Genomic DNA, 57,671 nt, shown 5'->3' on the forward strand with positions numbered 1-57,671 from the left:
TCGAACACGGCACGCTCGCGGCGGGTTGAGCGGGCGGGCGGAGATGCCGCCGGGATGGGCGAGTTACCTCTGCCCGACGTGTAACGCCATACAGTTCATCCGGGCGGGCGGCGCATAAAAAAGGCGACCCACGAAAGGTCGCCTTTTTTCAAGTCCGGCACGCGGGAATGGGAAGCTGGCGTCTTCACGCCCGGTTCGTGCCCGCGCCCTACTCTGCCGAATCTTCGATCCAGGCCAGTTGGATCGCCTCGAGAATTTTCTCGCTCGACCGATTAGGGTCGTCGTCGAAGCCCTCCAATTCCATCACCCACCGATGGAGATCGGTGAAACGGATGTTCTGGGGATCCGTCGCGGGGTATTTGTCGGTGAGGGCCATCGCGATTTCTTGTACGTCCGTCCACTTCATGGCTGCTCCCTCCTTGGGCGTCAATGGTTCTCTTTCGCGTGGTTGATCGAGTACCGCGGAATCTCGACCACCAGATCCTTGTCCTGCGGCACCAGCGCCTGGCATGACAACCGCGAGGTAGGCTCGAGACCCCACGCCTTGTCGAGCAAATCGTCTTCGTCTTCTTCCGACGGCGCGAGCGCTTCGAAGCCTTCCCGCACGATCACATGACATGTGGTGCAAGCGCAAGACTTTTCACAGGCATGCTCGACTTCGACGCCGTGTTCGAGCAGCGCATCGCAGATGCTTTGGCCCGGTGTGGCCTCGAACACCGCCCCTTCCGGGCATAGTTCCACGTGCGGCAGGACAACGATTTGAGACATTAAAAATCCCGTTCTGACTGTATTGGGTGGGGCGGCGAGCACGGCTCGCCGTGTCATTCTATAGCGGCGTATCGCGCCGTCAGATATCGTCGAGCTTGCGGCCCTTCAGTGCCTGGCGAATGCTCTTGTTCATGCGCCGGGCCGCGAACTCGTCGGTCTGCTCGGCGAGCGCGCGGGTCGCCGCCTCGATCGCATCGGTGTCGGCGCCTTGCGCCGCCTCGCGCAAACGGGCGAGCGCCTCATCCACTCCTGCACGTTCATCCTCGGCCAGCAATTCGCCGTCGGCAAGCAGCGCCGCTTGCGTCGCCTCGAGCAGACGTTGGGCCTCGACCTGCGCTTCGCGCAGCGCTCGCGCCCGCATATCGACTTCCGCCGTCCGGAAGCTATCCTCGAGCATGCGCGCGATCTCTTCGTCGGCCAGCCCATACGACGGTTTGACGACGACCGATGCCTCGACTCCCGAATGTTGCTCGCGGGCAAACACCGACAGCAGGCCATCGGCGTCCACCTGGTAGGTCACACGAATGCGCGCGGCGCCGGCGGTCATCGGCGGAATACCGCGCAACTCGAAACGCGCGAGCGAACGGCAGTCCGAGACGAGCTCGCGTTCGCCCTGCACTACGTGAATGGCGATCGCTGTCTGGCCGTCCTTGAATGTGGTGAATTCCTGCGCACGCGCGACCGGTATCGTCGAATTGCGCGGAATGATTTTCTCGACGAGGCCGCCCATCGTCTCTACGCCGAGCGATAGCGGAATCACATCGAGCAGCAACCAGTCGTCGCCCGTGCGGTTGCCGGCCAGTAGATCAGCCTGGATTGCGGCCCCGAGCGCGACGACTTGATCGGGATCGAGGTCGATCAGCGGCGGCTGACCGAAGAACGCTTCGACGGCGCGGCGAACGACGGGCATCCGTGTGGCCCCGCCCACGAGCACGACGCCCTTGACGTCTTCCGGCGTGATCTTCGCGTCGCGCAACGCCTTTCTCGTCGGCGCGAGCGTACGGTCGACGAGCGGCCGCACGAGCTCCGCAAACTCGGTTTCCGTGATGTCCACGCGCACCGCCGTGCCGCCGGCGAGCGTCGCTTCGACGCTCGCTTGCGCCGCGGCCGACAGCGCTTCCTTCGCGGTGCGCACGCGATCCAGCAATAGGCGCACGTCCTCGGCCGCGAGCGACTGAGGTGCGAGACCGGCCTGCGTCAATACGTGCCGGAACAAGATGTGATCGAAGTCGTCACCGCCGAGCGCGGAATCGCCGCCGGCCGCGAGCACTTCGAAAACGCCCTTGGTCAGTTTCAGAATCGACAAATCGAACGTGCCGCCTCCCAAATCGTAGACGGCATAGAGCCCCTCGGCGCTGTGGTCCAGACCGTACGCGATCGCCGCCGCCGTGGGCTCGTTGAGCAAACGCAAGACGTTCAGCCCCGCGAGCCGCGCGGCATCTTTCGTCGCCTGACGCTGCGCTTCGTCGAAGTAAGCCGGCACCGTGATCACTGCGCCGACAAGCTCGTCCCCGAGCGAATCCTCCGCCCGCTGACGCAGCGTCGCGAGAATTTCAGCGGAAACCTCGACCGGGCTCTTTACGCCGTCGGCCGTGCGGATCTGCACCATCCCGGGCGCATCGACGAACTCATACGGGGCGTTTTCGACGCCTTCGACCTCCTGTCTGCCGCGCCCCATGAAGCGCTTGACCGAGACGATCGTATTGCGCGGATCGAGCACGGCTTCCTCTTTGGCCGTGTGGCCGATGCGACGACCGCCGCGCTCGAGGTAGCGCACCACCGAGGGCAAGAGGATGCGGCCTTGCTCATCGGGCAGGGCCTCCGCAACGCTGTTGCGAACGGCGGCGACGAGCGAGTTCGTCGTACCGAGATCGATGCCGACAGCGAGCCGCCGCTGATGCGGCGCCGGCGCCATGCCGGGTTCCGAGATTTGCAGTAGAGCCATTCTGGTCAATGTGGTTCGTGGCCCGCCCGTTTCGGCGGAAACATCGATTATCGCGCGCAACGCGACCGTCGCGCTGCACCTATCGCGCTGTCGAGCGGTCGCGCCCCCTGCGGGTTCGACCTGCCGCGCCAACGTCGTCGTCCCCCTTCCGGTGGACCTCAGTGCTCGAGGCGCTCGATTTGCCGCCCGATTTCGCCCGCGACACGCTCGAGAAACATCAGTTGCCGCACCGCCTCGGCGGCAGGCTGATCCGCGCCGTTGTCGAGCAAGGTCGCGAGCCGCTCGAAGCGCACACGCTCTTCGTCGCGCAATTCGCTCAGCAACGCCATCAACTCGACGACGTTCTTCGCGTCCGCGGCGTCCTCGACGCGCTCGCGCCATTCCATCTGCTGCATCAAGAACGCGGGCTCCATGGCGGTATTTTCCGACGCGCCGACATCGACGCCGCGCAGCGACAGAAGATAGGTCGCACGTTTGAGCGGATCGCGCAGCGTCCGATAGGCTTCGTTCGCGCGCGTCGCCCATTGCATGGCGATGCGCTTTTGCGCGTCGCCCGCCGCGGCGAAGCGATCCGGATGCACCTGCGCCTGCACGGTGCGATAGGCATGCTCGAGCGCATCCAAATCGAGCGTGTACCGCTCGGGCAGATGGAACAAATCGAAATGGCTGTCTTGGATCGAGGACATGGGGTCAATCGTCGGTGTAACGTCCGCCGTCGACACGAGCGCGGCCGGCGCCGCCGCCCGCCACCTGTGCCGCGCGACGGCGCGCCGGAAACAAAAAGGCGGCCAATGCCGCCTTATCGACCGCCCTGGGCGGCAGGATGCGTCATACGCGGAAGGACTCGCCGCAGCCGCATTCATCCTTCACGTTCGGGTTGTTGAATTTGAACCCTTCATTCAACCCTTCCCGCGCGAAGTCGAGCTCCGTGCCGTCGATGTAGGCGAGGCTCTTCGGATCCACGACGACCTTGACGCCGTTGCATTCGAAGATTTGATCCTCCGGTTCGAATTCGTCGACGTATTCGAGCTTGTACGCGAGGCCCGAGCACCCCGTCGTGCGCACGCCCAGGCGCAGCCCCAGGCCCTTGCCGCGGCGAGCGAGGTACTTCTGCACGTGCTGTGCGGCCTTTTCGGTCAAAGTGATCGCCATGATGCTCGATGCTTACGCGACGTGCTGCTTGGCCTCGGCGTCTGCCGCTGGCGCGACGCCGTGACGTTGCTTGTAATCGGCCACCGCCGCCTTTATGGCGTCTTCCGCGAGGATCGAGCAGTGGATCTTCACCGGCGGCAACGCCAATTCCTCGGCGATGTGCGTGTTCTTGATCGACAGCGCTTCGTCGAGCGTCTTGCCCTTCACCCATTCGGTGACGAGCGAACTCGAAGCGATGGCCGAACCGCAGCCATAGGTCTTGAACTTGGCGTCCTCGATGACGCCATCGGCGCCGACGCGAATCTGCAGCTTCATGACATCGCCGCAGGCCGGGGCGCCCACCATGCCGGTACCTACCGCGTCGTCGTCCTTCGAGAACGAGCCGACGTTGCGCGGGTTTTCATAATGATCGAGAACTTTACTGCTGTAAGACATGATCAAGCTCCTGGATTCGTTCGTATGGCGATTAGTGTGCGGCCCACTTGATGGTGGTCAGATCGATGCCGTCCTGATGCATTTCCCAGAGCGGAGACAGATCGCGCAACTTCGCAATCTTGCTCTTGAGAAGATCGACGACGTAATCGACGTCCTGCTCCGTCGTGAAGCGGCCGACCGTGAAGCGGATCGAGCTATGCGCGAGTTCGTCGTTGCGGCCCAACGCCCGCAGCACGTACGAAGGCTCGAGCGAAGCCGAGGTGCAAGCCGAGCCTGACGAAACCGCGACGTCCTTGATCGCCATGATCAGCGATTCGCCTTCGACGAAGTTGAAGCTGATGTTCAAGTTGTGCGGCACGCGGCGCTCCATGTCGCCGTTGACATAGACCTCTTCCATCTCGGTCAAGCCGCGCAGCAAGCGATCCCGCAGCATGCGAACGCGCTCGTTCTCGGTGGCCATTTCTTCGCGGGCAATGCGAAATGCTTCGCCCATGCCAACGATTTGGTGCGTCGCCAGCGTGCCCGAGCGCATGCCGCGCTCATGGCCGCCGCCGTGCATTTGCGCTTCGATGCGCACGCGCGGCTTGCGGCGCACGTAAAGCGCGCCGATGCCCTTGGGGCCGTACGTCTTGTGCGCCGAGAAGGACATCAGGTCGACCTTCAGCCGGTTCAGATCGATTTCGATTTTCCCCGTGGCCTGCGCCGCATCGACGTGAAACACGATGCCCTTTTCGCGACAGATCTCGCCGATCGCTTCGATGTCTTGAATGACGCCGATCTCGTTGTTCACCGACATGACCGAAACGAGAATCGTGTCGGGCCGCAGCGCGGCCTTGAAGACATCGAGATCGATCAAGCCATCGCTCTTGACGTCGAGATACGTGACTTCGAAGCCTTCGCGCTCGAGTTCCCGGCACGTGTCTAGCACAGCTTTGTGCTCGGTCTTCACGGTGACGATGTGCTTGCCCTTGCTCTTGTAGAAGTGCGCGGCGCCTTTGATGGCCAAGTTGTCGGATTCCGTGGCGCCCGAGGTCCAGATGATCTCGCGCGGGTCGGCATTCACGAGTGCGGCGACTTGCTCGCGCGCCTCTTCCACCGCACGCTCCGCATCCCACCCATACGAGTGGCTGCGTGAAGCCGGGTTGCCGAACTGCTCGCGCAGATACGGGATCATCTTGTCCACCACGCGCGGGTCGACGGGCGTCGTCGCGCTGTAGTCCATGTAAATGGGCAGGTGGGGCGTCTCGTTAGTCATCAATGGCTCCGGGGGAAAATCGTTATAGCTCGTCGGTTCGTTCCGTCTTGGCGCTGGCTTTGGCGCAGACCTCACGAACTCGCGATATTGAATACGGAATTCGGTCCTTTCGGTGCGACACGCGCCGCTTCCGTGGCCGCGGCCTCGCTGCGCCTGTCGCGCAGCACGGCCGGCGACCCCTCGCGCGCCCGTTGCTGCTCGACTAGCGCTTGCAGCGAAACCGAATCCAAGTACTCGACCATCTTCTGGTTCAACGTGGACCAGAGTTCGTGCGTCATACAGTGGCCGTCATGCTGCTTGGTGCCCTCGCAGGACCCCTTGCCGCCGCACTGGGTCGCGTCGAGCGGCTCGTCCACGGCGATGATGATGTCGGCCACGGTCACTTCCTGTGCGCGGCGCGCCAAGTAGTAGCCGCCACCGGGCCCTCGGACCGATTCCACGATGCCGTGGCGCCGCAGCTTGCCGAACAATTGTTCCAGGTAGGACAGCGAAATACGCTGACGCTGGCTGATGCCGGCGAGCGTCACCGGACCTTGCTCCTGGCGCAGTGCCAGGTCGATCATCGCCGTAACGGCGAAACGGCCTTTAGTGGTGAGTCTCATAGGGGTGAAAAACCTGAATTCTCGACGATTTTGGTCAAGTATAAATACATGACGAATTTAGTCAAGTATCCCCTGCAATAGTTAGGTTATTGGTGCCGGATTGACTACGCATCTTCGTCCTCTCGTGCAAGCTGCATTTGCAGGTGGGCCAGCAGACCTCGGCAGGCCGCCTCGCACTGATCGAGCACGGCTTCGAAGCCCTCGCTGCCGCCGAAGTAAGGATCGGCTACCTCGCGCTGGCCCAGGTGCGGCGCGAATTCCAGCAACAAGCGAACGCGATCGCGCAGTTGCGGCGGACACAGGCGCCGCAAGTTCTCGACGTTCGCCTCGTCCATCGCCAGCAGCAAGTCGAAACGGCGAAAATCGTCTGCCGAGACTTGGCGCGCCCGCAACGGGGCCAGTTGGTAGCCGCGCGCATGCCCTGCCAGCTGGGCGCGCTCATCCGGCGCTTTGCCGACGTGCCAGTCGCCCGTGCCGGCCGAATCGATGAAAATCCGCTGCGAAAGACCGGCCGCTTCGACCTGCGCGCGCATGACCGCTTCCGCCGTTGGCGAACGACAAATATTTCCGAGGCAGACGAAGCAAATCGAGACGCTTTTCATCGACTTCATTGGCATGACGCAACCTGCCCGGCGCACGCGACGCGGCGGCGAAACGCAACGTTCACCGGCCGACAGGCTGCCCGCAGAAACGCTCGATTATACGAGCAGCGCACTTACGATGCCTCCGCCGCCACGGCGCGGGCATCGGTCCGATGAACGGCCGATGCGCTTTTAGCGGTGCCGGCGTCGATCAATCCGTAAGACACGGTGCGAGCCAGTTCGGCCGTCACGCGCTCGGCAGGCAACGGCTGGCGCGTCGCGCCGCCGTCGCCGTACGCGCGCAGCGCGGCCAGCACGATCAATGCCGCGACCAACGCTACCGGCCAGTAGCTCGAGAAATAGCCCGCTTTTGTCGTTTTCATTTTCGCGCCCCTTGCCCGCCGAGCACGCGCCAGTCGCGCACCCGCTTATCCATAGAACGCATTCTATAAACGAAGACTATCGGGACAAAGAGGCAAATAGCGAATTCAGCGTTGCACCTGGATAAACAATGAAAGGGACACCCGGCGCCAGTTCGCGCCGTCGCCCCGCTCAGCCTTTGTGACTGCGCTGGGCGGCATAGAGTTCGCGGAACGTGCGGCCGACAGGCGCCGGCATGTCGCGCGTCGCCGTCCACCCGCGGCCGAACGGCAAATGGGTGATCGAGCGCCGGCTTCCTCCGGAGCGTTCAAGCAACCGCACGGCCAACTTCGTGATCATGGCGTACAACGCGGGCCGCAGCACCATGAATCCCCAGGCAGCCAGCGCCGCGCGTTCGGTCCAAGGGCGAAGACGGCGCTCCACTTGCTTTTCGCGCAGCTTGCGCAGCAAGTCGGAAATCGGAATGCCGACAGGACAGACGGCATTGCATTCGCCGCACAACGTGGCCGCCTGCGGCAAATCGAGCGCCTTGTCGAGGCCGACGTAGCTCGGTGTCAGCACGGAGCCCATCGGCCCCGGATAGACCCACCCATAGGCATGGCCGCCGACCTTTTGATAGACGGGACAGTGGTTCATGCAGGCGCCGCAGCGAATGCATCGCAACATCTCTTGGAAAGCGCCGCCGATCAATCCCGTGCGCCCGCCGTCCACGAGCACGACGTACATATGCTCGGGGCCGTCGAGATCGCCTGCGCCGCGCGGCCCCGTCAGCAGAGAGAAATAATTCGCCGTGACTTGCCCCGTGGCGCTGCGCGGCAACAAGCGCATCGCCAGCGCGAGATCCTCCAGCGTCGGCAGCACTTTTTCGATGCCGGTGACGGCCACATGAACACGCGGCAACACCGTGCACATCCCTTCGTTGCCCTCGTTGGTCACGAGCGCCACCGAGCCGGTCTCGGCTATGACGAAGTTGCCGCCCGTCACACCCATGTCGGCGGACAGAAAGTGAGGACGCAGCACCTCCCGCGCCTCGCGCGTCATGTCCGGAATTTCCGTCAGACGCGGCCGGCCGTGCGTGGCCGCGAACAAATCGGCGATCTGCTCTTTGTCCTTGTGAACCACCGGCGCAATGATGTGACTGGGCGGCTCGTTGTCGTTGATTTGCAGGATGTATTCGCCCAGGTCCGTTTCGACCGACTGCACGCCCATTTCGGCGAGCACGGCGTTCAGCTGCATCTCCTCGGAAACCATCGATTTCGTCTTGATGACTTTCCTGACGTCGTGCTTGCGGGCAATCTCGGCTACGAGCCGAGCCGCGTCGCGCGTGGTTTCGGCGTACAGCACGGTGGTGCCCCGGCGCGCCGCCTCGCGCTCGAAGGTTTCGAGCCAAACGTCCAGATGCTCGAGCGCCCGGTCGCGGCGCGCTTTCAATTCGGCGCGCGTCGCTGGGAAGTCGATCGCCGTCATGGCCGCCGCGCGCGCCGACACGAATTTCGTGGACAGTTTCTTCAGGTTCTGCTGGAGGCGCGCATCGGCCAGCCCTTCTTTCGCGCGCGCCTTGAAATGCATCGATTGAACTTGCATGGATGGCTCGATCGGTCCTTTCGGAGAATGCGGCGCGAGGCCTTACCGGTCGGCGTCGCCGGCCAGGACTTGAGCGATATGCAGCACGCGCGTCGTGGTGTCGCCCGTGCGACGCAACCGCCCTTCGATGTTCAGCATGCAACCCAGGTCGCCCAGCACGACGCAACCGGTTCCGCTCGCTTGGACGTTCGCGCATTTCTCGTCGACGATGGCAGTCGAAATATTGCCGTACTTCACGGCGAAGGTGCCGCCGAAGCCGCAGCAATGCTCGCAGTCCTTCATTTCCGTCACGGCGATGCCGCGCTGCGCGAGCAACTCGCGCGGCTGGGATTTGACGCCCAGCTCGCGCAGCCCCGAGCACGAATCGTGATATGTCACCGGTCCGGCGAACGATCCGGGCTCCAAGCGCACTTTCGCGACCTTGACGAGAAAATCGGTCAATTCATACACTTTTGGCCGCAACCGCTCGAAGCGGCCCGTGAGCTCGGGATCGTCGCGAAAAAGATCGCCGTAATGCGCGGCGACCATCCCGCCGCACGAGCCCGAGGGGACGACGACGTATTCGAACTGCTCGAATTCGCGCAGCATTTTCTCGGCGAGATCGCGCGCGATGCGCCGCTCCCCCGAGTTGTAAGCAGGCTGCCCGCAGCAAGTTTGCGCGGGCGGCACGCTCACGTCGAAGCCGGCCTGCTCGAGCAACTTGACCGCCGAGAAACCGATCTCGGGGCGCATCAGATCGATCAGACACGTGACAAATAGTCCAACGCGCATGGGCACCCAAAGATGAACGAAATGGGTCGATTATCCGACGTTTGCGCTCCGAAGCGGGGAATAAATCGAAAAAAAGGGCGCGGTGCCGACCCGAGGGCGCATTCAAACGGCGTTCGCTTTTTTCACGATACGAGATACAATGGACGCCACCTATTAATTGCCGAGTCAATCGATTTCCAATGAGCGAGACGAACCGGGACTCCAAAACGTCGATTCAAGTCATCGAACGCATGATGCGCCTGCTCGACGCCCTTGCCGCCCACACCGATCCGGTCAGCCTCAAGGAACTCGCGCTGGGCACCGAGTTGCACCCGTCCACGGCGCACCGGATCTTGAACGACATGGTGACGTGCCGTCTGGTGGATCGCTCCGATCCGGGCACGTATCGCCTAGGCATGCGGCTGCTCGAACTCGGCAATCTGGTCAAGGCGCGACTGTCGGTGCGCGATGCGGCGCTCGCGCCGATGCGCGAGCTGCACCGCATGACCGGGCAAACGGTGAACCTATCGGTGCGGCAAGGCGACGAGATCGTCTATATCGAGCGCGCCTACTCCGAGCGCTCGGGCATGCAGGTCGTGCGCGCGATCGGGGGCCGTGCGCCGCTGCACCTGACCTCGGTAGGCAAGCTTTTTCTCGCGGCCGACGAGGCATCGCGCGTGCGCGCCTACGCGATGAGGACCGGGCTCTCGGGCCACACCCAGAACAGCATCACCGATATCTCGAGACTGGAAAAGGAACTCGCCCAGGTGCGCCAGCAAGCATGCGCACGCGATAACGAGGAACTCGAACTCGGTGTGCGCTGCATCGCGGCGGGCATCTACGACGATACGGGCAAGCTCGTGGCCGGCTTGTCGCTGTCCGCGCCGGCCGACCGTCTGCAAGACGCGTGGATCGCGCAACTGAACCACACCGCCCTAGTCATCTCGGAATCGCTCGGTTATCACCCCGAAGCGGCGCCGCCGGAAGTGCAGCGAAAAGCGGGCGCGCACTGATTTCGTCCTCACGGAAACAAAAAGCCCCGCGTTGAATGCGGGGCTTTTTTGTTGCACCGACTCGACTACCGAGCGGCGGAGCCGGGCCAGCGTTAGGTGCCGCGACCGCCTGCGTCCGCGCTCGTAATGCGCTGGCCGTCGGAATCGTCGAGCCATTTGCGCAGGCGCGTGGCATCGGCAAAGCGCGAGTATTTACCCGCGGAGTCGAGCAGCACCATCACCACCGGACGGCCGTGAATGGTCGCCTGCATCACGAGGCACTCCCCGGCTTCGTTGATGAAACCCGTCTTCTGCAAGCCAATGTCCCAGGTCGGGTTGCGCACGAGCGCATTGGTGCTGTTGTAGGCCAGCACGCCCCTGCCCGGATAGACCTCATAGCTGCGATCGGTCGAGAACTTGCGAATGAGCGGGTATTGATATGCCGCATTGATCATCTTGACGAGATCGCGCGCCGTCGAGACGTTATGGCTCGTTAGGCCGGTCGGATTCTCGAAATGCGTGTCGTTCATGCCGAGTTCTTTGGCTTTGGCGTTCATCGCCGCGACGAATGCGGGCCGCCCGCCCGGGAAGTAGCGCGACAGCGCAGCGGCAGCGCGATTCTCCGACGCCATCAACGCGATATGCAGCATGTCTTCGCGCGACAAGACCGCCCCCACGTGCAGGCGCGAGCCCGTATGCTTCTCGTAGTCGCGGTCCTCGTCGGTGACCTCGACCGGATCGGTGAGCGGCGACTTCGAATCGAGCACGACCATCGCCGTCATCAGTTTGGTGATGGACGCGATCGGCACGACCGAGGTCGAATTCTTGTCGAACAGCACTTCGGACGTGTTCTGATCCACCACGAATGCGACATTGGAGCGCAGTGCTACGCCTTCGGGCGTGTCTTGCAGCCCGAAAGCCTGCCCGGCCGTTGGCGACCGAGGCTCGAACGCGACCCGGTGGACGCCGTGCCGGCCATGGCCGCGCAGCGTGTAGGTCGCGCGCTTGCGTTTGACCGGCTCGGCCGCAGCCGTGGCCGCAGCGGCTTTCGCCTCATTCTTTAGGTGCTTTTTGTGCACCGACCGATGGGCCGGGGCTGTGTCGGTAGCGGCGAACGCATTCGCCGGGGCCGCAAGCGTCGCCACGAGCACGGCGCTGGCGGCGGCGGACACGATTGTGCCGAGCGCCACGCTTCGCATCACGGTGAGCGACGAAAACAGAGCGATTTTCATTGGTGTTCTGAAGCAGGAGTGGCGGACGGTTGACGGCAAGTGTAGTAAAGCTACGAAAAATTAGCAATATTAAGCACTTATAGGCCGTCCTTGATCCAATTTGTAAAACGGGGTTGCGCCGGTCATGCACGAATCTTGCGGGCACGCCGCGTCGCCTACTAGGGCCGTAACCGCATAACGGCGATATTTGTCCGAACTTGAGCGAAAACGTTCACTCGCACGAGCTTCTTTCCGCGTTCGAGCGCGCCGCTCGAGGCAATGCCGCATAACGCGCCAACGCTGCGTTTGGTTTACCGCCGCGCCGACGAATTGTCCGCGCGGAACCGCACAATGCGAGACGGCGCCGCCGCATTGCCCCGCGACAATCTGTCCCTTTACTCCGAGAGGCGGAGAAAACGATACCAACGTCACGACCCCAAATATCCGCAACGCATTGTTTTCACTAGAAAATCACACTATTGTGCGACGCACAAAATGTGCTTGACATTTGTTCGCGTCGTTCTAAAATGGGAACCGTTGTTGCGACGCACAAAAGACGTCGAACCTAAGAAGCGCCAACGCAAATTTAGCCATTCCACCCCATTCGGCCTAACGAAACAGGTCGATTTTCAGGAGCGAAAACATGACTCTGCTGACACCTGAGCAATTCGCCGCAGCACAAAAAGCGAACCTCGAAGCCCTCTTCGGTCTGACGAACAAGGCCTTCGAAGGCATTGAGAAGCTTGTCGAACTGAACCTGCAAGTAGTGAAGTCGACGCTCGCCGAAGGCCAGGAAAACGCACAACGTGCGCTGTCGGTCAAGGATGCGCAAGAATTCGTCGCGCTGCAAGCCAGCCTGACGCAGCCGGTCGCCGAAAAGGTGCTGTCGTACGGTCGTCATCTGTACGAAATCGCCTCGGCCACGCAAGCTGAATTCGCGCGCGTTGCGGAAGCCCAGTACGAAGAGCAAAACCGCAAGGTGCAAGCGCTCGTCGAAAATGTCGCCAAGAATGCCCCGGCCGGCTCGGAAACCGCTGTCGCCGTCATGAAGTCCGCAATCACCGCGGCGAACACGACGTACGAAACGGTTCACAAGGCCACGAAGCAAGCGGTCGAAATCGCCGAAAGCAACTTCAACGCCGCAGCCACGGCCGCGCAGAAGGCTGCTCAGCAAGCCGCATCGCAAGCTTCGCGCGCTGCCGCCACGAAGAAGACGGCCGCCTAAGTCTCGGCCGGCGCTTCGCGCCGAAACGCAAAACGGCGCGCTCCTTACGGGAGCGCGCCGTTTTTATTTCTTCCCGACGCTTTCCGAACCTCCTGCGCTAGCGCGGCAAGGACTTGGCCCCGCCGTGCCAGAGCCGGCGACGCAGCCGCAGGCGGCCGCCAGGCCCGAGCGCACACCAGCTTGCTTGCTGCGCTTGCCGCCGGAAACAAGCCAGGCGGCAAGCGACAGACGCTACTTCTTGCGCTGCGGCGGCAAGTCCGTGCACACGCCTTCGAACAGTTCGGCAGCCATGCCGACCGATTCGCCGAGCGTCGGATGCGGATGGATCGTGCGGCCGATGTCGGTCGCATCCGCCCCCATCTCGATCGCCAAACAAACTTCGCTGATCAGATCGCCGGCGTTGAGCCCGACGATGCCGCCGCCGATCACGCGATGGGTTTGCTCATCGAAGATCAGCTTCGTGAAGCCCTCGTCGCGGCCATTGGCGATCGCCCGGCCCGACGCGGCCCACGGGAACACCGCCTTGCCGTACTTGATACCCTCGGCCTTGCACTGCTCTTCCGTCTTGCCGGCCCATGCCACTTCCGGGTCCGTATAAGCGACCGACGGAATCTGCAGCGCGTCGAAGTACGCCTTCTCGCCATGCGCGGCCTCGGCCGCGACATGCCCCTCATGCACCGCCTTGTGCGCGAGCATGGGCTGACCGACGATATCGCCGATGGCAAAGATGTGCGGCACGTTCGTGCGCATCTGCTTATCGACTTCGATGAAGCCGCGATCCGTCACCGCCACGCCCGCTTTGTCGGCGCCAATCTTCTTGCCGTTCGGGCTGCGGCCGACGGCGACGAGTACGAGGTCGTAGCGCTGCGGCTCGGCGGGCGCCTGCTCGCCTTCGAACTTCACGTAAATACCGTCCGATTTTGCCTCGGCGGCTGCCGTCTTCGTGCGCAGCATCACCTTCGAGAAATACTTCGAGCTGTACTTCTCCCAGACCTTCACGAGGTCGCGGTCGGCGCCCATCATCAAGCCGTCGAGCATTTCGACCACGTCGATCTTCGCGCCGAGCGTTGCATAGACGGTCGCCATTTCGAGCCCGATGATGCCCCCGCCGATCACGAGCATGCGCTGCGGCACTTGGCGCAACTCGAGCGCACCCGTCGAATCGACGACGCGCGGGTCCTCCGGCATGAACGGCAGCTTCACTGCTTGCGAGCCGGCCGCGATGATCGCCTGCTTGAACTTGACGACCTTCTTGCCGCCCTCGCCTTGCACTTCCATATGATGCGCATCGAGGAACGCGCCCACGCCCGTCACCACTTCGACCTTGCGCGCCTTCGCCATGCCGGCCAGGCCCGTCGTCAGCTTCTTGACGACGCCCGACTTGAATCCGCGCAGCTTGTCGAGATCGATCTGCGGCTTGCCGAACGTGATGCCATGCTCCGCCAGGGCCGCGACTTCCTCGGTGATGAGCGCCGTATGCAGCAGCGCCTTCGACGGAATGCACCCGACGTTCAAGCACACACCGCCGAGCGTCGAATAACGCTCGACGAGCACTGTCTTCATCCCAAGGTCGGCCGAGCGGAATGCCGCCGAATAGCCGCCGGGACCGGCGCCGAGCACGAGCATGTCGCATTCGATGTCCGCCGCACCGGCATAGCTGCCCGCCGCGGGCGCAGCGGCGCCGGCAGAGGCAGGAGACGGCGCGGCGCTCGGGGCCGGCGCGCTCGCCGCAGCAGCCGCCGGCGCGCTCGCGGTCTTTGCGGGCGCGCTCGCTGCGGCTGCCGCCTCGACGAGCGCGACCACCATTCCTTGCGACACCTTGTCGCCAGCCTTGATTTTCACTTCCTTGACCGTGCCGGCCACATCGCTCGGCACTTCCATCGACGCCTTATCCGATTCGAGGGTGAGCAGCGACTGCTCTATCTCGATTACGTCGCCAGGCTTGATGTTGACCTCGATAACGTCGACATCGCTGAAATCGCCGATATCCGGCACCTTCACTTCGACGAGACTCATTCACGTCCCCTTGTTTTTGGACCGCGCCGTATTCGACGATTAAAGAATCACGCGCCGGAAATCGGCGAGCAGCGCGCCGAGATACGCATTGAAGCGCGCGGCTTCGGCACCGTCGATCACGCGGTGATCGTACGAGAGCGAAAGCGGCAGCGTAAGGCGCGGCACGAACTGCTTGCCGTCCCACACGGGCTTCATGGCGCTGCGCGACAACCCGAGAATCGCCACTTCGGGTGCGTTGATGATCGGCGTGAAATGCGTGCCGCCGATGCCGCCGAGCGAAGAAATCGAGAAGCAGCCGCCCTGCATTTGATCCGGCTTGAGCTTGCCTTCGCGCGCAAGTTTGGACAGCTCGGCCATTTCCTTGGCGATGTCGATGAGTCCCTTCTTGTCCGCATCGCGAATGACCGGCACGACGAGACCGTTCGGCGTATCGGCCGCGAAGCCGACGTGGTAGTACTGCTTGAATACCAAATTGTCGCCGTCCAAGCTCGCATTGAACGTCGGGAATTTGCGCAAAGCCGAGACCGCGGCCTTGATGACGAATGCGAGCATCGTGATCTTCACGCCCGCTTTTTCGTTTTCCTTGTTCAACTGCACCCGCAGCGCTTCGAGCTCGGTGATGTCCGCTTCGTCATTGTTCGTGACGTGCGGAATCATGACCCAATTGCGATGCAGATTGGCGCCCGAGATTTTCTTGATGCGCGACAGCGGCTTGGGATCGATGGGGCCGAACTTCGTGAAGTCGACCTTCGGCCACGGCAGCAGATTGAGCTCGCCGCCTCCGGCCGCGGCGGGCGCGGCGCCCGCAACCGCGCGCTGCCCCGTCATCACGCCCTTGACGAATGCGGTGACATCGTCCTGCGTGATCCGCCCCTTGGGCCCGGTGCCGGCTACGCTAGCGACGTCGACGCCAAGATCGCGCGCGAACTTGCGCACCGAGGGCGACGCGTGGCTTGGCCGGCGCGCCCCGCCCTCTCCGGCCGGAATGTTCGGCGCTTGCGCGAGCGCGGACGGTTGAGCCGGCATGCTGTGCCGCGTATCTTCGCTCGGCGAATCGAGGGGCGGTTCCACCTTCTTGGCAGGCGCGGCCTGCTCTTTCGCGGGCGCGGCGGCCGCGGCGCTCGGCGCGCCTTGGGCCTCGACGAGAACGATGAGCGTGCCTTCCGACACCGTGTCGCCCACCTTCACCTTCACTTCTTTGACCACGCCGGCGACCGGGCTCGGCACGTCCATCGTCGCCTTGTCCGATTCGAGCGTCATGAGCGACTGCTCTTTCTCGACCACGTCGCCGGGCTTGACCGCCACTTCGATGACGGGCACGTCCTTGTAGTCGCCGATGTCCGGCACCTTCACTTCCTGCATGCTGCCGCCGCCGGCTGGCGCTGGGGCCGCGGGCGCGCTCGCTTGCGCGGCGCCCGCCGCACCATTGGCCTGCGCGGGTTTCGCGGCTTGCGCGGCGTCCGCAACCGGCTCGAGCAGCACGATCAGCGTGCCTTCCGACACGGAATCGCCCTGTTTGACCTTCACTTCCTTGACCGTGCCCGCTTGCGGGCTCGGCACGTCCATCGTCGCCTTATCCGACTCCAGCGTCACGAGGGACTGTTCTTTTTCGACGGCGTCGCCGGCCTTCACGAGGATCTCGATGACGGGCACGTCTTTGTAGTCGCCGATGTCCGGCACCTTGACTTCGATCGCTTCACTCATTGTTCGTGTCTCCAGGGCTCACACAGGCGCGCCCGCCGTGTTTCCAAGCGGCGGGCGCGCATAGCCTCACGCGAAGGCGATGCCTTAAACGGTCATCGGGTTGGGTTTGTTCGGGTCGAGCCGGTACTTGGACAACGCATCGGCAACGATCTTGCGCTCGATCGCGCCTTCGTCCGCCAGCGCGTTCAGCGCCGCAACGGTGACCCAGTAACGATCGACTTCGAAGAAATGGCGCAGGTTCTCGCGCGTATCCGAGCGGCCGAAGCCGTCCGTGCCGAGCACCACGAACCGGTTGGGCACATAAGCGCGAATCTGATCGGCCAGCGCACGCACGTAATCGGTGGAAGCGATGACGGGACCCTTTGCATCCTTGAGCAGCGTCTCGACGTGCGTGAGCTTGCGCGGCTCGCTCGGATGCAACAGGTTCCAGCGCGCGATGTCCTGGCCTTCGCGAGCGAGCTGGGTGAAGCTCGGCACGCCCCAAATATCGGCATCGACGCCCCAATCGTTCTTGAGCAGATCGGCGGCCGCAATCACTTCGTTCATGATCGTGCCGGCGCCCATCAGTTGCACGCGCGGGTTCTTCGATGCACCGTCGGCCTTCTTGAACGAATACATGCCCTTGATGATGTCGCGCGCCACGTGCTCGCCCTGCGGCATCGCCGGGTGCTCGTAGTTCTCGTTCATCACGGTGATGTAATAGAACACGTCTTCCTGGTTCTGCACCATGCGGCGCAAGCCGTCTTGCATGATGACCGCCAGTTCGTAGCCGAACGTGGGGTCGTAGCTCAGGCAATTCGGAACCGATTGCGCCCACAGCAGCGAGTGGCCGTCTTCGTGCTGCAAGCCTTCGCCGTTCAGCGTCGTGCGCCCCGCCGTGCCGCCGAGCAGGAAGCCGCGCGAGCGCATGTCGCCGGCCGCCCACACGAGATCGCCGATCCGCTGCAGGCCGAACATCGAATAGAAGGCGTAGAAGGGCACCATGATCTCGCCGTGCGTCGAATACGACGTCGCGGCCGCGATCCAGTCGCACATGCCCCCTGCCTCGTTGATGCCTTCCTGCAGAATCTGCCCGGTTTCCGATTCCTTATAGAACATCAGCTGATCGGAATCTTCCGGCACGTACTTCTGCCCGTCCTGATTCCAAATGCCGATCTGGCGGAACAGGCCCTCCATGCCGAACGTGCGCGATTCGTCGGGCACGATCGGCACGACGCGCTTGCCGAGCGCTTTGTCCTTGAGCAGGATGTTCAAGATCCGCACGAACGCCATCGTCGTGGAGATCTCGCGGCCCTCGCCCGTGCCCTTGAGCAACGGCTCGAAGGCGCTCAGCTCCGGCACCGGCAGCGATTCGGCCTTCTGCCGGCGCGCCGGCAGGTAGCCGCCGAGCTCTTGACGCCGCGCACGCATGTACTCGAGTTCCTTCGAGCCTTCCTCGAAGGTCAGGTACGGCACGTTGACGATATCTTCGTCGGAGATCGGCAGGCGGAATTGATCGCGGAACACCTTGAGCTGGTCCACCTGCATCTTCTTTTGCTGGTGGGTGATGTTCATGGCTTGGCCCGCCTCGCCCATGCCGTAGCCTTTGATCGTCTTGGCCAGAATGACGGTGGGCTGCCCCTTGGCGTGCGTCGCTTCATGGAAGGCGGCGTAGATCTTGTGCGGATCGTGGCCGCCGCGATTCAGGTTCCAGATGTCCTCGTCCGACCAATCGGCGACGAGCGCCTTCAACTCGGGCGTGTTGAAGAAATGCTCGCGCACGAACGCGCCCGATTCCGATTTGTACGTCTGGTATTCGCCGTCGACCACTTCCATCATGCGGCGCATCAACGCACCCGTCTTGTCGCGCGCGAACAACGCGTCCCAGCGGCTGCCCCAGACCACCTTGATGACGTTCCAGCCGGCGCCGCGGAATTCGGATTCGAGCTCTTGAATGATTTTGCCGTTGCCTCGCACCGGGCCATCGAGGCGCTGCAAGTTGCAGTTGATGACGAACACGAGGTTATCGAGCCGCTCGCGGCCGGCCATGCCGATCGCGCCGAGCGATTCGGGCTCGTCCGTTTCGCCGTCGCCGAGGAACGCCCAGACCTTGCGGCCCTGCGTCTTGGCGATGCCGCGCGCTTGCATGTATTTCATGAAGCGCGCTTGATAGATCGCCATGATCGGCCCGAGGCCCATCGACACGGTCGGGAATTGCCAGAAATCGGGCATCAGCCACGGGTGCGGATACGACGAGATGCCCTCGCCGCCCACTTCCTGGCGGAAGTTGTCGAGCTGCTTCTCGGTCAACCGGCCGAGCAGGAAAGCGCGCGAGTAGATGCCCGGCGACGAGTGCCCTTGCACGAACACGAGATCGCCGCCGTGCTCGGGCGACGGCGCATGCCAGAAATGGTTGAAACCGACGTCGTACAGCGTGGCGGCCGAGGCGAACGACGCGATGTGGCCGCCCACGTTCGTATGTTTGCCGGCGCGCAGCACCATCGCGATCGCGTTCCAGCGCGTGTACGAGCGGATGCGATGCTCGATGTCCTGGTCGCCCGGGATCTTCGCCTGGCGCGAAACGGGAATCGTATTGATGTACGGGGTGTTGGCCGAGAACGGCAGATGCTCGCCGTGCACGCGCGCGAACTCGATCTGCTTTTCGATCAGGTAGTGCGCACGGTCCGGGCCGACGGCAGAAATGACCCCTTCGAGCGCGTCGAGCCATTCGCCGGTTTCTTGGGGATCGTCGTCTTTATCGGCGGCGACATATTTCATGACTTCGTCGGGCACAGCGGACATTCTCGTCTCCTGGATTGGGGAATGCTCTCTTCGAACGGACGACGCAGACCCGGGGGACCGCGGCAGTTGTCGGCGATTGTAATGAGGCTTGCAGGGCCTTAGCAAACAATTTTTCGAATGACGAGATGATTTCTCATAATACGGAATATTGCTGCGACGCATCTAAAAATGCTGGCATCCCTGCGGCAATGTGCGCTCAGTTGCATGCAATGCGGGGTGAATAGCCTTGTTTTACGCCAATTGGCGCGAGCCTGCTGCGCTACAATTCGAGCCATGTTGACCGATCGGCTTTTCGCACGCTCGGCGCGGCCGTCCGGTCCCCGGGCGGATTCGTCGCCGTCCCGCTGGCACCACGGACCGTGGTGGTCCAACTCGTATTTGCTCACGCCCCTGCTCTCGATCCTCGTGTTCCTGGTCGTGATGAGCTTGATCCTATGGAGCTTGAACCGGCGGGAGCAGCAACAGCAAGAGGACACGCTGTATCGCAACGTCGCATGGGCGCAACAGCAAATCCGCCTGTCGATGACGGGCGCGCAGGAGCAACTGCAGGCACTCGCGCGCGACATCGCCGCGGGCCACGCCGATCAGCATTCGTTCGAGATGTCGACGGCGGACATCATGCAGGCGCATCCCGAGATCCTGTATCTGAATTGGTATACGGTGGCGAAGACGCCGCGCTGGCCCAACACGCCGCTGCCGCTCGCCGGCCAGCGCTTCGCGCGGCTCACCGACGCGCAGATGGACGAAGCGGTGAAGGCCTCCTTCGCCGATGCGCGCGGCACGCGCCGCCAAGTCTATTCGCCGCTGATTTACGACGATGTCGGCAATGGCTATTTGACGCTGCAAACGCCGATCTACCGCGATCGCGAATTCCTCGGCTCGATCGCGGCCGTGTTCTCGATCGAAGGCATCCTCAAGCACGACATTCCGCCCGAGCTGTCGGCCAAGTACAAGATCTCGATCACCGACGCGAACAATCGCGAACTGGCGACCACCTCCACGCGCCCGCGCTTGCCGCGCGACATCTTCTACGACTTGCCGCTCGACCCGCCGGGCCAGGGCGTGACGGTGCGCGTCTACGCCTTCCCGCAGATCACGAACTTCACGAACAACACGCTCGTCTGGCTCGTGGCCGGGCTCTCGTGCTTCGTGCTCTGGAGCTTGTGGAGCCTATGGAAGCACACGCGCCAGCGCTTCGAGGCGCAGCAGGCGCTGTACGCCGAGGCCTTCTTCCGCCGGGCGATGGAAAACTCGGTGCTGATCGGCATGCGCGTGCTCGACATGCACGGGCGCATCACGCACGTGAACCCGGCGTTTTGCCGCATGACGGGCTGGGACGAAAGCGATCTCGTCGGCAAGACGGCGCCGTTTCCCTATTGGCCGCGCGACTCCTACCCGGAGATGCAGCGCCAACTCGACATGACGCTGCGCGGCAAAGCGCCCTCCTCCGGGTTCGAACTGCGCGTGCGACGCAAAGACGGCTCGCTGTTTCACGCGCGCCTGTATGTCTCGCCGCTGATCGACAGCTCGGGGCGCCAAACGGGCTGGATGTCCTCGATGACAGACATCACCGAGCCGAAGCGGGCCCGCGAGGAACTGGCTGCCGCGCACGAACGCTTCACCACCGTGCTCGAGAGCTTGGACGCCGCCGTGTCGGTGCTCGCGGCCGACGAAGCGGAACTGCTCTTCGCGAACCGCTACTACCGGCATCTGTTCGGCATTCGTCCGGACGGCCACCTCGAATTGGCCGGCGGCGGCTTCGACAGCGCGCAAGCTTCGTCCGATTCGATCGACATGGTCGACACCTACGCCGGGCTGCCCGCCGCCGCGCTGACGGAAAGCGCGGCCGATGCTCAAGAGATCTATGTCCAGAGCATCCAGAAGTGGTTCGAGGTGCGGCGCCAGTACATCCAATGGGTCGACGGCCATCTCGCGCAAATGCAGATCGCCACGGACATCACGACGCGCAAGCAAGCCCAGGAACTCGCGCGCCAGCAGGAAGAGAAGCTGCACTTCACGAGCCGCCTGATGACGATGGGCGAAATGGCTTCCTCGCTCGCGCACGAGCTCAATCAACCGCTCGCGGCCATCAACAACTACTGCTCTGGCACGGTCGCGCTCGTCAAAGCGGGCCGCACGACGCCCGACACGCTGCTGCCGGTGCTCGAGAAAACAGCCCAGCAGGCCGTTCGCGCCGGCATGATCATCAAGCGCATTCGCGAGTTCGTCAAACGCAGCGAGCCCAAACGTCAAGCCGCTCGCGTATCGGACATCGTAGCGGACGCGGTCGGGCTGGCCGAAATCGAAGCGCGCAAGCGGCGCATTCGGATCCTCACGGAAATTCGCTCGCGCTTGCCCGTTATCTACGTCGATCCTGTTCTGATCGAGCAAGTGCTCGTCAATTTGCTCAAGAACGCCGCCGAAGCCATGCACGAGGCCCGGCCGAACGCGCTCGACGCGGTGATCCGCGTCATCGTTCGGCTCGACGCCGGGTTCGTCTGCATCAGCGTGATCGACCAGGGCCCCGGCGTCGACGAAGCGGCGATCGAGCGTCTGTTCGAGCCGTTTTATAGTACCAAGTCGGACGGCATGGGCATGGGACTCAATATTTGCCGCTCGATCATCGAGTCTCATCGAGGCCGTCTGTGGGTTGTCAACAACGTGGACGAGAACGGCAAGATCACAGGCGCCACATTTCACTGTAGTCTGCCGATCGGCGAACCTAGCGACCCGGGCCAAGGCGGCCGGGTCGAAGCGCCGAGACCACAAACCGTTACGGGAGAGCTATGAGCAGCCCAGTCACTAGTCAAGAAACCGTCTTCGTGGTCGATGACGACGAAGCCGTGCGAGATTCGCTGCGCTGGCTGTTGGAAGCGAACGGCTACCGCGTGCAGTGCTTTTCGAGCGCGGAGCAATTCCTCGAAGCGTACCAGCCCGCGCAACACGCTGGCCAGATCGCTTGCCTGATCCTCGACGTGCGCATGTCGGGCATGAGCGGGCTCGAGCTGCAAGAGCGGCTTATCGCAGAAAACGCCTCGCTGCCTATCATCTTCGTCACGGGCCACGGCGACGTGCCGATGGCCGTATCGACGATGAAAAAAGGCGCGATGGATTTCATCGAAAAGCCGTTCGACGAAGCCGAGTTGCGCAAGCTCGTGGAGCGCATGCTCGACAAGGCGCGCAGCGAAAGCAGCACGGTGCAGCAGCAGCGCGCGGCGGCCGAGCGTCTAGGCAAGCTGACGGCGCGCGAGCATCAGGTGCTCGAGCGCATCATCGCCGGCCGGTTGAACAAGCAGATCGCCGACGATCTGGGCATCAGCATCAAGACGGTCGAGGCCCACCGCGCCAACATCATGGAAAAGCTCAACGTCAACACGGTGGCCGACCTGCTGCGCCTCGCGTTGTCGAACAAGCCCGCCAACCAGGCGTAACCGTCGCGCCCGGCGGCGTGGCGCGCGCCGCGCCGCCCCGGTTCTGCGCTCGCAGCGCGCTCGCGCCGGGCCTGTCCGCCGTGTCGGCCATGCTTCCGACGCTATAATTACGCTTTTGTCACGCGCCGCGATGCGTCTGCGGCCGCCGTCGTCCCGGCTCGTCACCGGGCATCCGCGTTCTTGCCGCTCGCGCCGCGTATTAGGGGCCCAGCGCATCGCGCCCCGCCGGCCCCTGCCCCTCGCGCGACCGCCGCTTTCCTTCGTCTCATTCTCGACCGACCACCATGACTGCCAAACTGATCGACGGCCTCGCCCTCTCCAAGACCCTTCGCGCGCAAGTGGCTGCGCGCGCCGCCCAGCTCACCGCGCGCGGCCACCAGCCGGGGCTCGCCGTGGTGCTCGTGGGCGACGATCCGGCCAGCGAGGTCTACGTGCGCAACAAGGTGAAAGCGTGCGAGGACAACGGCCTTTACTCTTCTTACGATCGCTACCCTGCCACGCTCTCCGAAGCCGATCTGCTGGCTCGCATCGATGCGCTCAATCGCGATCCGCGCATTCACGGCATCCTCGTGCAACTGCCGCTGCCGCCGCACATCGACAGCCATAAGGTCATCGAAGCGATCGCGCCCGAAAAGGACGTCGATGGGTTCCATATCGCGAACGCCGGCGCCTTGATGACCGGCAAGCCGCTGTTTCGGCCTTGCACGCCCTACGGCGTCATGAAGATGTTCGAGGCGCACGAGGTGCCGTTGCAAGGCGCGAACGCCGTCGTGATCGGCCGCTCGAACATCGTCGGCAAACCGATGGCGATGCTGCTGCTCGAAGCGGGCGCGACCGTCACGATCTGCCACAGCAAGACCCGCGATCTGGCCGCCCATACGCGCGGCGCCGACATCGTCGTCGCCGCGACGGGGCGGCGCAACATTCTGACGGCGGACATGGTCAAACCGGGTGCGACCGTCATCGACGTGGGCATGAATCGCGACGAGGCCGGCAAGCTGTGCGGCGACGTCGACTTCGCCGGCGTCTCGGCCGTGGCGGGGCTCATCACGCCGGTGCCCGGCGGCGTCGGCCCGATGACGATCACGATGCTGCTCGTCAACACGATCGAAGCCGCCGAACGCAATGCCGGCGTGGTGCGCAGCTGAACTGCACGCAGCGTGCGCCACGGGCCGACGCGAGCGCCGCGCCATCGAAAAAGCCCGCCTTCGGTTGGAATCGGTGCGCTGAGCCCCAATAATGAAGAAGTCGGGCGCGTGCGCGCCTGCCGCCGAACACCCGCCCCTCTCACTAGACAGACAGGAATAGCGCTATGGCATCGAATACCACCGATTCGTCCTCCGCAACGGATCAGCGCATCCCGACCGAGAATCCGCTGCTCGACTTCTCCGGCTTGCCGCGCTTCGGCCAGATCCGCGCCGAGCACATCACGCCCGCGCTCGATGTCCTGCTTGCCAAGGCGCAAGCGGCAATCGATCATGCGACCGATCCCGCCACGCCGGCCACCTGGGCCGACGTCGTCGAAACCACGGAGGCCGCCACCGAGCCGCTTTCGCGGGCCTGGGGCATCGTCGGCCATTTGAACGCCGTCGCCGATACGCCCGAGCTGCGCGCCGCCTACGGCGAAAACCTGCCGCGCGTCACGGAATTCTGGTCGAACGTGGGCCAAAATTTGGCGCTGTTCGACAAGTACAAGGCGATCGTCGCCAGCCCCGCCTATGAGGGGCTCACGGACGAGCGCAAGAAGATTTTGCAGAACGCGTTGCGCGATTTCCGCCTCTCCGGCGCCGAACTGCCCGAAGCGCTCAAGCCCCGCTTCTCCGAATTGCAGGAGCGCCAGGCGGCGCTTGCCAAAGCGTTCTCCGATCACGTGCTCGACGCGACGAACGCTTACGCCTATGTCGCCACGACCGACGCGGAACTGGCTGGACTGCCCGCCGACGTGATCGAGGCCGCGCGCGAAGCGGCGCAAGAAGCCAGCGTGCAAGGCTGGAAATTCACGCTTCACTTCCCGTCGTACTTTCCGGTCATGCAGTACGCCGCGCACAGGCCGATGCGCGAAGCGATGTATCGCGCTTACGTCACGCGCGCCTCGGAGCTGGGCGCCGCGTACGGCGGCGGCAAACCCGAGTGGGACAATACGCAGAACGTCGCCGACATCTTGAAGTTACGCAAAGAAGAGGCGCAGATGCTCGGCTACCGCAACTTCGCCGACGTCTCGCTCGTGCCGAAGATGGCCGATACGCCCGAGCAGGTCATCGCGTTCCTCGAAGATCTCGCCCGCCGCGCGCGCCCCTATGGCGAGAAGGATTGGCAGGAACTGCGCGAATTCGCCGCGAGCGAACTCGGTCTCGCGCAACTCGAGCCGTGGGACGTCGCGTTTGCGGGGGAACGCTTGCGCGAAAAGCGTTATGCGTTCTCCGAGAACGAGGTCAAGCAATACTTCCCCGAGCAGGCGGTGATCGGCGGGCTCTTCAAGGTCGCGCAAACCCTGTTCGGCGTGCGGATTCGCCGGGACGACGCCCCGGTCTGGCACCCCGATGTGCGCTTTTTCCGTGTCGAAAACGACGACGGCACGCTGCGCGCCCAGTTCTATCTCGACCTCTACGCACGCGAGGGCAAGCGTGGCGGCGCCTGGATGGACGATGCCCGCTCCCGTCATCAGCGTAGCGACGGCAGCCTGCAAACGCCCGTCGCCTATTTGACCTGCAACTTCTCCGCCCCGGTCGGCGGCAAACCGGCTTGCTTCACGCACGATGAAGTCATTACGCTATTTCACGAGTTCGGGCACGGGCTGCATCACATGCTCACGCGCGTAGGCGAGCTAGGCGTGTCGGGCATCAACGGCGTCGAATGGGACGCCGTCGAGCTGCCGTCGCAATTTCTGGAAAACTTCTGCTGGGAGTGGGACGTGCTGGCCGATATGTCGTCGCACGTCGACACCGGCGCGAAACTGCCGCGCGCTCTCTTCGACAAGATGATCGCCGCAAAGAATTTCCAAAGCGGGCTCGGCATGCTGCGGCAGATCGTCTTCTCGATGTACGACATGCTGCTGCATACGAGCTTCGACCCGGAGGGGACGCAAAACGCCAACGACCTTGCTCGCGAAATCAACGCGCGCTATCACGTCATCGAGCAAGCGAGCTTTTCGCGCTGGCCCAATACGTTCAGCCATATTTTCGCGGGCGGCTATGCGGCGGGGTACTACAGCTATAAGTGGGCGGAGGTGCTATCGGCCGATGCCTACGCGGCCTTCGAAGATGCTGCTAAAGCCGCGCAAGGCAGCGTTCTCGATGTCGCGACGGGCACACGCTACCGCCAAGAGATCCTCGAAGTCGGCGGCAGCCGTCCCGCGATGGATTCGTTCAAGGCGTTTCGCGGCCGCGCCCCGACCATCGACGCGCTGCTGCGACACAACGGCATGGCGCAAGCCCCTTCGCAGGCGGGTTGAAGCCGAGTAAGCGCCCGGCTCAGCGCACCTAACACGCGACGAAGGGCGTCAGCGGCTCAGTTTGAAGTCCACTTCGCCGGGGCGCCCTTCGAGCGCGAGCGTCGCGCGCGCTGCCGGCGTGCGCGCGACGATTCTGCCGCGACGCACGACCGCCAGCCGCGTTGCGCGCAACCGAATCGCCTCGATCGGGTCGCTCGCATCGAGCACGACGCAATCGGCGCGGCATCCCGGCGCGATGCCGTAGCCGTCCAGATTCAAAATGCGCGCGGCGTTGACGGTCACCGCATCGAACGCGGCGCGCATCGCATCGACGCCGGTCATTTGCGCCACGTGCAGGCCCATATGGGCGACTTCCAGCATGTCGGCCGAACCCAAGCCGTACCACGGATCCATCACGCAATCGTGACCGAACGCGACGTCGATGCCGGCTGCCATCATCTCGGGCACGCGGGTCATGCCGCGGCGCTTGGGATACGTATCGGCCCGCCCCTGCAGCGTGATGTTGATGAGCGGATTGGCGATCGCCGCCACGCCCGACTCGCGCATCAACGGCAGCAGTTTGCTGACGTAGTAGTTGTCCATCGAATGCATCGACGTCAAATGCGATCCCGCCACGCGGCCATGAAGCCCCAGCCGATGTGCTTGCGCACACAGCGTCTCGATGTGGCGCGAGAGCGGATCGTCCGATTCGTCGCAATGCATGTCGACGGGCAACCCCTTGTCCGCCGCGAATTCGCACAGCAGCCGAACCGATTCCGCACCGTCCGCCATGGTTCGCTCGAAGTGCGGAATGCCGCCGACGACATCGACGCCCAGCGCCACGGCCCGCTTCAGATTGTCGAACGCGCCCGGCGAGCGCAGCAGCCCATCCTGCGGGAAGGCCACGAGTTGCAAGTCCAAATACGGCGCCACGCGGCGCTTGACCTCGAGCAGCGCTTCGACCGCGAGCAAACGGGGATCGCAAACGTCCACGTGCGAGCGAATGGCGAGCAAGCCTCGTGCGACGGCCCAATCACAATACCGAAGAGCGCGTTCGATCAGCGCCTCTTGCGTCAATTGCGGCTTGAGCTCGCCCCAGAGCGCGATGCCTTCGAGCAACGTACCCGACGCGTTGATGCGCGGCAGGCCGTAGGACAACGTGGCGTCCAGATGAAAATGCGCATCGACGAACGCCGGCGTCACGAGCGAGCCCGCGGCGTCGATCTCTTGCGCGGCCTTCGCCGTGAGGTTGGGCTCGACCGCAACGATGCGGCCGTCCTCCATGGCGATGTCGACCGGTGCGTCGCGACCGGCAACGTGCTCGCACAGTGCGGCGCGACGAATGATGAGATCCATGAACGGCTCCTCGGGCGTTGGGCCGGCGCATCGCGCCGGTGACGCGGGTTATATCCGACATCATATGGACGCGGCGCGCGGGGTGCGGGCGCGCATACGAGCGCGTAAGTCACGGCGCGATTCTAGCCCTCGCGCCGACCTTGGCGCACCTAGCCGGCCGCACCTAGCCGGCCGCACCGCTTTCCTCACGGGGTTCGTCGTCGAACAAGGGGAACTGGCCTCGGCCGGCGCCGTCGTCTTCCTCGAGCCTCACTCCCACGCCGAGCAACCGGACGGGCCGGTCGCGACGCGCGAAACCCTTTTCGAGCAAGGCGATGAAGGTGGGCAGATCGGTTTCGCTGGCAACGCATTCGACCGTCGTGCGTTGGAAATCCGCAAATCGAAGCTTCACGTAGAGCTTGCGGATGGCCGCCGCCACGCCCACGCGTTCGATGCGCACGTCGAGTTGCTCGGCCAGCAACCGCAGCTCGGCCGCGCACTCATCGAGGGTACGCAGATCGTTCACGTACGTCGTTTCGACACTGATCGACTTGCGCTCCTGATCGGGTTGCACCGAACGACGATCGTTCCCGCGCGACAACTCGTACAGCCTACGTCCGAATGCGCCGAAGCGCCGGTGGAGATCGACGAGCGACCACTCGCGCAGATCCCGGCAGGTCTGCACCCCCAATTGCTCGAGCTTGGCGGCGGTGACTTTGCCGACGCCGAAGATTTTTCGTACGGGCAGCGCGGCGACGAAGGCATCGACCTCGTGAGGACGGACGACGAACAGCCCGTCGGGCTTGTTCCAATCGGAGGCGATCTTCGCGACGAATTTGTTCGGCGCGACACCCGCCGATACCGTCACGCCCACCGTAGCGCGCACGCGCTCGCGAATTTCGGCGGCCATCAAGGTCGCGCTGCCTTTGCAATGCGGCGCGAGCGTGACGTCGAGATAGGCTTCGTCCAGGGACAGCGGCTCGACGATGGGCGTGTAGTCGCGGTAAATCGCCATGATCTGGCGCGATGCGACGCGATACTTCTCCATGGCCGGCGGCAGAATCAAGAGCCCCGGGCACTTGCGCACGGCAAGCGCCGAGGACATGGCCGAATGCACGCCGAAGCGGCGCGCCTCGTAGTTGCACGTGGCGATCACGCCGCGCTGCTCGGGCCGCCCGCCCACCGCGAGCGGCCGGCCGCGCAAGCTCGGATCGTCGCGCATTTCGACCGATGCGTAGAAACAATCGCAGTCGCAGTGGATGATTTTGCGCGCGAGCGCAACCTCAGCGCCGGGGGGCGCCGGATGGGAGGGCGGGGAAGTCGGTGCGCGCGTGCTCAAGGTGAGCGTTACTGTACAAAAACACAGTAATCATTACAAGCGGCGCGATCATCGGTGTTCCAGTCTGCTTGGCGCGAGCGCCCTACCGCCACGCCATTTGCTCGCCCCTTACACGGCCAACGACCAATCGTCACCCGTCATCGCAGCCATGGCCTTGGGCTCGCTCACGTTCGGGAGCCCGCGAGCACCGGTCGCGCCGGTGGTGCGAAAGAAGGCGACGGCGTCGTTCAATTGCCGCCCCTGCTCATCGAGCGATTGAGAAGCGGCCGCAGCTTGCTCGACGAGCGCCGCGTTCTGTTGCGTCACCTCGTCCATCTGCGAAATCGCGAGGCCCACTTGCTCGATGCCGCGGCGTTGTTCCTCCGAGGCCGCGGCGATCTCGCCCATGATGTCGGTCACGCGCGAAATCGCTCGCGTGACTTGCGTCATCGTCGTACCGGCCTCGCCGGCGAGCGCCGAGCCTTCGGCGACCGTTTCCACCGAGGCGGCGATCAGATCTTTGATTTCCTTCGCCGCGCTCGACGAGCGTTGGGCGAGACTGCGCACCTCGCTCGCCACGACGGCGAACCCACGGCCCTGCTCGCCCGCTCTCGCGGCTTCGACTGCCGCGTTCAGCGCGAGGATGTTGGTCTGGAAGGCGATGCCCTCGATCATTCCCGTGATGTCCGCGATTTTCGTCGAGCGAGCGCTGATTTGCGTCATCGTGTCGACCACGCGACCGACCACGCCGCTGCCCTTTTGCGCCACATCGGACGCACTGGACGCCAGCACGCTCGCCTGCTGCGCATTCTCCGCGTTCAACCTGACCGTCGAAGTGATCTGCTCCATGCTCGCGGCGGTCTGTTGCAGCGACGATGCCTGCTCCTCCGTGCGCGAGGATAGATCGAGATTGCCCGCGGCGATCTGGGCCGTCGCGGTCGAAATCGTCTCGCTGCCGCCGCGCACTTTCGCGACGATGCCGCTGAGGTTGCCGTTCATCTCATCGAGTGCACGCAGCAACTGGCCGGTCTCATCGCGAGTCGTCGCCCCGGCCGCGGTGCTCAGATCGCCTCGTGCGACCCGATGCGCGAACGCGACGGCGCGCTCGAGCGGCCGCGTGATGGAACGCGCGGCAACGACGCCCAAGCCGAACACCCCAGCCATGACCGCGAGCGAGCTCACGATTTCCAGCAGGTTCGCGCGCTCGATCAATGCGCGGGCGCGCTGCGCGCCTTCCTTGCCAAGCTGATCGTTGTACGCGAGGTGCGTCTGCAATGCCGAATCGAAACGCTCCGAAGCGTCGGCCAAGCCTGCGTTGAGCATGGCGTCGGCTTCTTGCTTGCGGTTCTCGCGCGAGAGCGCCATCGCTTGATCGCGGGCCTTCGCTGCCTGCTCGGCGGCCGCGACATCCGCGCCGAGTAGATCGCGGTCTTTTTGATCGGACACGAGCGTCTCGTAATGAGCGAGCTGCGCGCGCAATTTCTGGCGCTGCTGCCCGATCTGTTGCTCGATTTCCTGCACCTTTTGCGGATCCGACGCAGACACGTGCTTGCTCGTGAGCAGCGTCATCGAATCGAACGCCTTCAGCGCCGCCCCTAGCACTTCGAAGCTAGGGACAGTGTTCTCGCTGGCATAGCTCGCGGCATCGTAGACCCGCCTCGATTGGTAAATGCCGAACCCCGTGACCGAGAACAATGCCACGGCAGCCGCCAGATTCAACATCATCAGCCGCCGCGCGATCTTCAAGTCATAAAACCATTTCATGCTACTTCCTCTGCCAAACGATCTGTCGCACGGCTGCATAGGCCGCACGCGGAATACAACGTAGTGGGTGGAGCGCGTCGCCGAGCGCCGTCCGGCGCAACAGCGAGATCAGCCGACTGCACGGCTGCGCGTGAACGCCCGCCGTTACTTCGTTCTCCTAACTATTCGAAAAGAGAACATCGACGACGTTTGCGCGACATCGAATGGGGACGGATACACCCAGATGGATGAGGTGGTGCGCGCAGGCGAGCGCGATTCGATCGAGCCTTCGGCTCGACGCGATCGCTTTATGCAATATCGGCGCAAGGGGCGAATGCTTGAGGGTGGACGGCGCATCCGTGCTTCCACCACGGTAGGCCGATGAATGGGGCGCGAACCGGAGCCCAATGGGGGAGCCCGAAGCGGGAGCCGGCTCGGCGCCGGTAGGGAGAGCGAAACCACCAAAGCAAAAACCCGCTGATGGCAGCGGGTTCTTGTGTTTGGTTGCGGGGGTAGGATTTGAACCTACGACCTTCGGGTTATGAGCCCGACGAGCTGCCAGACTGCTCCACCCCGCGTCAGAGAAATAAATTATACGAGACTTCGTGCAGCGCGTCAAACGATACTATCGGCCGCCCCGCCATCGACTCGCAATGGCGCCCCTCCGATCGTCCCGGTGGCACGACACGATCACGGTGCGCCCTCCCAGGCCACGGCGGCGGCAAGCTTGCGTCGCAGAACGGCCCTTCCTCGTTTACCATCACGTCTGGCTCGCCCCGGCCGCCAACGCGGCGCGCGACGGCAACGCGCCTCGCGGCCGATTCAAGCGCGTGGCGATGCGACGACAGGGCTGCGCCTATTCCCCGTGCGGCAACGATATGAGAGCACCATGAAAATCGCCACTTGGAATGTCAATTCGCTGAAGGTTCGTCAGCAGCACGTCATCGATTGGCTCGAACTGAGCCATGTCGACGTGCTCTGCCTGCAGGAATTGAAAATGCCCGACGAGAAGTTTCCACGCGCCGAGCTCGCCGCAAAGGGCTATAGGAGCTGGTGCGCCGGACAAAAGACCTACAACGGCGTGGCGATCGTCGTGCGCGATGGCATCGAGGTCGACGAGACGCAAGTCATACGCAACATTCCCGGCTTCGACGATGAACAACAACGCTTGATCGCTTTGACCGTAGGCGGCGCGCGTATCGTCTCGGCCTACTTCCCGAACGGGCAAGCGCCCGGCACCGACAAATTCGCCTACAAGCTGCGCTGGCTCGAGGCGCTTGGAGAATGGCTCGAGGATGAACTTCACGCCCACCCGAAGCTCGCGCTGCTAGGCGATTACAACATCGCCCCCGAAGATCGCGACGTTCACGATCCGAAAGCCTGGGAAGGTCAGAACCTCGTTTCGCCCGAAGAGCGCGCGGCGTTCGCCAAGCTCGTCGAACTGGGCTTCGTCGATGCCTTTCGCAAGTTCGATCAGCCCGAGAAAACCTTCACGTGGTGGGACTATCGAATGCTCGCATTCCGTCGCAACGCAGGCCTGCGCATCGATCACATCTTGCTCTCGCCCGAGCTTGCGCAAGGGTGCACGCTGTGCGAAGTCGACAAGACTCCGCGTAAATGGGAGCAGCCGTCCGATCATGCGCCTGTGATCGCGCAAGTCGCCTAGGAGCGACCCGCGCCATGGACAAGGCCGACGCTCCGTTGGAGTCGCCGGCCTTTTGATCCCGCCTTGCGAGACGCAACCGCATGCGCCGTTATGGCTCCAAATGCAGCTCTTGGATTTTGCGCGTGATGGTGTTGCGACCGATGCCGAGCCGCTCCGCCGCCTCCACCTTGCGGCCGCGCGTGAAGTCGAGTGCTTCGCGAATGACGGCTGCTTCGAAGCGCCGCGCGAGTTCATCCATCACATCGACCGTATTCTCGCGTAGCATGCGCGCAACTTCCGCCCGCAGACCGCTCTCCCACACGCTGACGGGCAACCCCGTCGCAATGCCGGCCAATGCGGCAGGCGCGATCGCCGCGCCGTTGCGCTCACCGCCGTCGGCGGAAGCGGCGCCGACCGGCATCGCCGCCGTTGCACCGGAACCGGCGATGATCTCGGCGCTGGCTTCAGGCGCCGCGCCGGGAACTAGATCGGGCGGCAGGTCCTTGATCTCGATCGTCTGCGCCGGCGCCATCACAGTCAGCCAATTCGCGAGATTTTCGAGCTGGCGCACGTTCCCCGGAAACGGCAACGTCGTCAGATAGGCGAGCGCCGCATCGGAGACGCGCTTGGGCTCTACGCCAAGATCGCGCGCGCTCTTTTGTAGAAAGTGGCGCGTGAGCAGCGGGATATCCTCGCGCCGTTCACGCAACGCGGGCAAACGCAAGCGGATGACGTTGAGGCGGTGATACAAGTCCTCGCGGAACAAGCCTTGGCGCACGCGCGCTTCGAGGTTCTGGTGCGTCGCGGCGATCACCCGCACATTGGCGCGCAGCGGGCTGTGGCCGCCCACGCGATAGAACTGCCCGTCCGAGAGCACACGCAACAAGCGCGTTTGCAGATCGAAGGGCATATCGCCGATTTCGTCGAGAAACAGCGTGCCGTTCTCGGCCTGCTCGAACCGGCCTTGCCGCGTGGCTTGCGCCCCCGTGAATGCGCCGCGCTCATGTCCGAACAGTTCGGACTCGAGCAGATCCTTCGGAATCGCGGCTGTGTTCAGGGCGATGAACGGGCCGTTCGCGCGCGGGCTGTGTCGATGCAGCGCGCGCGCGACCAGTTCCTTGCCCGTGCCCGACTCGCCCGTGATCAGCACCGTCGCGGCCGAATGCGAAAGCCGCCCGATCGCGCGAAACATGTCTTGCATTGCCGGCGCCTGCCCGAGCATTTCCGGCGCATCGGCCATCTGTACGTCGCTCGCTTGCGTGCCGCGCAGGCTTTCGTCCACCGCGCGGCGAATCAGCTCGACCGCCTTGTCGACATCGAACGGCTTGGCGAGATATTCGAACGCGCCGCCTTGAAATGCAGCCACCGCGCTGTCCAAATCGGAGTACGCGGTCATGATGATGACCGGCAGCTCAGGCAGCCGCGCGCGGATCGCTTGCAGCAGTTCGAGGCCCGAGGCCCCCGGCATCCTGATGTCGGAGACGAGCACCTGCGGGCTCTCGCGCTCGAGCGCAGCCAGCGCCTCGCGCACGTTCGCGAAACTGCGCGTCGGGAAATTCTCGCGCGCCAGCGCTTTCTCGAGCACCCAGCGAATCGATTGGTCGTCGTCTACTATCCAGATCGGCTTCATGGAGTTGGGTCTTATCAATTCAATTGACGAGCGGCAGCAAAATCTGAAACTCGGTATGGCCGGGGCGGCTCTCCACTTCGATCAAGCCGTCGTGCTGCTGCACGAAGGTCTGAGCGAGCGTCAGGCCGAGGCCGCTTCCGTCCTCGCGGCCGGACACGAGCGGATAAAAAATGCGATCTCGGATCTCTTCGGCAATCCCAGGCCCGTTGTCGATCACTCGCAAGTCCAATGCCAACTTGCACAGGCGCTTGGCGATCGTGACCTTGCGCGCCACACGCGTGCGCAACGCGATACGCGCGTCGCCCTGGCCGATGCGCTCACGCAACGCCTGCGCCGCATTGCGCACGATGTTCAGGAGCGCTTGGATCAGTTGCTCCTTGTCGCCGCGCAAGTCCGGCACGCTCACGTCGTAGTCGCGCTCGATCGTGAGACCGCGCGGAAACTCGGCCAGAATGACGGCGCGCACGCGCTCGCATACTTCGTGAATATTCACGTCGCCGACGACATGCGGATGCCGATGCGGCTCGAGCAAGCGATCGACCAGCGTTTGCAGACGGTCGGATTCCTTGACGATCACCTGCGTGTATTCGCGCAATTCGAGGCGCTCACGCGCACCCAATTCGAATTCGAGCAGTTGCGCCGCACCGCGGATTCCACCTAGCGGATTCTTGATCTCATGAGCGAGATTGCGAATCAGCTGCTTGTTGGCGATCGATAGATCGTGAATGCGCTCTTCGCGATCGGTGCGCAAATGGCGCTCGTTCTCGAACAGTTCGAGCAGGACATAATCGGGCGCACTTTCGAGGAACCCGACGACCACGTGCACATGGAGCGGCTCGCGCCCAGCTCGTTCGAGCACGGTATCCAAGTGCGTCGCGTGAAAGCGATGCTCCGCGATCGCGGCGATCGTCGTCCCGAGATCATCGCCGTTGGCGAATAGCTCCGACCACGACATCTGCATCAATTGCCGACGCGACAAGTCGAGCATCGATTCCGCCGACGGGTTCGCGAATGCGATGCGCCGCGTGCTTTTATCGAGCAAAAGCACCACGGTGGGCAACGCCTCGAACCCAGGAAGCAACCCCGATCGAACGAGCGCTTCGTCGTCGGAAAGCGGTTCCGACCGGCCGTTTTTCGCCTTGATCAAATTCTTGAGCACCATCGTCGATTCACCGGAACGAAAAGGGGACGGCGCCGCCGTCCCCTCGAGACCGTTCGCAAGCCTTGCAGGCCCGATGTGAGCAGGCCCCGATGCGCTTCGCCGACGACACATGCGAAGCGCATCGCGCGGCTTACAGCGAGTAGTACATCTCGAACTCGATCGGGTGCGTCGTCATGCGATAGCGTTGCAGTTCGCCTTCCTTCAGCTCCAGATAGGCGTCGAGCATGGCATCGGTGAAGACGCCGCCGCGCGTGAGGAACTCACGATCCTTGTCGAGCGCTTCGAGCGCTTGATCGAGCCCGGCGCATACGGTCGGGATCTTCGCGTCCTCTTCGGGCGGCAGGTCGTACAGATTCTTGTCCGCGGCTTCGCCCGGATGAATCTTGTTTTGCACGCCGTCCAGACCGGCCATCATCAGCGCCGAGAACGCGAGGTACGGGTTCGCCATCGGATCGGGGAAGCGCGTTTCGATACGTCGGCCCTTCGGGTTGCTCACGTGCGGAATGCGGATCGAAGCCGAACGGTTACGCGCCGAATAGGCGAGCTTCACGGGCGCTTCGAAGTGCGGCACGAGGCGCTTGTACGAGTTGGTCGTCGGGTTCGTGATCGCGTTCAGCGCGCGGGCGTGCTTGATGATGCCGCCGATGTAGAACAGCGCGAATTCCGACAGACCGGCGTAGCCGTTACCCGCGAACAGGTTCTGGCCGTCCTTCCAGATCGACTGATGCACGTGCATGCCCGAACCGTTGTCGCCGACGACCGGCTTCGGCATGAACGTCGCCGTCTTGCCGTACGTGTGCGCGACGTTGTGGACGATGTACTTCAACTGCTGCGTCCAGTCGGCGCGCTGCACGAGCGTCGAGAACTTCGTGCCGATTTCGTTCTGGCCTTGGCCCGCCACTTCGTGGTGATGCACTTCGACCGGGATCCCGATCTGCTCGAGCAACAGACACATTTCCGAGCGCATGTCTTGGAACGAATCCACCGGCGCGACCGGGAAGTAGCCGCCCTTGGTGCCCGGACGGTGACCCGTGTTGCCGCCTTCGAATTCCTTGCCCGACGACCACGGCGCTTCTTCCGAGCCGATCTTGACGAAGCAGCCCGACATGTCCGTGTTCCACTGGACCGAATCGAAAATGAAGAATTCCGGTTCCGGACCGAAGAAGGCCGTGTCGCCCAGGCCCGTGCTCTTCAGGTAGGCTTCGGCACGCTTGGCGAGCGAGCGCGGATCGCGTTCGTAGCCCTTGCCGTCGGCCGGTTCGACGACGTCGCACGTCAGCACGAGCGTGGACTCTTCGTAGAACGGGTCGATGAAGGCCGTGTTGGCATCGGGTACGAGCAGCATGTCCGACGCTTCGATGCCCTTCCAGCCGGCAATCGAGGAACCGTCGAACGCATGGCCGCTTTCGAACTTGTCTTCATCGAACGCCGACAGCGGCACCGAGACGTGCTGCTCCTTGCCGCGCGTGTCGGTGAAGCGAAAGTCGATAAACTTGACGTCCTCGTCCTTGACGAGCTGCATGACGTCGGCCACGGATTTACTCATATCCTGTTCTCCATTTAATAGGGTTCGGCGGTTCTTCGCTTCTTCCCGCTTCGGCTCGTTGCGCCGCCCAAAGCCAAATCCGGTATTTGCAAGCGATCGCCGCGGGTAAAAGCATCTTCCATGCCAGAAACGACAAACGAGCGTGCCGTGACGGTGCAGATGCGTGCGAGCCGCTCAACCACGCGCCCTGCAGTGGAGCCCGCCGCTGCGCGATGAGGCGCGGCACGCGCCAGGACGCGCCCAGCTCAGGCACCGTTCTGGTGCTCGATTACGCAACGGACAGCCCGGCTTTTCCATTGTGGTGCATTTTCAGCAATGCCGCACAACTTTGGAGCATTTCCACAGCGGTCGCCATGCACCACCGTGCATCGATCGTGTGAGTGGCATCGCGCTAGAATGTGCGCTTGCCATGACGATTTTGCGAACGAAGGAGACAACGGCCATGAGCTCGCTCGAACAAATCCTCGCGCAGGCCGACAAGCGCCGCGCCGAACATCAACTGTCGTATGCGGGCGCGCTCTCGCCGTCCGAAGCATTCGAGTTGCTGCAACTCGATCCGAGCGCGCGGCTGGTGGATGTGCGCACCCGCGCGGAATTGGACTGGGTCGGCCGGCCGCTCGTGGGCGACGGTCAATACGCCCACGTCGAATGGACGCGTTACCCCGGCGGCGTACCCAACCCGGAATTTTTGACCCAGTTGCAGCAGGCAGTGGGTTCGGCGGATACACCCGTCCTGTTTCTGTGCCGCAGCGCGGCACGTTCGAAGCTCGCGGCCGTGGCAGCCGCGCAGGCGGGCTATACGAAAGCCTTCGACCTGCTGGAAGGGTTCGAGGGCGATAAGGACGGCAACGGCCACCGCAAGATGATGAGCGGCTGGTGCTTCCGCGGGTTGCCCTGGATGGGGGCGTAGCGCCGTCGTTACGGGCCGACCGGCCGCCGGGCCACCCGCGCCCTATTCGGCCAACGGCCTAGCTGCCTAGGGCTCGACGATGTCGCCGCCGAGCAGGTGCACGCCTTCTCGCAGCTTGACGAAGGCCGCGGCGACCGCCTCGGGCTCGCCTTTGACGCCCAGGTCGATATGGCGCCGAGCGAACACCCCGCCGCGCTCGGCGTCGCCCACGCTCGGCAGGCTGAATACGCGCACGCCCGGGAAATCGGCCTCGATTTTCTCCATGAGCGGCGTGAGCGTCGACTCCATCAGTTCGAACACATAGAGCGAGCGTTCGGCATGCGCCACCGCATGGTGCAAGTGCGCGTACTTCGTATCGAGCACCCATTCGATCATCGGCCACGCCATCACGGGAAAACCCGGCACGAAATGATGATCGCCGATCGAAAAACCCGGAATCTTGTTGTAGCCGTTCGGGATGATCGACGCTCCGCGCGGGAACACGCCCATGTTCAAGCGATGGAGATTCTCGGGCGAATCGAGATCGAGCGGCTGCGACGCCGTGGCGGGCGAGCTTGCGGCGCCCGCATGCATTTCGCGGATGCGCGCGCGGATCAGCTCGGCCGCTTCGGGATGCAATTCGAGCGGCACGCCGAGCGCCTCGGCCGCACATTGCCGCGTATGGTCGTCGGGCGTGGCGCCGATGCCGCCCGTGGAAAAGACGATGTCGCCCGATGCCAACGTGCGCCTGAGCGTAGCGGTAATGCGCTCGCGCTCGTCGCCCACGTACTCGGCCCAAGCCAGCGTGAGCCCGCGCGCCCCGAGCAATTCGATGACCTTGGGCAAATGCTTGTCGGCGCGCCGGCCCGAAAGGATTTCATCTCCGATGATGATCACGCCAAATGCCATAGACCGCCCTCAGTTGGAAGGAAGCGCCTCGTCGGCGCGCAGGCGCTGCAATGCGTCCAGGCAATAGTGGCCGAACCAGAGCGCCGAAAACACGAGGATAAACGCATAGATCCAAATGGTGACGGCCGCGATCACCGGAAACAGCACGACGAGCCAGATCGAGGCGGCCCAAATCAGCGTCGGCACCGTACCCATGAGGCCGGTGGCGATGCCGATTGCGAGCAGGGGCGCGCGATGGCGCCGGATCAACGCCCGGCGCTCCTCCCGGCTCGCGTGCAGCGCCAGGGCATCGTAGGTCATCACCCTATAGGTGAGCCAGCCCCATAGCAGCGGCGGGATGATGGCGAAAAGCGGCGGAAACAGCCACAGCGGCAGCGTCACCACGAACAGCACGATGCATACGATCGTCGTCACGAGCGTGTGCGCGAGGCTACCGTACCAGGTGCCGCCGCGCCGCTGCTCGAGATCGGCGAAGCGCCGCAGCGAGAGATACCGTACGACCATCGGCATGGAAATGGTCGCAATCAACAGCAACACGGTCGTGACGATGAGCGGAATCGACAGCGCAATCACGATGAATGGCGCCAGCGCCGCATGTAGCGTCGTCAAGCCGATCCAGTCGAACGCGCGGTAGAGCGATTCGCCCAGCCATGATCCCGCCAGCCTCACCCGCACCGCGTCGACGAGCGGCTGCCACATGAACCACAGCAACAGCCCCCACCCCGCCGCCGCAACCACGAACGGCATGAACGTGAGCCAAAGCATGCGCGGATGCAGCGCGCTCGCTGCCGCGCGGCCCAACGAGCGCAGAAAATCCGTCATGCGCAAGCCTCGTCAGAACGCGCTCTCACCGCTGCCGCCCGCCTTCGCGCGGCCCGCGCCGAGCCGCCGCGCGATGCGCACGAACGCGAGCCAATGCTGCGAAACGAACCCTTCTCCATACGATTGCCCCTCCCGCTCTTGGCGGATACCCGTTGGTTCGAGCGCGCGATTCCACGACGCGGTCTTGAACAGCATATCCCACCAAGGCAACAGCACGCCGAAGTTGCAGCCATAGGCCGAGCCCTCGTGACCGTAGCCCACGGCATGGTGACGCCGATGGAACGCCGGGCTGACGACGAGCCGTTCGAGCACACGGCCGAAGTTCAGGCGCGCATTGCAGTGCTGGACGCTTTGCAAGAAATTGGTCACGGCCGAGAGCACGACGAATTGCGTGGGCGCGATGCCGATCGCGAGCGCGATGGCCGCGAAGAATCCCGCTTGCAGCACGTCGTCGAGCAAATGGTTACGGTCGTCGCACCAGAGCGACATTTGCCGCTGGCTGTGATGCACCGCGTGCAGTTCCCACCAGACCCCGATCCGATGCTGCCAGCGGTGGTACCAATAACCCGCGAAATCGAGCACGATCAGGTAAATCGCGAACGCGACGAGCGGTTGCGAGGTCACGCCGGGCCAAAGCGTGTCGAGATTGAGGTTCGCGATGCCGTGGTAGCGCAGCCATACCTGCGTCCGGTCGAAGATCGGCTGAAAGGCGACGAAGAAGAACAGATTGAACAGGCCGAGCTTCGTGATCCAGGTGTAGAACACGTCGACGCGCACGGCTTTGCGGTCCTGCCACCGCTCGACGGGCCGCAGCGTTTCGAGCGGCCGCAGCAGGCCGTACATCGCGACGATCGTCAGAAAACCGACGATGACGGGATACAAGGCGTCGTAGGCGTCTTCGTCGTAGTCCATCGCCCCGATCTTGAACAGCAAGGGCTGCACGACATCGACGAAGAGCCAGGTTTGCAGCGCGGAAACGAGCGAATCGAGCGACGTGAGAATCACATGCAGCATGGCGAACCGGACCCGCGAAGCGCGCTCAAGCGCCGTTGGGCGCCGTCACCGGCGCGCGGTCGAAGAAATAGATGCCGTGCGGCGAGCGCCCGACGGCGATCGTCTTGACGAGCTTGCGCGTCGTCAGATCGATGACGCCGACGTGCTTCGAAAAGCGAAACGTCACCCACAAGTAGCGCTTGTCGGCGGTCAGCTCCATGTCGTCCGGGCCCGGCATGAGGCCCGTGATGTCGCCTACGTTCATCAGCGTGTTCTCGTCGATGATGCTGATCGTGCTCGCCACGCGATTGCTGACCGCCACGTGCGCGCCGTCGTCGAGCGAGCGGAAGTTGTGCGCGCCCTTGCCCGTTTGGATCCGCTTGACGATGGTTTGCTTGCGCCAATCGACGACGGCCACGTCGTCCTCGCCCGTCATGCCCACGAGCAAGTACTTGTCCCCCGGCGTCAACCAGAGCCCCGCCGGCGTGTTGCCGACGTTCATCTTCCATTTGACCGATTGCGTGGCCAGATCGACGGCGGCGATTTGGCCCGACACCTGCAGCGTGACGAGCACGGTCTTGCTGTCGCTCGTGAAGGCCATATGGCTCGGCATCGTCGCGAGCGGCAGGCGCTTGACGAGCGTGGGCGTCGCCGTCTTCTCGTCGTAGGCGTAAATATCGAGGCGGTCCAAGCGCAGGCCGGTGGTCACGAACCATTTACGGTCCGGCGAAAAGCCGAGTTGATACGGGTCCTCGATGTTCTCGAGGCGTTTTTGCACTTTGCCCGTCTTGGGATCGACGAACATCAAATCGTTCGAAACGGAATCGGCGACGATCAGCGAGCGGCCGTCCGGGGTCGCCATCAAGTGATGCGGCTCCTTGCCCGTCGGCGTCTTGCCGGCGAGGACCTGCTGCGTCGCCTCGTCGATCAGCGACAGCGTCGCTTCACCGGAATTGAGGACGATGACGTTGTTCGCGTGCGCCGCGGGAGAAATCACAGCCGCGGCGACACACACAGCCGCGAGCGCGCCGGCGGCGCGCTTGGCTCGCCCGGCGTAGAAAAGAAAAGAAGTAAGCATGAGCACTCGTTGGGAAAATCGCCGCCATCATAAAACGTTTGCGACGCGGCGCGGTTGACCGCCAGCGAAAAAAGGCGATGCCCGGCGCGAGGCGCGCGGCCTTTAACGGGGCGGCATCGCGGCCTCATGCGCTCACCGCTGCATCGATTCCCACACTTTGTGCAAACGCTTGACGGAGACCGGCATCGGCGTGCGCAGTTCCTGAGCGAACAGCGAAACGCGCAGCTCTTCGAGCAACCAGCGAAATTCCGCGAGCCGAGCATCGGCTACGCCGCCACGAGCCGACTGCGCGCGCTGATACTGCTGAAGCAGCGGCTGCATTTCCGCGAACGCGCGTGCGTCGCGGGCCGGATCGGCCTTCAATTTGTCGATGCGCTGCGTGATGCCTTTCAGATAACGCGGGAAATGCGCGAGCTGCGCATAGGGCGTATCGACGACGAAGCGCTTGCCGATCAACGTCTGCACCTGCTGCTGCATATCGGCGTACGCCGCGGCAAACGGCTTGGCCTGCGCCAGCTTTTTCGTCACGGCGGCGTATTCGCTCAGAATCTGCCCCACGAGCCGCGCGATTTCTTGCGCGAGCAGCGACAGCCGGCCCTTGCCCTCGTCGCGGCGCGCATGGAAGCTCGCATCGTCGTCCGGCAGCGGTTCTTGCAAACAGGCGCGATCGAGCGCCGTATCGATCAGTTGGTCGCGCAGCGCCTCCTGCGTTCCGAGCGGCATGAACTGCATCGCCATCTCGCGCAAGCCCGGCAGGTTCTTTTCCAAGTACTTGATCGGCTCGCGCAACTGCAGCGCGAACAGGCGGCGCAGGCCGGCGCGGTGGATCCGCGCGGCCTCTTCGGGCGAATCGAACACCTCGACATCGCAATGCGTCGTGCGATCGACGAGCGCCGGATAGCCGAACAGCGTCTGTCCGCCGCGGCGAATCTCGAGCAACTCGGGCAGCTTGCCGAAGTTCCACGTCGTCAAGTTGTCGTACAGCGCCGTCGCGGCGACGGCAGGCGCCCCGGCGGCCGCTTCACCGGGCGCTTGCGCGGCGTCCCGGGCGCGCGCGCCGCCCGTCTCGCGCTTGGCCTGGGCGCTCGCTCGCGCAGCCTGCGCCGCGTCGGCGCTCGAGGCGCGCTGCCCCGCTGCGCCGGCGTTCAAGGCCGCACCCGCGGCGAGTTGCTGGAAATGCCGCTGCGCATCCGCCCCCAGTTCGCCGCGCAACTGCGCGAGATTGCGGCCCATGGCGAGCTGCCTGCCGTGCTCGTCGACCACCTTGAAATTCATGAACAAATGCGCCGGCAGCGTTTCGAGCTTGAAGTCGGTCGACTTCAGCGCGACCTGCGTCTGCTCGCGCACGTCGGCGATCACCGCCTCGACCAGCCCCGAGGCGCCGCGCATCGCTTCGCTCGAACGAGCGCCGACGCGCGTTTCGTGACGCTCGACGAAAGCGGCCGCATACTCGGGCAGCGGCACGCAGTGACGGCGCAGCTTTTGCGGCAGCGATTTCAAGAGCAGGTGGACCTTCTCTTTGAGCATGCCGGGCACGAGCCATTCCGTGCGGCGCTGATCGACCTGATTGAGCGCATAGAGCGGCACCGTGAGCGTGACGCCATCGCGCGGCGACCCGGGCTCGAAATGGTACGCCAGCCCCATTTCGACGCCGGCCATCGTCAGGCGCTTCGGGAACAGATCGGTCGTGACGCCGGCCGCCTCGTGCCGCATCAGATCGTCTCGCGACAAATACAGCAAGCGCAACCTGTCTTCGGCTTGCCCGCTCTCGCGCACTGCATCGCGATACCAGCGCTCGAATGCCGCGCCCGTGTAGATGCCGCTCGGCAGCGCCTGATCGTAGAACGCGAAGATCAATTCGTCGTCCACCAGCACGTCCTGCCGCCGCGACTTGTGCTCGAGTTGCTCGATGTCGGCCAAGAGCTTGCGGTTGTGCGCGAAGAAGGCCAGCTTCGTCTCGAACTCGCCTTCGACGAGCGCCCCGCGAATGAACAGCTCGCGCGCGCGCGCTCGGTCTTGCCGGCCGAACGCCACCCGGCGCCGGTGATAGACGGGCAGCCCGTAGAGCGTGGCGCGCTCGAACGCCGTGACCTGCGCGGGCCGCTTCTCCCAATGCGGCTCGGACAGCGATTTCTTCAGCAGATGCCCGGCTACCTTCTCGATCCACTCCGGCTCGACCTTGGCGAGGCACCGCGCGTAGAGCCGGCTCGTTTCGACGAGCTCCCCGGCCACGACCCAGCGCCCTGCCTTCTTGACGAGCGTCGAGCCCGGCCAAAGATAGAACTTGATGCCGCGCGCGCCGAGATAGTACGGCTCGTCGTCGGCCTTCAGGCCTACGTTGCCGAGCAAGCCCGTAAGCAGCGCCAAGTGGATCTGTTCGTAGGTCGCCTCGCTCTCGTTCAAGCGCCAGCCGTGCTCGCGCACGACGGTCAGCAACTGCGAATGGACATCGCGCCACTCGCGCAACCGCAAGTGCGATAGAAACTGCGCGCGGCAAGCGTCGACCAGTTGCCGATTCGATTTTTTGTGCGCCACCGCCTCGCCGAACCACTTCCAGATCTTGAGCCACTGCAAGAACTCGGAGCGCTCGTCCGCGAACCGCCGGTGCGCTTCGTCGGCCTGTCCTTGGGCATCGGCGGGCCGCTCGCGCGGGTCCTGCACCGACAGCGCGCTGGCGATCACGAGCACCTCGCTCAATGCTTGCTGGTCGCGCGCGGCCAAGATCATGCGGCCCACGCGCGGGTCGAGCGGCAAGCGCGCGAGCTCGCGGCCGAGCGGCGTGAGCGCGTTGTCGTCGTCCACGGCGCCCAGTTCGGCCAGCAACTGATACCCGTCGGCGATCGCCCGCCCCGGCGGCGGCTCGATGAACGGGAACGACTCGATCTCCGTCAAATGCAGCGACTTCATCCGCAAAATGACGGCCGCCAGCGACGAGCGCAGGATTTCTGGGTCGGTGAAACGCGGGCGGCCTTGGAAGTCGAGCTCGTCGAACAGACGAATGCACACGCCGTCCGCCACCCGCCCGCAACGGCCGGCGCGCTGGTTGGCGGCAGCTTGCGAAATCGGCTCGACTTGCAGTTGCTCGACTTTGTTGCGATACGAATACCGCTTCACGCGCGCGAGCCCCGTGTCGACGACATAGCGGATGCCGGGCACGGTCAACGAAGTTTCGGCCACGTTCGTCGCGAGCACGAGCCGCCGCGCGTTCGACGGTTTGAACACGCGCGCCTGCTCCTCGGCCGAGAGCCGTGCGAACAGCGGCAGGATCTCGGTGTGCGGCGGATGATGCTTGCGCAGGGCCTCCGCCGCCTCGCGGATCTCGCGCTCGCCGGGCAGAAACACGAGCACGTCGCCGGGCCCTTCGCGGCACAACTCGTCCACGGCGTCGACGATGGCCTCCATGAGATCGCGATCGGCGTCGCGCGCGCTCTTGCCGTACGACGGGCGCTCGCGCCCCGTCGTGCCTTGCGCGGCCTTGACGGCCGCGCTGGGCTCCTCGACCGGCCGATAGCGCATTTCGACCGGATAGAGCCGGCCGCTGACCTCGATCACGGGCGCGCGCCGCTCGTCGGTTCCGAAATGGCGCGAAAAGCGCTCGGCGTCGATCGTCGCCGACGTGACGATCAGCTTCAGATCGGGCCGCCTCGGCAGAATCTCTTTCAGATAGCCGAGCAGAAAATCGATGTTCAGGCTGCGCTCGTGGGCCTCGTCGATGATGAGCGTGTCATACGCCCGCAACAGCGGGTCGGTTTGCGTTTCGGCCAGCAAGATACCGTCGGTCATCAGCTTGACGGACGCGCCGGGTGCGAGATTGTCGGTGAACCGGACCTTATAGCCGACGACTTCGCCGAACGGCGTGCCGAGTTCTTCCGCAATGCGCCGGCCCGTGGCGGACGCCGCGATCCGCCGCGGCTGCGTATGGCCGATGAGGCCGGCGCCGCCGGCCCCGAGCCCCCGGCCCAGCGAGAGGCAAATCTTGGGCAGTTGTGTCGTCTTTCCGGAGCCCGTTTCGCCGGAAACGATCACCACTTGGTGGTCGCGAATCGCGCGCGCGATCTCCTCGCGCCGCGCGCACACGGGCAGCGCGGCCGGAAAATCGATCGGTGGGACGGGATTGGGCGGGACGGCGGGACGACGACGCGCATTTTCGGGGCGCGGCGCGCGCGGTGTGCGCGCAACAGGGACCTCACTCGCGGCCGGACTTTTGGGTACGTTCGACATGGGGGCGCATTATAATCCCGGGATGAATTCTCAAACCGACCTCGCCCCCACGCCGGAGAGCGCCGCCGCCCGTCCCGCGGCGCCCGACCCCGCAGCCGTCTCCCACGCACAGTTCGTCGACTGGATGCGATCGGTGGCGCCGTACATCCACGCGTTTCGCAATAAGACGTTCGTCGTCGGGTTCGGGGGCGAGGTGGTCCACCAGGGGCTGCTCAACGCGCTCGTCTCCGACATCGCGCTGTTGCAAGCCATGGGCATTCAGATCGTGCTCGTGCATGGGTCGCGCCCGCAGGTCGAGGAACAGATGAACCTGCACGGGGTGCAGTCGGAGTTCTCGCACGGCATGCGCATCACCGACGCACGCGCGCTCGAATCGGCGAAAGAAGCCGCCGGCGAAGTGCGGCTCGACATCGAAGCGGCGATCAGCCAGGGGTTGCCCAATACGCCGATGGCGCATGCCCACATCAGCGTCGTCTCGGGCAACTTCGTCACCGCGCGGCCGGTCGGCATTCTCGACGGCGTCGATTTCGCCCACACCGGCGTGGTGCGCAAGGTCGACGCCGAATCGATCCGCCACTCGCTCTCGAGCCGCAAGCTCGTGCTGCTCTCGCCGCTCGGCTTCTCGCCCACGGGCGAAGCGTTCAACCTGTCGATGGAAGACGTCGCCTCCGCAGCCGCGATCGCGCTGCGCGCGGACAAGATCATCTTCCTGACGGAAACGCCGGGGCTCATGGACGATGCGGGCGAACTCGTGCAAGAGCTTTCGCTCGACGACGCCTACAAGCTGCTCGACAGCGGCGAGGTCAAGGGCGATGCGGCGTTCTATTTGAAGCATGCGGTACGCGCGTGCCGCGGCGGCGTGGCGCGCGCGCACATCATTCCGTACGCGCTCGACGGCAGTTTGCTGCTCGAACTCTTCCTGCACGACGGCGTCGGCACGATGATTTCGTACGAGAACCTCGAAAGCCTGCGCGAAGCCACTCCCGACGACGTCGGCGGCATTCTCACGCTGATCGAGCCGCTCGAATCGGACGGCACCCTCGTCAAGCGCGGCCGCCACCAGATCGAGCGCGACATCGATCACTTCTCGGTCATCGAGCACGATGGTGTGCTGTTCGGTTGCGCAGCGCTCTACCCTTACCCGCAGGAGCGCATCGGCGAGATGGCGTGCCTCACGGTCGCGCCCGATGCGCAAGGGGCCGGCGACGGCGAACGCCTGCTCAAACGCATCGAGCAACGTGCCCGCGCACGCGGCTTGACGCGCATTTTCGTCCTCACGACGCGCACCGAGCATTGGTTCTTGAAGCGCGGCTTCGTCAAGGTTTCGGTCGACGATCTTCCCGAGGACCGTCGACGCCTCTACAACTGGCAGCGCAAATCGCTCGTGCTGATGAAGCAGCTCTGAGCGCGGCCCCGCGTTGCTTGTCCCCAATCGACTACAGGAGAAATTCACGATGGCCCGCATGATTCAATGCGTCAAGCTCGGCAAGGAAGCCGAAGGACTCGACTTTCCGCCGCTGCCGGGCGAGCTCGGCAAGCGCATTTACGAAGGGGTTTCGAAGGAAGCTTGGCAAATGTGGCTCAAGCACCAGACCATGCTCATCAACGAGAATCGTCTGAACATGGCGGATCCGCGCGCGCGCCAGTACTTGATGAAGCAAACGGAGAAATTCTTCTTCGGCGAAGGCGCCGATCAAGCGGCAGGCTACGTGCCGCCGCCGCAGGGCTGAGCCGCCGCCCAAAACGGAACCGCAATCTCTTCAATCCGGCACGAGCGTCTGCAGTTGCGCGCGGACGCGCCCGGCCTCGACCGATAGCATGGCTGCCGATATCGGCAACTTGAAACGCCGCGGGCCGGCGCTCCCCGGGTTCACGTAGAGCACGCCGTCGCGCGTCGTGATCGACGGCTTGTGGGAGTGCCCCGTCACGACGACGTCGATTCGCGTGTGCAGCGAGTCGATCCGGCAGTCCGCGATGTCGTGCACGACATGAATCGCCACCCCTGCGATCGTCAGCGTCGCCGCAAGCGGCAACGCGTCGGCCCACGCCCCCCGGTCGTTATTGCCGCGTACGGCCGTGAGCGGAGCGATCTTCGCTAATGCGTCGAGTACGTCCGGATGGCAAACGTCTCCGGCATGCACGATCGCGTCCACGCCCGCGAGCCATGCCAGCGCTTGCGGACGCAAGAGGTCGTGAGTATCCGAAATGAGGCCGATGCGAACGGCGGACGAGGCGTTGACCCTACCCATGGCGATGAACGGCGCAAGCGGCAACCGACCCGCGGTGCGCACGCACTCAGACGGCCGCGGCCGCGCCGCTATGACGGTGACCGAACAGTTCACGCGAACGATGCAACGCCGCCCGCGCGCCGCGCGTCGCCATGACCGCGCCGACTTGCCCCAGATTGAAATCGAGCGACACCATCAATTCCATCAGTTCGACCATCGGCAAGACGACGGTCGGGCTGTACAGCCGTTGTTCGATCTGATTCTTCATGGCGACTCTCCTAGCTGATCTGCGGGGCAGCCTATGCCTCGTCATCCAGCCTGATCGCCATTCTAAGGACGTGCGCGATGCCGATAAATGCGTTAAATCGAAAGTCAGAAGTCGCAAGAAGCGAACAATCGCAGCGCGTATCTCATTCGAGCGGTGTCATTCTAGCGGTGCACCGATGAAGGCCGGCAAGGCTTCGGCTCGCTCCGACAGCGCGGCCAAGGCCGGATAGCGGCCCGGTTCGACCGCGCCGGGCAGCATGTGTTGCGTAAAGCGCCAGGCCACCGCTACGGTGATATCGGGCTGCATGAGACGGTCGCCGCACAGCCAGGTGTCGGCCCCGACACCGGCGATACCGCGCTCGAGCGTGTCATAGGCGGCGGTCAACTGCGTCTGCACGCGTTCCAGCCACGGCGCGTGTTGCTTTTCCAGCGGCCGCAAGTTGCGCTCGTAGGCGATCTGTACGGTTTTCTCGCACGCGGCCAGCGCGAACCCGATCACGCGCAGCGCTTCACGGCGCGCCGTGCCGTCTTGCGGCATCAAGCGTGCTTGCGGCGCAACGCGATGTTCGAGGTAATCGAGAATGAGCGTCGAGTCGATCAACTGCGTGCCATCGTCGTCGATGAACGTCGGCGCCTTGACCACGGGATTGATCTCTCGGAACCGATCGAAGTGGCGAAATACGGAAACCGGCCGGTGCTCGAACGGCATACCATAGACCGCCATGGACACGGCGACGCGACGTACGAACGGGGAATCCATCATGCCGATCAACTGCATCGATGCCTCTCTGCTTGTTTGGGGAAAGGTGCCGCGCTAAGCGAACGCCAGTTTGCATCGCGCGCTCGCCCATGACAAGGTGGCGATCGTGGATTGGCAGAAAAAGAAGCAGGCGCGTTGCGTCGCTTTCATGAAGGAGGGAGGCAGCGATGACGAGGAGCTCCACTTCACGGGTCGCCGCATGCGCGGCCCTGTGCGCATCCTGTTTGGCGTGCACCCCGCTATCGTCCGACTACGCGTATTCGACAACCGTTCTCTTGCGCAACGGAAAGACCGTGAATTGCGACGTCAACGAATTCCCCGCGAGCACCGCCGCCGAGCAAAACGGGCTCAGCATTACGGAGGAACGCCAAGCCGAGGTGCTGGCCACCCAGCGGCTACGCGTGCTGAGCGGTCCGTACTCCGAATATCCAACTCCCTATACGGCGCCGACCGTCCGTTGCCGGCCCGCCAAGTGAACGCGCGGCCAAGCGCACCATCGGGTCGGCCCGCGCTCCGCCGTCCGCGCTAGCCGCCGGCTCGGACCGATAGCTCGTTATCCCTCGCAAAGCGCATGAGGAACTCGAACGCCTCGGGACAAACCTCGACGAGTTCAGCCGAAATGCGCAAACATTTGACGCTGCCGTCGACGAACGGCACCGCGAGCCACGTCGCCGCAACGCCGCGGCCCGGCCGCCGCTCCTTGACGAACAGCGTGATGACGCCCGCGAGCCGCTCGGCCCAATCGCCCGGCCGAAACGGTTTGCCCGCGTGCGTCACGCCGACGATCCGGTAGTGACAGGTGCGCGTAAGTGGATGATCGGTGGTGGTCATGCGTGAATGAACGAGTGAATCTCGGGCTTCCCCTGTCGCATCGCCCCGAGCGTTGCGGCAGAGCGGCCATCGGGGTGGAGTCGAAACGCCGCGACCGTTTCGTCGAGCAGGCGAGCCTGCTCTTCGAGCGACGCAGCCGCGCCGGCGGCCTGTTCCACGAGCGCGGCGTTTTGCTGCGTCGTTTGCTCCATCTGCGAGACGGTCAGATTGATGGCTTCGATGTCGGACGATTGACGCTCGGAGGCCGTGCTGATTTCGGCGATGATGTGCCGCACTTCGCTCGCGGCCTGCACGATCCGCGTCATCGTCGCGTGGGCGCGCTCGGCCAATTGCGTTCCGCCCTGAACCTTCGCCGCCGAGGCCGTCATCAGCTCGCGGATCTCTTTGGCCGCGGCCGCCGAGCGTTGCGCGAGCGCGCGTACCTCGCCGGCCACCACGGCGAATCCGCGTCCTTGTTCGCCGGCGCGCGCCGCCTCCACCGCCGCATTGAGCGCGAGAATATTGGTTTGAAATGCGATGCCCTCGATCGCGCCGACAATGTCCACGATATGCTCCGAGTCGGCCGCCATGTCGGCGATCGCGGCAACGATCTCGCTCACGGCGTCTCCGCCCCGCCCCGCCGTAGCCGACGCGGTCTCGGCTAGCGCATTGGCCTCGCGCGCATGGCGGGCGTTTTGCACCACGGTCGCCGTCAGCGTTTCGAGACTTGCGGCGGCTTGCTGCAGCGCCGCCGCTTGGCGCTCGGTGCGCGCCGACAAGTCCGCATTGGCGTCGGCCATTTCGTGCACGCCACGCCGGATCTGCCCGGTGCCTTCGCGCACGCGCGTCACGGCCTCGGCCAAGCTGCGCTGCATGCGCGCGAGCGCCGCCATCAAACGCCCCATCTCGCCGCCGCGAGAGACATCGATCGCCGAGGTCAGATCGCCCGTCGCGATGCGCTCGAAATGAGCGACGGCCGTGCCGATCGGTTTTACGACGGCGCCGCGCAGAAAGCGTCGTGCGAGCACAGCGAAGACGATCGATGCGCAGCCGACGACGACAAAGAGCCACAGTAAATCGTGAAAGCGCTGTTGCGCCGCTGCAAAGTGCGCCCTTTGCGCCTTCACCTGGAACTCCATCAACCGCCGCGAAGCTTGCCGATAGTCCGCAAAGAGCGCCTCGCTCGCCCGCCGCTCGATCAGTCGAAACGACGCGAAATCGTCTTGATCGAGCGCCGCCACTTCCGGCGCGATCACTTGCCCTATCAGCTTGTCACGCGCAAGGCGCAGCGCATTGGCAAGTGCGGCTTCAACCTCGCCCGAAACGGGCAGCGCCAGATACGCCGCAAGCGCTCGATCGCTCGCACTCAGCGCTGCATGCGTGCGCTCGAGCGTGGCGGCCGTCGGCTTGCCTTGGGCCACGAGCGTCTCGTAGCCGCCGAGCGCGACGCGCGCCTGCAAGATGTTATCGGCGCTGTCGGCCAACGCCGTCAACGCCGCGGTTTCGCCGCTGTACATTCTTTCGAGCGCGACATTGGCCGATTGGAGCCCCGCCACCGACGCGGCAATCACGAGAACCAGCGCGCCCGTGTAGCCCACGATCGTCGCGGTCAGCGCGGCGCGAATGTTGGGAATCCATACCATGGCTGTCATCCACAAAAAAAGGGCGGCGGGCGAACAAGTTCGCCGCCGCCTCAAGCCGCCGCTAAGCGGCTAGTCGTCGCGGAGTGGGAGGGGAATCGATCAGAAGCGCGTGCGAATACCCGTCGCGACTTCGAGCTGATTGTCGTGGCCGTGCGTTCCCGCCACCGTGTAGCCGCCGTGCAACTTCATGTAGTCGGCCGCCAGATACAACTCGGTTCGCTTCGACAGATGATAGAAAGTCGAGGCGTAGACCGTTTCCTTGTAGCCGTTGTGAACCGTCGTGGCCGTCGTGTCGAACGAGCCCGAGTTCGCGTTCGGAATGTTGCCGTCGGCGTTGTACGCCGCGTTCTTCACGTGCATCTGCTGATAGCCCAGCTCATAGTCCATCGGGCCGTGCGGTGCGAGCTTGAACGACACCGTCCACGCGTTGTCTTCCCGATCGGGCAGCGAGCCTTGCTTGCCCGTGTAATGGAAGTAGCCGGCATTGATCTTACCGATGCCGAAGCGATAATTGCCCCCCACCGAGTACGTCTGATCGACGAAGTTGCCGTTGTTCGTGTGGTTGTAGAACCCACCCACGGAGAACGACGGACCGTTATAGCCGAGCGCCGCTTGGTAGCCCGACCCGGTCGCAAATTGCGTCGAGTTGCTGAACTGATAGTCGGCTGCCGCGTAGATCCCGTTACTGAACAGCTTCTTCCACGCGATACTGTTTTCCGAGCGTGTGCCGGTCGGCCCCGCCGCGTAGAAAACGAGCTGCTTGAAATTGTTGGAGTTGGTGTAAGCCCCTTCCTTGGTCGAGAACTTCGAGCTCGTGTACGGATCGCCATAAAGGCCGGAGAAGTCCTTCGCAACCGTATCTTGGAAGCCGACCGTCACCTGGCCTAGCGTAGGATTGACGAGACCCACCCAGGAATCGCGGTCGAAGAGCTGACCAGCATCTTCCATGTTGCCGCTCGTCGGGACGAATTCGCTCTCCAACGTGAAGATGATCTTGTTGCCGCCGCCGATGTCCTCAGCGCCGCGCAGGCCCCAGCGGCTGCCGCTGAACCACGGTTCGCCGCCCACGTCGTTCGGATGGCCCATCGAGATCAAGTGCTGGCCGGCTGCGTTCGCGTTCGTCGTATAGGCGACAGCGCTCAGATCGATCAAGCCATAGAGCTGCACGCTCGATTGCGCATGCGCGCTCGTTGCCACCAAAGCGCCCGCCGTCAGCGCCAATGTACGATACGTCTTTTTCAAGATCGTCTCCTCTCTTACTGCGTTGAAATTTTGTTTTGCGCGAAGCCGGCCCACCGTGCCGTATTTTTCTTGCGTCGTCGCAATGGAGAGAATCGTATCCGTCGCTATCCTTCACGCTCCTTTCGCCGATCGTTAGTACTACTAAGTAGTTATACGTAAACCGCCCTCAAACTAGCGGCTATCGGCCAACCCGACGATTGCGACCTACGAGCCGTCCTTCGCCCGCAACACGTAGCCGAGCCCGCGCAGCGTCATGATCTGCGCCGTCGAATGAATCAAGTGCTTACGCAAACGGTGAATGTAAATGTCGATCGCATCGGCGCTAGGTTCGTCTTCCAGGCTGTAGACGCTATCCATCAACGCCGTCTTCGATACGGTCTTGCCTTGCTTGAGCATCAGCGCCTCGAGAATCGCATGCTCGCGCCGCCGCAATACGAGCGGGGTGTCTTGGTGACTGAATTCTCGGGTGTTGGAGTTGTAGTGCAAATCGCCGCACACGAGCGAGACGGACTTGCCGCTCGCTTGCCGGCGGATCAGCGCCTTGATGCGTGCGATGAGTTCGCGCGCATCGAACGGCTTCACCACATAGTCGTCGGCGCCCGCGCTGAAGCAATCGACTTTGTCGTCGATGGACCCGTGCGCCGTCAGCATGAGCACGGGCGCATTGTCGCCACGACGCCGCAAACGCGCGAGGACATCCTTGCCGCTCATCCGCGGCAAGCGCATGTCGAGCAGAATCACATCGTAGTGACCGGTGCGCAGCACCGCGTCGGCCGCTTCGCCGTCGGGCACGCAATCGACCGTGAAATTCTCGCCCTGCAGTAGATTGACGATCCAATGCGAGAGTTCGGCGTTATCTTCCACGAGCAGCAACTTCATCGCATCATTCCTTTTCCTTCCACGCAGGCAAGCGCACGGTGGCGACAAGCCCGATCCGACCCGCGCCCGGCGCGACCGCAACTGAGCCGCCGTGCGACTGTGCGATGCGCTGCACGATCGACAAGCCGAGGCCCGTGCCCTCGACGTTCGTCATCCCGCGATAGAACCGCTCGAACACATGAACGCGTATCTCCGCGGGAATGCCTGGCCCATTGTCCTCGACTTCGAGCACGATTTGCTCGCCCTCCCGACGGCATCGGGCCGTCACCGCGCCGCCCTCGTGCGTGTATCGCACCGCGTTGTCGACCAGGTTGGCGACGAGCGCCGTCAACAACTGCTCGTTGCCCGCCACGCGCAAGTCGCCGTCGAGCTCGGCGCCAAGGTCGATGTCGCGGCGCTGGGCGGCCAAAATCAGCTCCTCCAGTACCGACGAGACGACTTCGGTCATATCGACGGACACGTTGGGCGATGGCGCCGCCTCGGCACGCGCGAGCAGCAGCAACTGGTTCGTGATTTCCGTCATCTTGCGGCTCGTGCGATGGATGCCTGCAAGCGCATCGGACAAAGCGGGCCTGTCGTCGATGCATTGGCGCGCGCATTCGACTTGCGTATCGAGCAGCGTCAGCGGCGTCCGCAATTGATGCGCGGCGTCGGCTATGAACTGCCGCTGGGTGCTCGTATGAAGCTTGAGCCGGGCGATGCACTGGTTGATCGCATCCACGATCGGCCGCAGTTCCGTGGGCAGATGCGCCACATGAACGGGATCGAGTTCCATCGGGTCGCGATCGGCCACGTCCTCTTTCAGCTTCATGAGCGGGCGCAACTCGCTCGTGAGACCGATCAGCACGAGCAGCACCGCAAGCACGAGCATCAAACCCTGCCGCACGAGTTGCGGATGCCACAGTTGCGCCAACATGCCCTGCCGGGACGCTTGCGTCTTGCCCACGACAACGACGACCGGCAACGCCTCGCCGGAGTTGTAGAGCTGGCGTTCGAACGCGACCGCTCGAATCGATTGGCCGTCGAGCGTGGTGTCGTAGAAGACCGGATAGGATGGGTGCGCATCGCTAGGCAGCGAAAGCTCGAGCGAACCGCCGAGCAGCCTGTCGCCGCCCGCCACGACCTTGTAGAAGACGTGATCTTGATAGGGCGACTCGAACATTTCGAGCGCTGCGGGCGGGATGTTGGCGGTCAGCTCGCCGTTGCTCCACTGGACATCCTCTCCGATCGTTCGCGCCGACGCGAGCAGGACGCTGTCTTGCAACAAGTCGGCCGTCTGACGCGCGGCCTCGTACGCCATGACCCCGGCGACGAGCATGAACGCCGCGAGCGGCAATAGCACCCACCAAAGCAGGCGGGCGCGCAAGCTATGCATCATCGATCGACGCCCCGTCTATGTCGTTTGGCCCGCGCACGGCCGACGCGGGCAGCATCGGCTCGGCGCGAGCCGGCCATCTCGTTCGCGCCGCTTGGCGCATCCGCTCGCTCAGAAGGCGGCGGGCCTCCATTTCAGCAACCGTTTTTCCAGCGTCGTCAACAGGTAGTCCGTCGTCAAAGCCACCACAGCCAATACGATCATCGCCGCGAACACGCCGCTCGAGTTGAAGGCGCCTTGGGCCGTCGAGATCAAGAGGCCGATACCTTGCTTCGAGCCGAGGAACTCGCCGACCACCGCGCCGACGAGCGCGAAGCCGAAGCTCACGTGCAAGCTCGCCAAGATCCAGGACAGCGCCGAAGGGATCACGACGGCCGTCGTCAATTGCCGCTTGGACGCGCCGAGAATCTGCGCATTGGCGATCATATACCGGTCGGCTTCGCGCACCCCTTGGAAGGCATTGCCGAAGACGACGAAAAACACCATCACGACGGCGAGGGCCACCTTCGAAGCCATGCCGAGGCCCAGGGCGATGACGAACACCGAACCGAGCACGACGCGCGGGATCGAATTGGCGATTTGGATGTAGAGGCTGAACACATCGGAGAGCAGCTTGTTGCGCCCCAATACGACCCCGCAAATCACGCCGGCGACGGAGCCGATCGCAAAGCCGATCATCGTCTCTTCGAGCGTCACCCAAACCTGCACGAGCAGCGGCCCCTGCGAGGTGCCGTTCACGAACCAGTCGATGATCTGGGCGAAGATCAGCGAGGGCATGGAGAAGAAAAACGGATCGATCCATTTGAACCGCCCCGCGACCTCCCAGCCGCCAAGCCATACGACGAGCACGAGCAAGCGCAACGCGATGATCAACGCGCGGCGCTGGGCCAGCTTGCGCCGCGCCGTTTTTTCCACTTCCGCAAGCGACGCGTCGGCGAGGCTTGCTTTGGATGATTGTTCGAAGGTAGTAGCCATAGTAGCCATCTCAGTCTTTCCGGTGTTCCAGGTCAAGCGATTTGCACTTCTTCGCGCAGGTCATGCCAAATATCGCGCGAAAGCTCGATGAAGCGGGGCTCGTAGCGAATCTCCGAGGTGATGCGCGGGCGCGGCAGGTCGATTTGGTAGACCTTCTTGAGCGTGGCCGGGCGCGCGGTCAGCACGAAGACGCGATCGGCGAGCGCAATCGCTTCCTCCAGATCGTGCGTCACGAACACGACCGAGCCCTTGTTGGCCGACCACAACTGCAGCAACTCGTCCTGCATCAACGTGCGAGTTTGCATGTCGAGCGCGGAGAACGGCTCGTCCATCAGCAGGATCTCAGGCTTGTTGATGAACGTCTGCGCCAGCGCCACGCGCTTGCGCATGCCGCCCGACAACTGGTGCGGATAGTGGCCGCCGAATTTCTCGAGGCCCACGCGGCGCAACCAGTCTTTCGCCTCTTCATGAGCGGCGGCTTTGGAGCGACCGCGAAACAACGGACCGGCGGCGACATTGTCGAGCACCGTGCGCCACGGGAACACGGCGTCGGCTTGAAACACGAAACCGATACGCGGATCGATACCGGTGACGGGATTGCCCATGACGCGCACGCTGCCGGTGGTCGGCTTGAGCAAACCCGTGATCATGCTGAGCGTCGTCGACTTGCCGCAGCCGGTCGGTCCGACGATGGCGATGAATTCGCCCTTGGCGACGGACATGCTGAAATCGCGCAACGCGACCGTCGCTTTACCGTCGGGGGAAATGAAGCGGCACGACACCGAATCGAACTCGATGACGGGTGCGTCCTGGGAAGCAGCGTGGTTCATCAAAGCATCCAAGCGTTTTGAGGTGGGCGCCCGAACTGCGGCGCCCTGGGGTACGGCGGGGTTGACTTCGATCCGCTCCCGCGGGCAACTGGCCCCGAGCGAGCGATCGATACTTACTTCGCGGCCACGAACTCGTTCGTGTACGTTTTCGACAAATCGACGTGCTTGCCCTTGACCGACGGGTTGAAGCCCGAGAGCACCTTCAACACCGTTTCCGGGCCGTCGGCCGGCATCTTGCCATCCACCGTGTACATCGGCAGCGAGGCCTTCAGTGCGCCCACGTACAGTGCCCTGTCCTTCTGATAATCGGCCGGCATCTTGGCAGCGATCTCTTCCGCGCTGTGCGTATGGATGAACTGCATCGTGCGCACGAACGCATGGGCGAGCTTCGCGGCTTCGGCCTTATGCGAATCGACCCACGCCGACTGCACGTAGAGGCTCGATGCCGGGTAGGTTCCGCCGAGCGCCGCCTTGGTGCCTTCGACCGAACGCATATCGACGAGCACCTTGGCGTCGCCGGTTGCAAGCAGCTTCGATACCGTCGGCTCGGTCGTCATGCCCGCATCGATGCGCGACTGCTTGACCGCGGCGATGAAGCTCGCATCGGCCCCTACGGGCAGCATCGTGTATTGCGACGAGGTGATGCCATGCACGCTCGCCAGATACTGCGTGAGGAAACTGGTGGAGGAGCCCAGGCCCGTCACGCCCAGCGTCTTGCCCTTGACGTCGGCCATCGATTTGAGCGAATCGGCCGCCTTGGTCGACACCATCTCGACTTCGCCCGGCACTTGACCGAAGACGACGATCGCTTTGACGTCCTTGCCCTTCGTTTGCAGATCGATGGTGTGATCGTAGAAACCGACCACGGCTTGCACGGCGCCCGCGAGCAGTTCGTTTTCAGCGTCGACGCCGGCCGGCTGCGACAGCAATTCGACATCGAGCCCTTCATCCTTGAAGTAGCCGAGTTGCTCCGTCAACTTTGCCGGCAAATAGATGAGCTTGGTGATCCCCCCGACCATGATGGTGATCTTGCCGGCATCGGCAGCCATGGCGCCTTGAGAGGCCAAGCCGAACAGTACGGCGGAAGCGAGAGAAAAACTGCGGATTTTCCGCGACATCGGGTGCATG

Annotated in this window: 50 protein-coding genes and 1 tRNA gene (1 of these 51 cut by a window edge); 12 read left to right on the forward strand and 39 right to left on the reverse strand. The window is 63.8% G+C overall.

Annotated features, from left to right (window positions below):
- A protein-coding gene (locus QQS38_RS01805) for an outer membrane lipoprotein (RefSeq protein WP_479643655.1) crosses the window boundary here: on the forward strand, positions 1-29 show its final stretch. Its footprint begins 775 nt before the window's first position; only the last 29 of its 804 coding nucleotides appear in the window; the start codon falls outside the window, past its left edge; it ends in the stop codon at positions 27-29.
- 179 nt (positions 30-208) lie between these two features.
- Here the strand turns inward: QQS38_RS01805 and iscX are convergent, their stop codons facing one another.
- From iscX to QQS38_RS01865, 12 genes are all read right to left on the reverse strand, one after another.
- Positions 209-406 carry a Fe-S cluster assembly protein IscX gene (iscX, locus tag QQS38_RS01810; RefSeq protein ID WP_277427881.1) on the reverse strand — a complete coding sequence of 66 codons (198 nt, stop codon included), beginning with the start codon at positions 404-406 and terminating at the stop codon, positions 209-211.
- Positions 407-426: 20 nt separating this feature from the next.
- A complete protein-coding gene (gene fdx / locus QQS38_RS01815; protein WP_479643656.1) occupies positions 427-768 on the reverse strand; it encodes an ISC system 2Fe-2S type ferredoxin in 342 nt (113 codons plus the stop codon).
- Positions 769-847: 79 nt separating this feature from the next.
- On the reverse strand, positions 848-2,713 hold the full coding sequence (gene hscA, locus QQS38_RS01820) for a Fe-S protein assembly chaperone HscA (protein ID WP_479643657.1): 1,866 nt from the start codon (positions 2,711-2,713) through the stop codon (positions 848-850).
- Between the two features lie 158 nt (positions 2,714-2,871).
- Positions 2,872-3,399 (reverse strand): Fe-S protein assembly co-chaperone HscB, encoded by a 528-nt coding sequence (gene hscB / locus QQS38_RS01825; RefSeq protein ID WP_479643658.1) that lies wholly within the window; start codon positions 3,397-3,399, stop codon positions 2,872-2,874.
- A gap of 142 nt (positions 3,400-3,541) precedes the next feature.
- Complete coding sequence (gene iscA, locus QQS38_RS01830; protein WP_479643659.1) at positions 3,542-3,865, reverse strand: iron-sulfur cluster assembly protein IscA; 324 nt, start codon at positions 3,863-3,865, stop codon at positions 3,542-3,544.
- 12 nt (positions 3,866-3,877) lie between these two features.
- Positions 3,878-4,300, reverse strand: coding sequence for a Fe-S cluster assembly scaffold IscU (gene iscU, locus QQS38_RS01835; protein ID WP_479643660.1), 423 nt, complete (start codon positions 4,298-4,300; stop codon positions 3,878-3,880).
- Between the two features lie 31 nt (positions 4,301-4,331).
- A complete protein-coding gene (locus QQS38_RS01840; RefSeq protein ID WP_479643661.1) occupies positions 4,332-5,555 on the reverse strand; it encodes an IscS subfamily cysteine desulfurase in 1,224 nt (407 codons plus the stop codon).
- A gap of 71 nt (positions 5,556-5,626) precedes the next feature.
- Positions 5,627-6,157 carry a Fe-S cluster assembly transcriptional regulator IscR gene (iscR, locus tag QQS38_RS01845; RefSeq protein WP_277427874.1) on the reverse strand — a complete coding sequence of 177 codons (531 nt, stop codon included), beginning with the start codon at positions 6,155-6,157 and terminating at the stop codon, positions 5,627-5,629.
- Between the two features lie 104 nt (positions 6,158-6,261).
- On the reverse strand, positions 6,262-6,759 hold the full coding sequence (locus tag QQS38_RS01850; RefSeq protein ID WP_479643662.1) for a low molecular weight protein-tyrosine-phosphatase: 498 nt from the start codon (positions 6,757-6,759) through the stop codon (positions 6,262-6,264).
- Positions 6,760-6,872: 113 nt separating this feature from the next.
- A complete protein-coding gene (locus QQS38_RS01855) occupies positions 6,873-7,121 on the reverse strand; it encodes a hypothetical protein (protein WP_479643663.1) in 249 nt (82 codons plus the stop codon).
- A 169-nt stretch (positions 7,122-7,290) separates the two neighbouring features.
- Complete coding sequence (locus tag QQS38_RS01860; protein ID WP_479643664.1) at positions 7,291-8,703, reverse strand: lactate utilization protein B; 1,413 nt, start codon at positions 8,701-8,703, stop codon at positions 7,291-7,293.
- A gap of 42 nt (positions 8,704-8,745) precedes the next feature.
- A complete protein-coding gene (locus tag QQS38_RS01865; RefSeq protein WP_479643665.1) occupies positions 8,746-9,474 on the reverse strand; it encodes a (Fe-S)-binding protein in 729 nt (242 codons plus the stop codon).
- 179 nt (positions 9,475-9,653) lie between these two features.
- On the opposite strand from QQS38_RS01865, the gene QQS38_RS01870 reads away from it, so the two are divergent.
- A complete protein-coding gene (locus tag QQS38_RS01870) occupies positions 9,654-10,466 on the forward strand; it encodes an IclR family transcriptional regulator (protein ID WP_479643666.1) in 813 nt (270 codons plus the stop codon).
- A 92-nt stretch (positions 10,467-10,558) separates the two neighbouring features.
- On the opposite strand, the gene pbpG is transcribed toward QQS38_RS01870, so the two are convergent.
- Positions 10,559-11,677: a D-alanyl-D-alanine endopeptidase gene (gene pbpG / locus QQS38_RS01875; RefSeq protein WP_479643667.1), complete on the reverse strand. Its 1,119-nt coding sequence runs from the start codon at positions 11,675-11,677 to the stop codon at positions 10,559-10,561.
- A 622-nt stretch (positions 11,678-12,299) separates the two neighbouring features.
- Between pbpG and QQS38_RS01880 the strand changes: the two genes are divergently transcribed.
- Positions 12,300-12,881, forward strand: a complete 582-nt coding sequence (locus tag QQS38_RS01880) for a phasin family protein (RefSeq protein WP_277427868.1) — start codon at positions 12,300-12,302, stop codon at positions 12,879-12,881.
- 231 nt (positions 12,882-13,112) lie between these two features.
- Here QQS38_RS01880 and lpdA read toward each other — a convergent pair whose 3' ends face one another.
- The 3 genes from lpdA to aceE form a co-directional block, all read right to left on the reverse strand.
- Positions 13,113-14,897, reverse strand: coding sequence for a dihydrolipoyl dehydrogenase (lpdA, locus tag QQS38_RS01885; RefSeq protein WP_479643668.1), 1,785 nt, complete (start codon positions 14,895-14,897; stop codon positions 13,113-13,115).
- A 39-nt stretch (positions 14,898-14,936) separates the two neighbouring features.
- Positions 14,937-16,601: a dihydrolipoyllysine-residue acetyltransferase gene (gene aceF / locus QQS38_RS01890; protein WP_479643669.1), complete on the reverse strand. Its 1,665-nt coding sequence runs from the start codon at positions 16,599-16,601 to the stop codon at positions 14,937-14,939.
- Between the two features lie 84 nt (positions 16,602-16,685).
- Positions 16,686-19,382, reverse strand: a complete 2,697-nt coding sequence (gene aceE / locus QQS38_RS01895) for a pyruvate dehydrogenase (acetyl-transferring), homodimeric type (protein ID WP_479643670.1) — start codon at positions 19,380-19,382, stop codon at positions 16,686-16,688.
- A gap of 273 nt (positions 19,383-19,655) precedes the next feature.
- Between aceE and fixL the strand changes: the two genes are divergently transcribed.
- The 4 genes from fixL to QQS38_RS01915 all read left to right on the forward strand — a co-directional run bounded on the left by fixL (position 19,656) and on the right by QQS38_RS01915 (position 26,264).
- On the forward strand, positions 19,656-22,172 hold the full coding sequence (fixL, locus tag QQS38_RS01900; RefSeq protein WP_479643671.1) for an oxygen sensor histidine kinase FixL: 2,517 nt from the start codon (positions 19,656-19,658) through the stop codon (positions 22,170-22,172).
- Positions 22,169-22,813, forward strand: a complete 645-nt coding sequence (gene fixJ / locus QQS38_RS01905; protein ID WP_102643564.1) for an oxygen response regulator transcription factor FixJ — start codon at positions 22,169-22,171, stop codon at positions 22,811-22,813. The genes fixL and fixJ overlap by 4 nt, the downstream gene beginning before the upstream one ends.
- A gap of 284 nt (positions 22,814-23,097) precedes the next feature.
- Positions 23,098-23,961 carry a bifunctional methylenetetrahydrofolate dehydrogenase/methenyltetrahydrofolate cyclohydrolase FolD gene (folD, locus tag QQS38_RS01910; protein WP_479643672.1) on the forward strand — a complete coding sequence of 288 codons (864 nt, stop codon included), beginning with the start codon at positions 23,098-23,100 and terminating at the stop codon, positions 23,959-23,961.
- A 164-nt stretch (positions 23,962-24,125) separates the two neighbouring features.
- Positions 24,126-26,264 carry a M3 family metallopeptidase gene (locus QQS38_RS01915; protein WP_479643673.1) on the forward strand — a complete coding sequence of 713 codons (2,139 nt, stop codon included), beginning with the start codon at positions 24,126-24,128 and terminating at the stop codon, positions 26,262-26,264.
- A 48-nt stretch (positions 26,265-26,312) separates the two neighbouring features.
- Here the strand turns inward: QQS38_RS01915 and QQS38_RS01920 are convergent, their stop codons facing one another.
- The 4 genes from QQS38_RS01920 to QQS38_RS01935 all read right to left on the reverse strand — a co-directional run bounded on the left by QQS38_RS01920 (position 26,313) and on the right by QQS38_RS01935 (position 31,217).
- Positions 26,313-27,599, reverse strand: a complete 1,287-nt coding sequence (locus QQS38_RS01920) for an amidohydrolase family protein (protein ID WP_479643674.1) — start codon at positions 27,597-27,599, stop codon at positions 26,313-26,315.
- A gap of 163 nt (positions 27,600-27,762) precedes the next feature.
- Complete coding sequence (gene dinB, locus QQS38_RS01925; RefSeq protein WP_479643675.1) at positions 27,763-28,917, reverse strand: DNA polymerase IV; 1,155 nt, start codon at positions 28,915-28,917, stop codon at positions 27,763-27,765.
- 108 nt (positions 28,918-29,025) lie between these two features.
- Positions 29,026-30,660, reverse strand: a complete 1,635-nt coding sequence (locus tag QQS38_RS01930) for a methyl-accepting chemotaxis protein (RefSeq protein WP_479643676.1) — start codon at positions 30,658-30,660, stop codon at positions 29,026-29,028.
- Between the two features lie 480 nt (positions 30,661-31,140).
- Positions 31,141-31,217, reverse strand: a tRNA-Met gene (locus QQS38_RS01935).
- 311 nt (positions 31,218-31,528) lie between these two features.
- Here QQS38_RS01935 and xth point away from each other — a divergent pair.
- Positions 31,529-32,305 (forward strand): exodeoxyribonuclease III, encoded by a 777-nt coding sequence (gene xth, locus QQS38_RS01940; protein WP_479643677.1) that lies wholly within the window; start codon positions 31,529-31,531, stop codon positions 32,303-32,305.
- 88 nt (positions 32,306-32,393) lie between these two features.
- Here the strand turns inward: xth and ntrC are convergent, their stop codons facing one another.
- From ntrC to glnA, 3 genes are all read right to left on the reverse strand, one after another.
- Complete coding sequence (gene ntrC / locus QQS38_RS01945; RefSeq protein ID WP_479643678.1) at positions 32,394-33,914, reverse strand: nitrogen regulation protein NR(I); 1,521 nt, start codon at positions 33,912-33,914, stop codon at positions 32,394-32,396.
- Between the two features lie 19 nt (positions 33,915-33,933).
- Positions 33,934-35,076, reverse strand: a complete 1,143-nt coding sequence (gene glnL / locus QQS38_RS01950; RefSeq protein ID WP_479643679.1) for a nitrogen regulation protein NR(II) — start codon at positions 35,074-35,076, stop codon at positions 33,934-33,936.
- 130 nt (positions 35,077-35,206) lie between these two features.
- Positions 35,207-36,622, reverse strand: coding sequence for a type I glutamate--ammonia ligase (gene glnA, locus QQS38_RS01955; RefSeq protein ID WP_479643680.1), 1,416 nt, complete (start codon positions 36,620-36,622; stop codon positions 35,207-35,209).
- Between the two features lie 442 nt (positions 36,623-37,064).
- Between glnA and QQS38_RS01960 the strand changes: the two genes are divergently transcribed.
- On the forward strand, positions 37,065-37,532 hold the full coding sequence (locus tag QQS38_RS01960) for a rhodanese-like domain-containing protein (RefSeq protein ID WP_479643681.1): 468 nt from the start codon (positions 37,065-37,067) through the stop codon (positions 37,530-37,532).
- A gap of 66 nt (positions 37,533-37,598) precedes the next feature.
- On the opposite strand, the gene QQS38_RS01965 is transcribed toward QQS38_RS01960, so the two are convergent.
- The 5 genes from QQS38_RS01965 to hrpA all read right to left on the reverse strand — a co-directional run bounded on the left by QQS38_RS01965 (position 37,599) and on the right by hrpA (position 45,534).
- Positions 37,599-38,420 carry a competence/damage-inducible protein A gene (locus tag QQS38_RS01965; protein WP_479643682.1) on the reverse strand — a complete coding sequence of 274 codons (822 nt, stop codon included), beginning with the start codon at positions 38,418-38,420 and terminating at the stop codon, positions 37,599-37,601.
- Positions 38,421-38,429: 9 nt separating this feature from the next.
- Positions 38,430-39,242 carry an EI24 domain-containing protein gene (locus tag QQS38_RS01970; RefSeq protein ID WP_479643683.1) on the reverse strand — a complete coding sequence of 271 codons (813 nt, stop codon included), beginning with the start codon at positions 39,240-39,242 and terminating at the stop codon, positions 38,430-38,432.
- Between the two features lie 12 nt (positions 39,243-39,254).
- Positions 39,255-40,256, reverse strand: coding sequence for a sterol desaturase family protein (locus QQS38_RS01975; RefSeq protein WP_479643684.1), 1,002 nt, complete (start codon positions 40,254-40,256; stop codon positions 39,255-39,257).
- 25 nt (positions 40,257-40,281) lie between these two features.
- Positions 40,282-41,313, reverse strand: coding sequence for a YVTN family beta-propeller repeat protein (locus QQS38_RS01980; protein ID WP_479643685.1), 1,032 nt, complete (start codon positions 41,311-41,313; stop codon positions 40,282-40,284).
- Between the two features lie 132 nt (positions 41,314-41,445).
- The gene (gene hrpA, locus QQS38_RS01985) at positions 41,446-45,534 is read right to left on the reverse strand and encodes an ATP-dependent RNA helicase HrpA (protein WP_479643686.1); all 4,089 of its coding nucleotides are present in this window, start codon (positions 45,532-45,534) and stop codon (positions 41,446-41,448) included.
- Positions 45,535-45,556: 22 nt separating this feature from the next.
- Here hrpA and argA point away from each other — a divergent pair, with 22 nt between their 5' ends.
- Together argA and QQS38_RS01995 are read left to right on the forward strand one after the other, a co-directional pair.
- Entirely contained in the window at positions 45,557-46,939 is a 1,383-nt protein-coding gene (argA, locus tag QQS38_RS01990; protein WP_479643687.1) for an amino-acid N-acetyltransferase, read from the forward strand.
- Positions 46,940-46,988: 49 nt separating this feature from the next.
- Entirely contained in the window at positions 46,989-47,264 is a 276-nt protein-coding gene (locus QQS38_RS01995; RefSeq protein ID WP_479643688.1) for an oxidative damage protection protein, read from the forward strand.
- A 30-nt stretch (positions 47,265-47,294) separates the two neighbouring features.
- Here the strand turns inward: QQS38_RS01995 and QQS38_RS02000 are convergent, their stop codons facing one another.
- From QQS38_RS02000 to QQS38_RS02010, 3 genes are all read right to left on the reverse strand, one after another.
- Positions 47,295-47,783 (reverse strand): metallophosphoesterase family protein, encoded by a 489-nt coding sequence (locus QQS38_RS02000; protein ID WP_479644078.1) that lies wholly within the window; start codon positions 47,781-47,783, stop codon positions 47,295-47,297.
- Positions 47,784-47,829: 46 nt separating this feature from the next.
- On the reverse strand, positions 47,830-48,030 hold the full coding sequence (locus QQS38_RS02005) for a hypothetical protein (protein WP_479643689.1): 201 nt from the start codon (positions 48,028-48,030) through the stop codon (positions 47,830-47,832).
- A gap of 156 nt (positions 48,031-48,186) precedes the next feature.
- Positions 48,187-48,807 carry a glutathione S-transferase family protein gene (locus tag QQS38_RS02010; RefSeq protein WP_479643690.1) on the reverse strand — a complete coding sequence of 207 codons (621 nt, stop codon included), beginning with the start codon at positions 48,805-48,807 and terminating at the stop codon, positions 48,187-48,189.
- A 275-nt stretch (positions 48,808-49,082) separates the two neighbouring features.
- Here QQS38_RS02010 and QQS38_RS02015 point away from each other — a divergent pair, with 275 nt between their 5' ends.
- Entirely contained in the window at positions 49,083-49,265 is a 183-nt protein-coding gene (locus QQS38_RS02015) for a hypothetical protein (RefSeq protein WP_479643691.1), read from the forward strand.
- A gap of 49 nt (positions 49,266-49,314) precedes the next feature.
- Here QQS38_RS02015 and QQS38_RS02020 read toward each other — a convergent pair whose 3' ends face one another.
- The 8 genes from QQS38_RS02020 to QQS38_RS02055 form a co-directional block, all read right to left on the reverse strand.
- Positions 49,315-49,620 (reverse strand): DUF3579 domain-containing protein, encoded by a 306-nt coding sequence (locus tag QQS38_RS02020; protein WP_479643692.1) that lies wholly within the window; start codon positions 49,618-49,620, stop codon positions 49,315-49,317.
- Positions 49,617-51,242 carry a methyl-accepting chemotaxis protein gene (locus QQS38_RS02025; RefSeq protein WP_479643693.1) on the reverse strand — a complete coding sequence of 542 codons (1,626 nt, stop codon included), beginning with the start codon at positions 51,240-51,242 and terminating at the stop codon, positions 49,617-49,619. The genes QQS38_RS02020 and QQS38_RS02025 overlap by 4 nt, the downstream gene beginning before the upstream one ends.
- Before the next feature lie 99 nt (positions 51,243-51,341).
- The gene (locus QQS38_RS02030) at positions 51,342-52,538 is read right to left on the reverse strand and encodes a porin (RefSeq protein WP_479643694.1); all 1,197 of its coding nucleotides are present in this window, start codon (positions 52,536-52,538) and stop codon (positions 51,342-51,344) included.
- A 150-nt stretch (positions 52,539-52,688) separates the two neighbouring features.
- Complete coding sequence (locus QQS38_RS02035) at positions 52,689-53,363, reverse strand: response regulator (protein WP_479643695.1); 675 nt, start codon at positions 53,361-53,363, stop codon at positions 52,689-52,691.
- A gap of 4 nt (positions 53,364-53,367) precedes the next feature.
- The gene (locus tag QQS38_RS02040) at positions 53,368-54,741 is read right to left on the reverse strand and encodes a sensor histidine kinase (RefSeq protein WP_479643696.1); all 1,374 of its coding nucleotides are present in this window, start codon (positions 54,739-54,741) and stop codon (positions 53,368-53,370) included.
- Between the two features lie 108 nt (positions 54,742-54,849).
- Entirely contained in the window at positions 54,850-55,713 is an 864-nt protein-coding gene (locus QQS38_RS02045) for an ABC transporter permease (protein ID WP_479643697.1), read from the reverse strand.
- Between the two features lie 32 nt (positions 55,714-55,745).
- The gene (locus tag QQS38_RS02050; RefSeq protein ID WP_479643698.1) at positions 55,746-56,543 is read right to left on the reverse strand and encodes an ABC transporter ATP-binding protein; all 798 of its coding nucleotides are present in this window, start codon (positions 56,541-56,543) and stop codon (positions 55,746-55,748) included.
- Positions 56,544-56,656: 113 nt separating this feature from the next.
- Positions 56,657-57,661: an ABC transporter substrate-binding protein gene (locus QQS38_RS02055; protein WP_479643699.1), complete on the reverse strand. Its 1,005-nt coding sequence runs from the start codon at positions 57,659-57,661 to the stop codon at positions 56,657-56,659.
- Positions 57,662-57,671 lie beyond the last annotated feature (10 nt).

This window comes from Trinickia sp. Z7 (assembly GCF_056498045.1).

Excerpts from the sequence above, each read along its gene's own strand:
- QQS38_RS01975 (WP_479643684.1), bottom strand. The coding sequence starts at position 40,256 with ATGCTGCATGTGATTCTCACGTCGCTCGATTCGCTCGTTTCCGCGCTG.
- QQS38_RS02020 (WP_479643692.1), bottom strand. The coding sequence starts at position 49,620 with ATGACCACCACCGATCATCCACTTACGCGCACCTGTCACTACCGGATC.
- QQS38_RS01860 (WP_479643664.1), bottom strand. The coding sequence starts at position 8,703 with ATGCAAGTTCAATCGATGCATTTCAAGGCGCGCGCGAAAGAAGGGCTG.
- QQS38_RS01960 (WP_479643681.1), top strand. The coding sequence starts at position 37,065 with ATGAGCTCGCTCGAACAAATCCTCGCGCAGGCCGACAAGCGCCGCGCC.
- fixJ (WP_102643564.1), top strand. The coding sequence starts at position 22,169 with ATGAGCAGCCCAGTCACTAGTCAAGAAACCGTCTTCGTGGTCGATGAC.
- QQS38_RS01970 (WP_479643683.1), bottom strand. The coding sequence starts at position 39,242 with ATGACGGATTTTCTGCGCTCGTTGGGCCGCGCGGCAGCGAGCGCGCTG.
- QQS38_RS02005 (WP_479643689.1), bottom strand. The coding sequence starts at position 48,030 with ATGAAGAATCAGATCGAACAACGGCTGTACAGCCCGACCGTCGTCTTG.
- aceE (WP_479643670.1), bottom strand. The coding sequence starts at position 19,382 with ATGTCCGCTGTGCCCGACGAAGTCATGAAATATGTCGCCGCCGATAAA.
- QQS38_RS01995 (WP_479643688.1), top strand. The coding sequence starts at position 46,989 with ATGGCCCGCATGATTCAATGCGTCAAGCTCGGCAAGGAAGCCGAAGGA.
- hscB (WP_479643658.1), bottom strand. The coding sequence starts at position 3,399 with ATGTCCTCGATCCAAGACAGCCATTTCGATTTGTTCCATCTGCCCGAG.
- glnL (WP_479643679.1), bottom strand. The coding sequence starts at position 35,076 with ATGGTGCTCAAGAATTTGATCAAGGCGAAAAACGGCCGGTCGGAACCG.
- QQS38_RS02055 (WP_479643699.1), bottom strand. The coding sequence starts at position 57,661 with ATGTCGCGGAAAATCCGCAGTTTTTCTCTCGCTTCCGCCGTACTGTTC.
- hscA (WP_479643657.1), bottom strand. The coding sequence starts at position 2,713 with ATGGCTCTACTGCAAATCTCGGAACCCGGCATGGCGCCGGCGCCGCAT.
- lpdA (WP_479643668.1), bottom strand. The coding sequence starts at position 14,897 with ATGAGTCTCGTCGAAGTGAAGGTGCCGGATATCGGCGATTTCAGCGAT.
- QQS38_RS02010 (WP_479643690.1), bottom strand. The coding sequence starts at position 48,807 with ATGCAGTTGATCGGCATGATGGATTCCCCGTTCGTACGTCGCGTCGCC.
- QQS38_RS01865 (WP_479643665.1), bottom strand. The coding sequence starts at position 9,474 with ATGCGCGTTGGACTATTTGTCACGTGTCTGATCGATCTGATGCGCCCC.
- xth (WP_479643677.1), top strand. The coding sequence starts at position 31,529 with ATGAAAATCGCCACTTGGAATGTCAATTCGCTGAAGGTTCGTCAGCAG.
- QQS38_RS01850 (WP_479643662.1), bottom strand. The coding sequence starts at position 6,759 with ATGAAAAGCGTCTCGATTTGCTTCGTCTGCCTCGGAAATATTTGTCGT.
- QQS38_RS01915 (WP_479643673.1), top strand. The coding sequence starts at position 24,126 with ATGGCATCGAATACCACCGATTCGTCCTCCGCAACGGATCAGCGCATC.
- QQS38_RS02035 (WP_479643695.1), bottom strand. The coding sequence starts at position 53,363 with ATGAAGTTGCTGCTCGTGGAAGATAACGCCGAACTCTCGCATTGGATC.
- folD (WP_479643672.1), top strand. The coding sequence starts at position 23,098 with ATGACTGCCAAACTGATCGACGGCCTCGCCCTCTCCAAGACCCTTCGC.
- fixL (WP_479643671.1), top strand. The coding sequence starts at position 19,656 with ATGTTGACCGATCGGCTTTTCGCACGCTCGGCGCGGCCGTCCGGTCCC.
- QQS38_RS01855 (WP_479643663.1), bottom strand. The coding sequence starts at position 7,121 with ATGAAAACGACAAAAGCGGGCTATTTCTCGAGCTACTGGCCGGTAGCG.
- QQS38_RS01920 (WP_479643674.1), bottom strand. The coding sequence starts at position 27,599 with ATGGATCTCATCATTCGTCGCGCCGCACTGTGCGAGCACGTTGCCGGT.
- QQS38_RS01930 (WP_479643676.1), bottom strand. The coding sequence starts at position 30,660 with ATGAAATGGTTTTATGACTTGAAGATCGCGCGGCGGCTGATGATGTTG.
- QQS38_RS02025 (WP_479643693.1), bottom strand. The coding sequence starts at position 51,242 with ATGGTATGGATTCCCAACATTCGCGCCGCGCTGACCGCGACGATCGTG.
- pbpG (WP_479643667.1), bottom strand. The coding sequence starts at position 11,677 with ATGAAAATCGCTCTGTTTTCGTCGCTCACCGTGATGCGAAGCGTGGCG.
- iscA (WP_479643659.1), bottom strand. The coding sequence starts at position 3,865 with ATGGCGATCACTTTGACCGAAAAGGCCGCACAGCACGTGCAGAAGTAC.
- iscR (WP_277427874.1), bottom strand. The coding sequence starts at position 6,157 with ATGAGACTCACCACTAAAGGCCGTTTCGCCGTTACGGCGATGATCGAC.
- QQS38_RS01880 (WP_277427868.1), top strand. The coding sequence starts at position 12,300 with ATGACTCTGCTGACACCTGAGCAATTCGCCGCAGCACAAAAAGCGAAC.
- fdx (WP_479643656.1), bottom strand. The coding sequence starts at position 768 with ATGTCTCAAATCGTTGTCCTGCCGCACGTGGAACTATGCCCGGAAGGG.
- QQS38_RS01980 (WP_479643685.1), bottom strand. The coding sequence starts at position 41,313 with ATGCTTACTTCTTTTCTTTTCTACGCCGGGCGAGCCAAGCGCGCCGCC.
- QQS38_RS01870 (WP_479643666.1), top strand. The coding sequence starts at position 9,654 with ATGAGCGAGACGAACCGGGACTCCAAAACGTCGATTCAAGTCATCGAA.
- QQS38_RS02040 (WP_479643696.1), bottom strand. The coding sequence starts at position 54,741 with ATGATGCATAGCTTGCGCGCCCGCCTGCTTTGGTGGGTGCTATTGCCG.
- glnA (WP_479643680.1), bottom strand. The coding sequence starts at position 36,622 with ATGAGTAAATCCGTGGCCGACGTCATGCAGCTCGTCAAGGACGAGGAC.
- QQS38_RS01840 (WP_479643661.1), bottom strand. The coding sequence starts at position 5,555 with ATGACTAACGAGACGCCCCACCTGCCCATTTACATGGACTACAGCGCG.
- QQS38_RS02045 (WP_479643697.1), bottom strand. The coding sequence starts at position 55,713 with ATGGCTACTACCTTCGAACAATCATCCAAAGCAAGCCTCGCCGACGCG.
- ntrC (WP_479643678.1), bottom strand. The coding sequence starts at position 33,914 with ATGAAGCCGATCTGGATAGTAGACGACGACCAATCGATTCGCTGGGTG.
- aceF (WP_479643669.1), bottom strand. The coding sequence starts at position 16,601 with ATGAGTGAAGCGATCGAAGTCAAGGTGCCGGACATCGGCGACTACAAA.
- iscX (WP_277427881.1), bottom strand. The coding sequence starts at position 406 with ATGAAGTGGACGGACGTACAAGAAATCGCGATGGCCCTCACCGACAAA.
- QQS38_RS02050 (WP_479643698.1), bottom strand. The coding sequence starts at position 56,543 with ATGAACCACGCTGCTTCCCAGGACGCACCCGTCATCGAGTTCGATTCG.
- QQS38_RS01965 (WP_479643682.1), bottom strand. The coding sequence starts at position 38,420 with ATGGCATTTGGCGTGATCATCATCGGAGATGAAATCCTTTCGGGCCGG.
- argA (WP_479643687.1), top strand. The coding sequence starts at position 45,557 with ATGAATTCTCAAACCGACCTCGCCCCCACGCCGGAGAGCGCCGCCGCC.
- iscU (WP_479643660.1), bottom strand. The coding sequence starts at position 4,300 with ATGTCTTACAGCAGTAAAGTTCTCGATCATTATGAAAACCCGCGCAAC.
- hrpA (WP_479643686.1), bottom strand. The coding sequence starts at position 45,534 with ATGTCGAACGTACCCAAAAGTCCGGCCGCGAGTGAGGTCCCTGTTGCG.
- QQS38_RS02000 (WP_479644078.1), bottom strand. The coding sequence starts at position 47,783 with ATGGGTAGGGTCAACGCCTCGTCCGCCGTTCGCATCGGCCTCATTTCG.